This window comes from Agrobacterium sp. NPDC058088 (genome assembly GCF_042885035.1).
In the GTDB taxonomy this organism is placed as follows: domain Bacteria; phylum Pseudomonadota; class Alphaproteobacteria; order Rhizobiales; family Rhizobiaceae; genus Agrobacterium.
In genome coordinates, this window is record NZ_JBHVSU010000003.1 from 1 (window position 1) to 57400 (window position 57400).

49 protein-coding genes are annotated in these 57400 nt (G+C 59.8%); 28 read left to right on the plus strand and 21 right to left on the minus strand.

The window, feature by feature from the left end:
- The coding region (locus ACFVTJ_RS10180; RefSeq protein WP_386906960.1) for a hypothetical protein at positions 1-407 on the plus strand (407 nt) is incomplete at its 5' end.
- A gap of 157 nt (positions 408-564) precedes the next feature.
- On the opposite strand, the gene ACFVTJ_RS10185 is transcribed toward ACFVTJ_RS10180, so the two are convergent.
- Together ACFVTJ_RS10185 and ACFVTJ_RS10190 are read right to left on the minus strand one after the other, a co-directional pair.
- Positions 565-1485 carry an SMP-30/gluconolactonase/LRE family protein gene (locus tag ACFVTJ_RS10185; protein WP_386906962.1) on the minus strand — a complete coding sequence of 307 codons (921 nt, stop codon included), beginning with the start codon at positions 1483-1485 and terminating at the stop codon, positions 565-567.
- Positions 1486-1516: 31 nt separating this feature from the next.
- The gene (locus ACFVTJ_RS10190) at positions 1517-2230 is read right to left on the minus strand and encodes a GntR family transcriptional regulator (RefSeq protein WP_386906963.1); all 714 of its coding nucleotides are present in this window, start codon (positions 2228-2230) and stop codon (positions 1517-1519) included.
- Positions 2231-2333: 103 nt separating this feature from the next.
- Here ACFVTJ_RS10190 and ACFVTJ_RS10195 point away from each other — a divergent pair, with 103 nt between their 5' ends.
- Genes ACFVTJ_RS10195 through ACFVTJ_RS10240 form a run of 10 tightly spaced genes read left to right on the plus strand, consistent with a single transcriptional unit; the run spans position 2334 to position 13239 of the window.
- The gene (locus ACFVTJ_RS10195) at positions 2334-3386 is read left to right on the plus strand and encodes a Gfo/Idh/MocA family protein (RefSeq protein ID WP_386906965.1); all 1053 of its coding nucleotides are present in this window, start codon (positions 2334-2336) and stop codon (positions 3384-3386) included.
- The gene (locus ACFVTJ_RS10200; protein ID WP_386906967.1) at positions 3379-4395 is read left to right on the plus strand and encodes a Gfo/Idh/MocA family protein; all 1017 of its coding nucleotides are present in this window, start codon (positions 3379-3381) and stop codon (positions 4393-4395) included. Before ACFVTJ_RS10195 ends, ACFVTJ_RS10200 begins: the two co-directional genes overlap by 8 nt.
- Entirely contained in the window at positions 4392-5465 is a 1074-nt protein-coding gene (locus tag ACFVTJ_RS10205; protein ID WP_386906969.1) for a Gfo/Idh/MocA family protein, read from the plus strand. The genes ACFVTJ_RS10200 and ACFVTJ_RS10205 overlap by 4 nt, the downstream gene beginning before the upstream one ends.
- Positions 5466-5487: 22 nt before the next feature.
- The gene (locus tag ACFVTJ_RS10210; RefSeq protein ID WP_004438356.1) at positions 5488-6759 is read left to right on the plus strand and encodes an ABC transporter substrate-binding protein; all 1272 of its coding nucleotides are present in this window, start codon (positions 5488-5490) and stop codon (positions 6757-6759) included.
- 57 nt (positions 6760-6816) lie between these two features.
- Positions 6817-7785, plus strand: coding sequence for a carbohydrate ABC transporter permease (locus tag ACFVTJ_RS10215; RefSeq protein WP_004438359.1), 969 nt, complete (start codon positions 6817-6819; stop codon positions 7783-7785).
- A complete protein-coding gene (locus ACFVTJ_RS10220; RefSeq protein ID WP_386906972.1) occupies positions 7778-8821 on the plus strand; it encodes a carbohydrate ABC transporter permease in 1044 nt (347 codons plus the stop codon). Before ACFVTJ_RS10215 ends, ACFVTJ_RS10220 begins: the two co-directional genes overlap by 8 nt.
- 22 nt (positions 8822-8843) lie before the next feature.
- Positions 8844-9923, plus strand: coding sequence for an ABC transporter ATP-binding protein (locus ACFVTJ_RS10225; RefSeq protein ID WP_386906974.1), 1080 nt, complete (start codon positions 8844-8846; stop codon positions 9921-9923).
- Between the two features lie 37 nt (positions 9924-9960).
- Complete coding sequence (gene araD / locus ACFVTJ_RS10230) at positions 9961-11685, plus strand: L-arabinonate dehydratase (protein ID WP_386906976.1); 1725 nt, start codon at positions 9961-9963, stop codon at positions 11683-11685.
- A gap of 11 nt (positions 11686-11696) precedes the next feature.
- Entirely contained in the window at positions 11697-12494 is a 798-nt protein-coding gene (locus tag ACFVTJ_RS10235) for an NAD-dependent epimerase/dehydratase family protein (RefSeq protein WP_386906978.1), read from the plus strand.
- A 34-nt stretch (positions 12495-12528) separates the two neighbouring features.
- Positions 12529-13239: a ribonuclease activity regulator RraA gene (locus ACFVTJ_RS10240; protein ID WP_386906980.1), complete on the plus strand. Its 711-nt coding sequence runs from the start codon at positions 12529-12531 to the stop codon at positions 13237-13239.
- A gap of 108 nt (positions 13240-13347) precedes the next feature.
- Here the strand turns inward: ACFVTJ_RS10240 and ACFVTJ_RS10245 are convergent, their stop codons facing one another.
- The 5 genes from ACFVTJ_RS10245 to ACFVTJ_RS10265 form a co-directional block, all read right to left on the minus strand.
- Complete coding sequence (locus ACFVTJ_RS10245) at positions 13348-18537, minus strand: beta strand repeat-containing protein (RefSeq protein ID WP_386906982.1); 5190 nt, start codon at positions 18535-18537, stop codon at positions 13348-13350.
- A gap of 229 nt (positions 18538-18766) precedes the next feature.
- Complete coding sequence (gene glf / locus ACFVTJ_RS10250) at positions 18767-19924, minus strand: UDP-galactopyranose mutase (protein ID WP_386906984.1); 1158 nt, start codon at positions 19922-19924, stop codon at positions 18767-18769.
- 102 nt (positions 19925-20026) lie between these two features.
- A complete protein-coding gene (locus tag ACFVTJ_RS10255; protein WP_386906986.1) occupies positions 20027-22072 on the minus strand; it encodes a glycosyl transferase in 2046 nt (681 codons plus the stop codon).
- A gap of 392 nt (positions 22073-22464) precedes the next feature.
- A complete protein-coding gene (locus tag ACFVTJ_RS10260) occupies positions 22465-25434 on the minus strand; it encodes a beta strand repeat-containing protein (protein WP_386906988.1) in 2970 nt (989 codons plus the stop codon).
- A gap of 754 nt (positions 25435-26188) precedes the next feature.
- Positions 26189-27088, minus strand: coding sequence for a LysR family transcriptional regulator (locus tag ACFVTJ_RS10265; protein WP_386906989.1), 900 nt, complete (start codon positions 27086-27088; stop codon positions 26189-26191).
- Positions 27089-27207: 119 nt separating this feature from the next.
- Here ACFVTJ_RS10265 and ACFVTJ_RS10270 point away from each other — a divergent pair, with 119 nt between their 5' ends.
- From ACFVTJ_RS10270 to ACFVTJ_RS10295, 6 genes are all read left to right on the plus strand, one after another.
- The gene (locus ACFVTJ_RS10270) at positions 27208-28140 is read left to right on the plus strand and encodes a VOC family protein (RefSeq protein WP_386906991.1); all 933 of its coding nucleotides are present in this window, start codon (positions 27208-27210) and stop codon (positions 28138-28140) included.
- A gap of 138 nt (positions 28141-28278) precedes the next feature.
- On the plus strand, positions 28279-28968 hold the full coding sequence (locus ACFVTJ_RS10275) for a hydrolase (protein ID WP_386906993.1): 690 nt from the start codon (positions 28279-28281) through the stop codon (positions 28966-28968).
- Between the two features lie 73 nt (positions 28969-29041).
- Positions 29042-29332, plus strand: coding sequence for a XapX domain-containing protein (locus ACFVTJ_RS10280; RefSeq protein WP_386906994.1), 291 nt, complete (start codon positions 29042-29044; stop codon positions 29330-29332).
- Positions 29332-31314 carry an amidohydrolase family protein gene (locus ACFVTJ_RS10285; RefSeq protein ID WP_386906996.1) on the plus strand — a complete coding sequence of 661 codons (1983 nt, stop codon included), beginning with the start codon at positions 29332-29334 and terminating at the stop codon, positions 31312-31314. The genes ACFVTJ_RS10280 and ACFVTJ_RS10285 overlap by 1 nt, the downstream gene beginning before the upstream one ends.
- Before the next feature lie 190 nt (positions 31315-31504).
- A complete protein-coding gene (locus tag ACFVTJ_RS10290; RefSeq protein WP_386906998.1) occupies positions 31505-31945 on the plus strand; it encodes a DoxX family protein in 441 nt (146 codons plus the stop codon).
- A complete protein-coding gene (locus ACFVTJ_RS10295; RefSeq protein WP_386907000.1) occupies positions 31942-33540 on the plus strand; it encodes an MFS transporter in 1599 nt (532 codons plus the stop codon). Before ACFVTJ_RS10290 ends, ACFVTJ_RS10295 begins: the two co-directional genes overlap by 4 nt.
- A gap of 54 nt (positions 33541-33594) precedes the next feature.
- On the opposite strand, the gene ACFVTJ_RS10300 is transcribed toward ACFVTJ_RS10295, so the two are convergent.
- Both ACFVTJ_RS10300 and ACFVTJ_RS10305 read right to left on the minus strand, forming a co-directional pair.
- Positions 33595-34377 carry a pyrroline-5-carboxylate reductase gene (locus ACFVTJ_RS10300; RefSeq protein ID WP_386907001.1) on the minus strand — a complete coding sequence of 261 codons (783 nt, stop codon included), beginning with the start codon at positions 34375-34377 and terminating at the stop codon, positions 33595-33597.
- A 100-nt stretch (positions 34378-34477) separates the two neighbouring features.
- Positions 34478-35332: a LysR family transcriptional regulator gene (locus tag ACFVTJ_RS10305; RefSeq protein WP_386907003.1), complete on the minus strand. Its 855-nt coding sequence runs from the start codon at positions 35330-35332 to the stop codon at positions 34478-34480.
- A 132-nt stretch (positions 35333-35464) separates the two neighbouring features.
- Here ACFVTJ_RS10305 and ACFVTJ_RS10310 point away from each other — a divergent pair, with 132 nt between their 5' ends.
- On the plus strand, positions 35465-36985 hold the full coding sequence (locus ACFVTJ_RS10310) for an MFS transporter (protein ID WP_386907005.1): 1521 nt from the start codon (positions 35465-35467) through the stop codon (positions 36983-36985).
- A 40-nt stretch (positions 36986-37025) separates the two neighbouring features.
- Here ACFVTJ_RS10310 and ACFVTJ_RS10315 read toward each other — a convergent pair whose 3' ends face one another.
- The 9 genes from ACFVTJ_RS10315 to ACFVTJ_RS10355 all read right to left on the minus strand — a co-directional run bounded on the left by ACFVTJ_RS10315 (position 37026) and on the right by ACFVTJ_RS10355 (position 43967).
- Complete coding sequence (locus tag ACFVTJ_RS10315) at positions 37026-37310, minus strand: copper-binding protein (protein ID WP_386907007.1); 285 nt, start codon at positions 37308-37310, stop codon at positions 37026-37028.
- 24 nt (positions 37311-37334) lie between these two features.
- A complete protein-coding gene (locus ACFVTJ_RS10320) occupies positions 37335-37811 on the minus strand; it encodes a plastocyanin/azurin family copper-binding protein (RefSeq protein WP_386907009.1) in 477 nt (158 codons plus the stop codon).
- A gap of 43 nt (positions 37812-37854) precedes the next feature.
- Complete coding sequence (locus tag ACFVTJ_RS10325; protein ID WP_386907011.1) at positions 37855-39204, minus strand: multicopper oxidase family protein; 1350 nt, start codon at positions 39202-39204, stop codon at positions 37855-37857.
- 14 nt (positions 39205-39218) lie between these two features.
- A complete protein-coding gene (locus ACFVTJ_RS10330; RefSeq protein ID WP_386907012.1) occupies positions 39219-40697 on the minus strand; it encodes a TolC family protein in 1479 nt (492 codons plus the stop codon).
- On the minus strand, positions 40694-40924 hold the full coding sequence (locus tag ACFVTJ_RS10335) for a hypothetical protein (RefSeq protein ID WP_386907013.1): 231 nt from the start codon (positions 40922-40924) through the stop codon (positions 40694-40696). The genes ACFVTJ_RS10330 and ACFVTJ_RS10335 overlap by 4 nt, the downstream gene beginning before the upstream one ends.
- Before the next feature lie 87 nt (positions 40925-41011).
- Positions 41012-41422: a hypothetical protein gene (locus ACFVTJ_RS10340; RefSeq protein ID WP_386908013.1), complete on the minus strand. Its 411-nt coding sequence runs from the start codon at positions 41420-41422 to the stop codon at positions 41012-41014.
- 95 nt (positions 41423-41517) lie between these two features.
- Positions 41518-42438, minus strand: a complete 921-nt coding sequence (locus tag ACFVTJ_RS10345; RefSeq protein ID WP_386907015.1) for a hypothetical protein — start codon at positions 42436-42438, stop codon at positions 41518-41520.
- Positions 42439-42521: 83 nt separating this feature from the next.
- Entirely contained in the window at positions 42522-43421 is a 900-nt protein-coding gene (locus ACFVTJ_RS10350) for an AraC family transcriptional regulator (protein ID WP_386907017.1), read from the minus strand.
- A 99-nt stretch (positions 43422-43520) separates the two neighbouring features.
- Positions 43521-43967: an acetyltransferase gene (locus tag ACFVTJ_RS10355; protein WP_386907019.1), complete on the minus strand. Its 447-nt coding sequence runs from the start codon at positions 43965-43967 to the stop codon at positions 43521-43523.
- A gap of 235 nt (positions 43968-44202) precedes the next feature.
- On the opposite strand from ACFVTJ_RS10355, the gene bioB reads away from it, so the two are divergent.
- Genes bioB through ACFVTJ_RS10380 form a run of 5 tightly spaced genes read left to right on the plus strand, consistent with a single transcriptional unit; the run spans position 44203 to position 49313 of the window.
- Positions 44203-45222, plus strand: coding sequence for a biotin synthase BioB (gene bioB, locus ACFVTJ_RS10360; protein ID WP_386907021.1), 1020 nt, complete (start codon positions 44203-44205; stop codon positions 45220-45222).
- On the plus strand, positions 45219-46364 hold the full coding sequence (locus tag ACFVTJ_RS10365) for an 8-amino-7-oxononanoate synthase (RefSeq protein ID WP_386907023.1): 1146 nt from the start codon (positions 45219-45221) through the stop codon (positions 46362-46364). The genes bioB and ACFVTJ_RS10365 overlap by 4 nt, the downstream gene beginning before the upstream one ends.
- The gene (bioD, locus tag ACFVTJ_RS10370; RefSeq protein WP_386907025.1) at positions 46361-46999 is read left to right on the plus strand and encodes a dethiobiotin synthase; all 639 of its coding nucleotides are present in this window, start codon (positions 46361-46363) and stop codon (positions 46997-46999) included. Before ACFVTJ_RS10365 ends, bioD begins: the two co-directional genes overlap by 4 nt.
- Entirely contained in the window at positions 46996-48288 is a 1293-nt protein-coding gene (locus tag ACFVTJ_RS10375; protein WP_386907027.1) for an adenosylmethionine--8-amino-7-oxononanoate transaminase, read from the plus strand. Before bioD ends, ACFVTJ_RS10375 begins: the two co-directional genes overlap by 4 nt.
- Positions 48289-48326: 38 nt before the next feature.
- On the plus strand, positions 48327-49313 hold the full coding sequence (locus tag ACFVTJ_RS10380; protein ID WP_386907029.1) for a beta-ketoacyl-ACP synthase III: 987 nt from the start codon (positions 48327-48329) through the stop codon (positions 49311-49313).
- Positions 49314-49342: 29 nt separating this feature from the next.
- Here ACFVTJ_RS10380 and ACFVTJ_RS10385 read toward each other — a convergent pair whose 3' ends face one another.
- Together ACFVTJ_RS10385 and ACFVTJ_RS10390 are read right to left on the minus strand one after the other, a co-directional pair.
- A complete protein-coding gene (locus ACFVTJ_RS10385) occupies positions 49343-50236 on the minus strand; it encodes a DMT family transporter (RefSeq protein ID WP_386907031.1) in 894 nt (297 codons plus the stop codon).
- 40 nt (positions 50237-50276) lie between these two features.
- The gene (locus ACFVTJ_RS10390) at positions 50277-50678 is read right to left on the minus strand and encodes a 4-oxalocrotonate tautomerase family protein (protein WP_386907033.1); all 402 of its coding nucleotides are present in this window, start codon (positions 50676-50678) and stop codon (positions 50277-50279) included.
- A 91-nt stretch (positions 50679-50769) separates the two neighbouring features.
- On the opposite strand from ACFVTJ_RS10390, the gene ACFVTJ_RS10395 reads away from it, so the two are divergent.
- Complete coding sequence (locus ACFVTJ_RS10395) at positions 50770-51627, plus strand: LysR family transcriptional regulator (protein WP_386907035.1); 858 nt, start codon at positions 50770-50772, stop codon at positions 51625-51627.
- A gap of 327 nt (positions 51628-51954) precedes the next feature.
- On the opposite strand, the gene ACFVTJ_RS10400 is transcribed toward ACFVTJ_RS10395, so the two are convergent.
- On the minus strand, positions 51955-52965 hold the full coding sequence (locus ACFVTJ_RS10400; RefSeq protein WP_386907037.1) for a LacI family DNA-binding transcriptional regulator: 1011 nt from the start codon (positions 52963-52965) through the stop codon (positions 51955-51957).
- A 133-nt stretch (positions 52966-53098) separates the two neighbouring features.
- On the opposite strand from ACFVTJ_RS10400, the gene ACFVTJ_RS10405 reads away from it, so the two are divergent.
- The 4 genes from ACFVTJ_RS10405 (at position 53099) to ACFVTJ_RS10420 (ending at position 57331) form a co-directional block, all read left to right on the plus strand.
- Complete coding sequence (locus ACFVTJ_RS10405) at positions 53099-54022, plus strand: sugar phosphate isomerase/epimerase family protein (RefSeq protein ID WP_386907039.1); 924 nt, start codon at positions 53099-53101, stop codon at positions 54020-54022.
- Between the two features lie 19 nt (positions 54023-54041).
- The gene (locus tag ACFVTJ_RS10410; RefSeq protein ID WP_386907041.1) at positions 54042-55214 is read left to right on the plus strand and encodes a Gfo/Idh/MocA family protein; all 1173 of its coding nucleotides are present in this window, start codon (positions 54042-54044) and stop codon (positions 55212-55214) included.
- Between the two features lie 199 nt (positions 55215-55413).
- Complete coding sequence (locus tag ACFVTJ_RS10415; protein ID WP_386907043.1) at positions 55414-56334, plus strand: sugar ABC transporter substrate-binding protein; 921 nt, start codon at positions 55414-55416, stop codon at positions 56332-56334.
- 94 nt (positions 56335-56428) lie between these two features.
- Positions 56429-57331 (plus strand): sugar phosphate isomerase/epimerase family protein, encoded by a 903-nt coding sequence (locus tag ACFVTJ_RS10420; protein WP_386907045.1) that lies wholly within the window; start codon positions 56429-56431, stop codon positions 57329-57331.
- Positions 57332-57400 lie beyond the last annotated feature (69 nt).

The window sequence follows — 57400 nt, forward strand, 5'->3', positions numbered from 1 at the left end:
ATAACCTGAAGGCCGCAGGTTCAAATCCTGCCCCCGCAACCAAGTCAAACCTGAATGTTCGACCATTCATATCCCTTAACAGAAAGCTCCTCCGCGCAAGCGTCGAGGAGCTTTTTGCGTTTCTGATCCCTGTCCAACGCGCAAGCAAGACGCGCCTCAAGATAAGCGTGCTGCTTCTGTGCCTCAAACGGCTTCATCACCTGACGTTTGGCTTCGTCGTTTTTGCTGCGGCGCGCGTGCAGGAAGAAATGCCGCATTGGCAGTTCCGTCTGAGCGGGATTGTGACGCTGCTTTATTCTTCGATCTTCGTCCGCATGTCCGTCTCGGACGAGGTGATAGCGTCAATCTCCCTTGCAGGCGCTCTTAGGGGTGAGGAAGCTTGTCCGCTCATTTTTGCCGGATGCTAACTAGCAACTCGAGGCGGACTAGTTTCAGCATCCGTTCAGGTGTCATGGTACGAGGCGAACGCGCCGGAAGCCTCCACTCTCAAGGCAATCGTTGCCGCCGCTATCGCAAGAGCGGATGCACTGTCTTGCCAGCACCGGTACGATTAGAAAGCCAGCGTCACCCTCGGTTAAATCGGAAGGGTGCAAATCCTCTTGTCTGTGTCGGGATCATCCACACGCCGCCGGAGAAAGGAGCCTGTTCGAGCCGGTCGGCCGACATGTTGTGGCGGTGCGAGGTAACGAAAAGAGTGCTGAAATCGGGTCCGCCGAAGCAGGGCATGGTCGGGTGTGGCACAGGCATCTTTATCGACGCGGTTTGTTCGCCGCCATCTTCGGCGAAGACATTCAGCATGCCGGCGGAAACGCCTGCGCTATAATAGGTGCCGCTGCTGTCGAGGCAGCCGCCATCGGGCCTTCCCGTTTCTTCGGTCATCCGAGCCACGAGCACACCCTCGTCGAACAGGCCGTTTACCCTGTCGAAATTGCGTCTGCGTATCCATTTCTGTACGGAATCGCTCTGCCACATGATGGAACCATCAGGGGAGAAAGCCAGCCCGTTTGGACATGTCAGTCCCGTCAGCATGCGCTTGGCGCTCTTTGCGGTGATCCGCCAGAGTTCACCATGGGGCTCCATGTCAGAGAGTGGAACATTGTGCATGGTTCCCACCCAGAAAGCGCCATCGGGGCCAACACGGCCGTCATTCAGCCGACACGGAATGCCCTCTTTCGCCGGAATGGAGTGGAGAAGACTTGTCCTGCCGCTATCGGGATCGAGGATGACGATATCCATGCCGCAGGCGATGACGAGATCGCCGTTTTCACAAAGTCCGAGGCTCGATACCGTGTGAGGAAACGACCATTGCCGATATTGGCCGGGCTCGAGTGCTGCGGACCGTACCGTCTTACCGAGGATATCGCACCAGAAAAGGACCTGGCGCCGCTCGTCCCAAACGGGGGATTCCGCCAGCGTGCTCATCGTGTCGCACAAAAGTTTCGCCTGCGTCATAGCAAGCGCTTGTTCGGGATTTGCCGTATTCATGATGCTCGAACCGTTGAAATGATGCCGCAGCCTATTCGAAATAGTCCTGGTGGTTCTCAAAGACCTGCGAAAGAATGCCGAGGACGCGCCTCAGGTGCTTACGCAATTCTTCCGTCGCCAGCGTTTCGTCTCCGGCTTTGATAGCGTCATAGACCGCCTCATGCTCGGAAAGCAGCCGCGCCATATGCGCCTCGTCGGTGATGGCGAGGGCACGCAGACGGTCCAGTCCCGCCTTTTCGCGGATCAGCAGGGTCTCCAGTCTCTCCAGCCCCGTCGCGGCTGCAAGTGCGCTGTGGAACTGGTCGTCATGCACACGGAAGGCCTTTCGGTCGCTTCGGCGCATGGCCGCGCGCTGGCCGCTGAGGGCATGTTCGATCTCCTGTTCCGCTTCCGGCGCAATGCCGATCTGGCAGAGCCTGCAGACGGCGGCCACCTCCAGCGCCTCGCGAATGAACTGTGCGCTGCGGATGTGTTTTTCCGATAATTTGGAAACATAAGTGCCGCGGCTCGGCAGGGTGACGATCAGGCCGTCATCTCTCAGCCTGCTTAGCGCTTCCCGCACCGGCGTCCGGCTGGAACTGAAGGATTGCCCGATTTCGTTTTCCGAGACCGCCTGGCCGGGAAAAAGCTCGCGCGAAAGGATGGCGGATTTCAGCGCAGAATAGATCTGATCAACAACCGGACGGTTGAGGTCCAGTCGCTCCATTGTCGGCACGGTGCCGCCTGTTACGGGAATTTTCGGCATATACCCTCCAGCGTTCTCATAACCGGTATACCGGAACACAAGTCTGTTGACAACCGGCATACCGGTATGCAAATGATTGCGCATTGGGAAGGAGGCTCCCGAAATGCAAAATATCAAGACCTGCGTCATCGTTGGTGCCGGAATGGTAGCGAAGACGCATGTGCTTGCCTGCGCGGCAAGCCCTGAGAAAATTCGCCTGAAGGGCATCGTGGATGGTGGTTCCGGCCGCGCCAAGGCGCTGGCCGCTGAAGCATCGAAACATACCGGATATGAAGTTGCGGTTTATTCCTCAGTCGAGGAAGCGGCGGGGGATGCGGATGTGGATTTCGCAATCATCGCAACACCGCCAAATGCCCGCATCGATATCGTCGGGAAACTGGCGAAAGCGGGCAAGCATATCCTGATGGAGAAGCCCGTCGCTCGCAATACGCAGGAAGCAGTGGGTCTCGTCGCCCTGTGTCGCGAGGCAGGTGTTACTCTCGGTATCATCTTCCAGCACCGCATGCGGGCTGCATCGCAAAAAGCCCGTGAGCTCGTTGATGGCGGCACGCTCGGAGCGCTGGGCCTCTGCGAAATCTCCGTGCCGTGGTGGCGCGCGCAATCCTATTACGACGAACCGGGTCGCGGCACGCTGGCACGCGATGGCGGCGGTGTTCTGATCTCCCAGGCAATTCATACGATCGATCTGGCATTGAGCCTGACGGGGCCGGTCGCCCGTGTCCAGGCCATGGCTGCGACGACGCGTTTCCACCGTATGGAAACCGAAGATTATGTTTCTGCTGGGCTGCGCTTCAGAAATGGCGCAGTCGGCTCGCTCGTTGCGAGCACCGCAAGTTTCCCCGGCGCTGCGGAATCGATCCTGCTGCATTTCGACAAAGCCAGCCTGCGGCTCGCCTCTGGTCTGTTGCATCTCGACTGGCGCGATGGCCGACAGGAGACTTTTGGCGGCGCGGCCGCTGGCACGGGCGGCGGCGCCGACCCCATGGCTTTCACGCATGAATGGCATCAGGGCGTCTTCGATGATTTCGCAGACGCCATCTCTTCAGGACGCCTGCCGGTCGTCACCGGCGAAGCGGCTCTTTTGTCTCACAGATTGATCGACGCGATCATCAACTCGGCCGACACCGGCAAGGAAGTGGAACTGCAGGATGACTAAAGCAATCAAGTTCGTCGCTCTCGGTATTGAGCATCGGCATATTTTCGGCATGGCCCAGAACCTGCTGGATGCCGGCGCCGAATTTGCCGGCTGGTGGACGGAAGGCGAGCCCGATGTCGTGGAAGGCTTTGTCAAGCGCTTCCCGGATGTGCCGCGCGCAGCATCGAAAGAGGCGCTGCTGGCTGACGGCACCGTCGATCTCGTCATGATCGCCGATATTCCCTCCAAGCGCGCCGATCTCGCGATCGCAGCGATGCAAGCAGGCAAGGATGTCATGTCCGACAAGCCGGGCTGCACCACCTTCGAACAGCTTGATCGTCTCCGCCAGACAGTCGCAAAAACCAAGCGCATCTGGACCGTTGATTTCTCCGAGCGCTTCGAGGTGCCGAGCGTGACCAAGGCCGCTGAACTCGTTGCCCAGGGCGCTATCGGTCGCGTCATCCAGACTGTCGGCCTCGGCCCGCACCGCCTGAACCGCCAGATCCGCCCGAAGTGGTTCTTCGAGCGCGAAGCCTACGGTGGTATCATCACCGACATTGCCAGCCACCAGATCGACCAGTTCATGTTCTTCACGGGTTCGACCGAGGTTGAGATCGTGTCCGCCACCGTTGCCAATTACGCCAACCCAGGCGATCCGGGCCTGCAGGATTTCGGCGAAGTGGTGCTGCGCGGTGACAAGGGCCACGGTTATATTCGCGTCGACTGGTACACGCCGGATGCGCTCCCGACCTGGGGTGACGGTCGCCTGACCATCCTTGGCACCGAAGGTTATATCGAGCTGCGTAAATATGTTGACGTCGGCAACACCGAAGGCACGGACCGCCTCGTTCTCGTGAATGGTGACCGTTGCGAATATATCGATGCCTCCGGCGCTGGTCTGCCCTATTTCGCCCGTATCTGCGACGATATCCGCAACCGCACCGAAACGGCCATGACGCAGGAACACGTCTTCAAGGTCTGCGACCTGTCGCTGCAGGCACAGGCCAAGGCTGAGGGAGCCTCGAAATGATTGGTGTTGCCATTATTGGCGCCGGCATCGGCGCCCAGCATCTGAGCGGCTATCGGGCGTTGCCCAACCGCTTCGTCGTCAAGGCGATCTGCGATCTTGATCTCGAGCGCGCACGCTCCGTCGCCGGCGATGATACCTCCATTCATCTCACCACCGATCTCGATGAGGTTCTGGCCGATGAGAGCATCCAGCTGATCGACGTCTGCCTGCCGCCGCACCTGCATTTTCCGGTGACGCTGAAGGCGCACGCGGCGGGCAAGGATGTGGTCTGCGAAAAACCGTTGGTCCGCTCTCTGGAAGAAGCCAATGCGCTGATCGCCTCCGTCAAGAAGACCGGTCGCGGCGTGTTTCCCGTCTTCCAGTATCGTTTCGGACAGGCGATGCGGCAGATGCGCGCGCTCATCGATGCCGGTCTTGCCGGCAAGGCCTTTGTTGCGAGCTCGGAGGTCCATTGGAACCGTGGCGCCAGCTACTACGACATTCCCTGGCGCGGCACCTGGAAGGGTGAATGCGGCGGCGCGATCCTTGGCCATGCCATCCATGCCCATGATCTTCTTTGCCACGTTCTCGGACCGGTCGATGAGGTTTTCGCCATGGCCGATACACGCGTCAACAAGATCGAAACCGAAGATTGCGCAGCACTCAGCTTCCGCATGAAAAGCGGTGCACTGGCAACCAGCTCGGTGACGCTTGGTGCCGCCGAAGACACGTCGCGCCTGCGCTTCTGCTTCGAGGGCTTCACGGCGGAAAGCGGCACGCTGCCCTATCGTCCGGCGGAAGACACTTGGCGTTTCATCGCCCGCGCCCCGACGACGCAGGATCAGATCGACGCCGTTCTGGCAACGGTGGCTGATGGCGAAAACGGCTTTGCCGGTTTTGTCGAAGCCATTGCCGACGCGATGGAAGGACGCGGCGGTAAGGAAGTGACGGTCCACGACGGCTTGCAGTCGATCGAACTCGTGACCGCCATTTACCGCTCGGTCCGGGAAGGAAAGCCGGTTCGCCTGTCCGACGCCGCCGAAGGTGAATGGATCAAGGGCTGGGCGCCGAGCACATCCGCCAAAGCATAATCATCTAACGGGAGGAAACCAGATGACCAGAAAATACAGCATGGCACTGGCGCTCGCCATTGGCGCGGCGTCCTTTGCCGGTGCCGCGCAGGCGGCCCAGGAAGTGCGCTTCACCTGCGCTTATGACGGTAACGGCTGCGAAATCCTGAAGGATATTCTTGCACGTTACGAAAAGCAGCATCCCGATGTGAAGATCGTCACCGACGTTGTGCCCTACAAGGCGCTGCTGGAAGGCCTGCCCGTGCAGCTTGCCGGCGGCAGCGGTCCCGACTTCGCAACGGTGACCGATCTTGGCGGTCTCAACCGTTATTATCTTGATCTGACGCCCTATGTGGACGCGAAATATTGGGAAGATAACTTCTCCAACGTGCTGAAATGGTACCGCAGCGGCCCTGACGACAAGGGCATCTACGGCATGCACACGCAGCTCACCATCACCGGCGCCTTCATCAACCGCACGCTGTTCGACCAGGCAAACGTCGCCGTTCCCGGCAAGGATGCCACGCTTGACGACTGGGCGAAGGCCGCCAATGCTGTTGCCAAGGCAACCGGCACGCCTTACCCGATGGCCATCGACCGTTCCGGTCACCGCATCGCCGGCCCGGCCATTTCTTACGGCGCGAAGATTTTCGACGCTGACGGCAAGCCGATCCTCGTCGATGAAGGCTTCACGACGTTTGTGAAGAAGTTCGTGGAATGGAACAAGGACGGCACCATGGCGCGTGACGTCTGGGCTGGACAGGGCGGCAATACCTATCGCGATGCCGCACAGGAATTCATCAACGGCCAGTTGGTCTATTATTATTCCGGCAGCTGGCAGACCGCGCGTTTCGACAGCCAGGTGGGCGATGCCTTTGACTGGGAAGTCGTGCCGCAGCCCTGCGGTGGCGCAGCCTGCACCGGCATGCCTGGCGGCACCGGCATCGTCGGCTTCAAGCAGACCAAGAACCCGAAGATCGTTGCCGACATCCTGAACTTCCTTGCTCAGGACGAGAACTATCTCGACTTTACGGTGCGCACCCGCAACGTTCCGGCCAACAAGTCGGTGGCTGACAAGGGCGTGACCTATACCGGTGCGACACCTGCGACGCAGAAGGCCATGAATGCCTGGCTCGACCAGATTCCCGGTCTCAGCCCGATTGCTTACGCCTATCAGGGCTACAAGAACAACCGCGCCATGTTCAACATCTCAGTCCAGCGCATCACGCAGGCCATTGTCGGTGAAAGCACCGTTGATGAGGCCATGGCCCGTGCGAAGACGGACCTTGAGGAAGCGTTGAAACAGGCGAAGTGATCCATCGCCTTCCGGCGCGGCGCATGCCGCGCCGCGCCGGATCGAAGGAGGACCCTCATGTATAAATTTCTTGCGCCCGTTATGGGCATCGTCGAACTGCCTTTTTCCTTCCTGCAGAAGGTTCTTGGCCACCGGCGGATTGCGTGGGTGTTTCTGACACCCAACCTGATCCTGTTTGCGGTCTTCGCCTTTCTGCCGATCCTGCTGAACATGGCTTACTCTGTGACCGGCAGTGAACACATACTGCTTTCCGAGCGCCCTTCGGTGGGCGGCGAAAACTTTTCGGTCCTTCTTTCCTGTCAGAACTATCTTGATCCCAATTCCTGTGCGCGCGACCTGTTCTGGCGCTCCGTCTGGAACACGCTGTTCTTCGTCGTGCTGCAGGTGGGTTTCATGGTCGGCTTTTCGCTGATCACGGCCATCGTGCTCAACCGCGATATAAGGGCGCGCGGCTTTTTCCGTGCGGTATTCTTCTTTCCGGTTCTCTTGTCGCCCGTCGTTGTGGCCTTGATCTGGAAGTGGATTCTCCAGCGTTTCGGCGTTCTTAATGCGGCGATGGAAGGCCTCGGCCTCGGTTCGGTGGACTGGCTGCTCGAAGCCAATCTTGCCTTCGGCTGGTCCGTTTTCCTTTCGGTCTGGGCGCATATGGGCTTCTATACGCTCATTCTCCTTGCCGGCCTTCAGGCGATCCCGCGCGATGTCTACGAGGCGGCCCAGCTGGACAAGGCAAGCCCATGGCGCATCTTCCGGCGCATTACCCTGCCGCTGCTTGCACCCACCATGCTTGTCGTTCTTGTCCTGTCGGTCATCAAGGGTGTGCAGACTTTCGATGAAGTCTTTGCCTTTACCGGCGGTGGCCCTGGTTCGGCGACGACCTTCATCATTCAATTCATCTATCAGACCGGCTTTGCCGGAACGCCCCGGAATTTCGGACTTGCGGCCGCCGCTTCGCTGCTGCTCGCCGTCGTCCTCGTGGTGCTGACCGCGCTGCAATTCCGGGCAAACAGGAGCAAGGTCGATGGCTAGGATTGGCGCATTTCTGACCCGTACCCGCGGCCGTAACGGCAAGCTGCACTGGACGGACTGGCTGTCCTACGCCTATCTCGGCGTCGCCGTGTTGATGATGTTCGGTCCCGTCGTCTGGCTGGTGCTCTCCTCGTTCAAGACGGAAGCCGATCTCCAGCGGTTCCCGCCTCGGCTGCTACCCTATAGCCAGGAAACCGTAGTGGTTGACGGGCAGGCAAATCCGCTGCCGGCCTATGTGGATAAAGACGGCCGCAAGTTCGGCATGGTCCGCCGCATCGGTCTCGTTGCGCAGGTGGTTGATCCGGCCAAACCGAGCGAAGTCTTGAAGATGCAGTTCAACGAGCTGAAGCCGGCTGAAAAGGTGGCGCTGGCGACGGAAAACTACACCGAGCTTTTCCAGCGCTTCAATTTCCCGCTCTACTTCTGGAACTCGACCTTCATCACGGTCACTTCGACCATCATCATGCTGATCGTCAATTCCATGGCGGCCTTCGCGCTCTCGAAATATCAGTTCAAGGGCAGGGGCGTCGTGCTGGCTCTGGTGGTCGGTACGCTGATGATCCCGCAGACCGTCGTGCTTGTGCCGCTGTTCCTCATCACCAGCCAGCTCGGTTTGATCAACAGTCTCTGGGGCGTCATCATTCCCGGCGCGGCAACACCGACAGGCGTCTTCCTGTTGCGGCAATACATGCTGACGATACCGGACGAGATCCTCGATGCGGCGCGCATGGACAAGGCCAGCGAGTGGAAAATCTACTGGCGCATCATCCTGCCGCTTTCAGCACCGGCGCTCGCGGTTCTCGCGATCCTTGCGATCATGTGGCGCTGGAACGATTTCCTCTGGCCGCTCATCGTGCTGACCCGCAACGACAACTTCACCCTGCAGCTGGCGCTCAACTCCTTCCAGGGCGAGATGACGACGGAATGGAGCAACCTTCTGGCCATGACCGTGCTGACGCTTGCGCCCATCGCGCTGGTCTTCATGTTCCTGCAAAAATATATCGCCACCGGCATTGCGTCCACGGGCGGCAAATAATCCTCAGGGAGGAAATACGACAATGGCAAGTATTCAGCTTCGTCAGGTCAAAAAGACATATGGCGCCCTCGATGTGATCAAAGGCGTCGATCTCGATATCAAGCACGGCGAATTCTGCGTTTTCGTCGGCCCATCCGGCTGCGGCAAGTCCACCCTGCTGCGCATGATCTCGGGCCTCGAAGAGTTGAGCGGTGGTGACATCGTCATCGGCGGCGATGTGGTCAACACGGTGCCGGCTGCGGACCGCGGCCTTGCCATGGTATTCCAGTCCTACGCCCTCTACCCGCATATGACGGTCCGCGAAAACCTATCTTTCGGTCTTGAGAATATCGGCACGCCGAAGAAAGAGATCGCCGAAAAGATCGCCCAAGTCGCCAAGATGCTGCAGATCGATCAGCTTCTCGAGCGTCGCCCCAAGGATCTGTCGGGCGGTCAGCGCCAGCGCGTCGCCATCGGCCGCGCCGTCGTGCGAGAACCTCGCGTGTTCCTCTTCGACGAGCCCCTTTCCAACCTTGATGCGGAACTGCGCGTCGATATGCGCGGCGAAATTTCCAGCCTGCACCGTCGTCTCGGCAATACCATGATCTATGTGACGCATGATCAGGTGGAGGCCATGACCATGGCTGACAAGATTGCCGTTCTACGCGCTGGCAAGCTTGAACAATTTGGCGTGCCACTCGATCTCTACAACCGCCCGGCCAATCTCTTCGTGGCGGGCTTTATCGGCTCGCCAAAGATGAATTTCTTTGCTGGCGAAGTAACGTCGAACGCAACGCCTGCTCTCAAAATCGCGACGGGCGAGACTATCCCGCTGCCGCAGACCGGCTTTGCCTATAAGCCCGGCCAGAAGGTGACGCTCGGCATACGCCCGAACCATGTGGAGCCGGGTGAAGGCGGCGCTTTGACGATGTCCGTACGCACCGCAGAACAGCTGGGCGGGGAGTCCTATCTCTACGGCAATCTCGGTGATGGCACCCCGGTGACACTGCATCTTTCTGGCCAGACCTCGACATCGGCGGGCGAAGTCATCCGCCTGTCGGCGCCACTTCAACACGTCCACCTTTTCGACACGACGAGCGGGCTGACGCTCCGGCAGGACTGACAGCCTTAGGCACCACCCGCAACGTAGGACCAATGACATGACCGATAAAAAACTCCGTTCCGACCGCTGGTTCGCACCTGATGACCTGCGCAGCTTCGGCCACCGCTCGCGCATGATGCAGCTGGGTTATGCGGAGGAGGATTTTATCGGCAGACCCGTCATCGGCATCCTCAACACCTGGTCGGAGCTCAACACCTGTCACTCGCACTTTCCGGAGCGCGTGCAGGATGTGAAACGCGGCGTGTTGCAGGCCGGTGGTTTCCCCGTCGAAATGCCGTCGCTTTCCGTGGATGAGAGCTTCACCAAGCCGACATCGATGCTTTATCGCAACATGCTGGCCATGGAGACGGAAGAAATGATCCGCTCGCATCCGCTCGATGGCGTGGTGCTGATGGGTGGTTGTGACAAGACGACGCCGGGCCTCGTCATGGGTGCGATCTCGGCCGGTGTGCCGATGATCTACCTGCCCGCCGGCCCGATGTTGAGCGGAAATTATGCTGGCAAGGTGCTAGGCTCGGGTTCGGACGCGTGGAAATATTGGGATGAGCGCCGCGCAGGCAATGTCACGGACGAGGAATGGCGTGGCGTGCAGGGCGGCATCGCCCGTTCTGCCGGTGTGTGCATGACGATGGGCACGGCCTCAACCATGACGGCCATTGCCGATGCGCTCGGCATCACCCTGCCGGGCGCCTCCTCCATTCCGGCGGTCGATTCCGAGCATCAGCGCATGTCCGCCGCCTGCGGCCGCCGCATTGTCGAGATGGTGTCGGAAGACCTGACACCAAACCAGATACTAACAGCGGCAGCGTTCCGCAACGCCGCCATCGTCGCCATGGCGACGGGTTGTTCCACCAATGCCGTTGTGCACCTCATCGCCATGGCGCGCCGCGCCGGTGTGCCGATGACGCTGGACGAGCTGGACGAGCTTGGCCGCGTTACACCGCTGATCGCCAATGTCCGCCCTTCCGGCAAAGACTATCTGATGCAGGACTTCTTTTACGCCGGTGGCCTGAGGGCACTGATGAAGCAGCTGGAAAGTCGTCTCGACTGTTCCGTGCTGACCGTGACCGGCCGCAGCATGGGCGAAAACCTCAAGGGTGCAAAAGTCTATAATGACGACGTCATCCGCTCGCTTGACAATCCCGTTTATGCGGAAGGCTCACTTGCCGTGCTGCGCGGCAATCTCTGCCCTGACGGTGCCGTCATAAAGCCTGCTGCCTGCGATCCCAAACTCCATGTCCATCAGGGTCCCGCGCTGGTGTTTGACAGCTATCCGGAAATGAAAGCCGCCATCGACGATGAAAATCTCGATGTGACGCCCGACCACGTGCTGGTGCTGCGCAATGCCGGTCCGCTCGGCGGTCCCGGCTTCCCGGAATGGGGCATGTTGCCCATTCCGAAGGCGCTCATCAAAAAGGGCCATCGCGACATGCTGCGCATTTCCGATGCGCGCATGTCCGGCACCTCCTATGGCGCCTGCGTGCTGCATGTCGCGCCGGAGAGTTTCGTCGGCGGCCCGCTGGCCCTGCTGAAAACCGGCGATATCGTCCGCCTCGACCTGCCGCAGCGTCGCCTCGATATGCTGGTCAGCGAAGAGGAAATCGCAGAGCGCCGGCGGGCATGGCAGGCGCCTGCGCCGCGTTATGAACGCGGCTATGGCTATCTCTTTTCGAAACACGTCACGCAGGCCGATCAGGGTTGCGACTTCGACTTTCTGCAGACGGATTTTGGCCGTTCCGCCGGCGAGCCGGATATTTTCTAAGAGACGCCATCATGTTGAAGCGATTGCTCATCACCGGTGCTGGCGGCAAGCTGGGCAGCATGCTGCGCGGAAGGCTTGGCCATGTTGCCGAAACCATTCGCCTGTCCGATGTCGTCGATTTGGGTAGCCCAGCGCCGCACGAAGAACTCGTCCACTGCGCGCTGGAGGACGAGCAGGCAGTTTACGATCTGGTCAAGGGTTGTGACGGCATCGTTCATCTCGGCGGCATCTCCGTGGAGAGGGCTTTTGACCCGATCGAGGCCGCCAATCTGCGTGGTGTTTACAATCTTTACGAGGCGGCCAGAGCACACGGCAATCCCCGCATCCTTTTCGCGTCCAGCAACCACACGATCGGTTATTATCCGCAGGGCCAGAAGCTCGGTCCGGAGACGCCCTTTCAGCCGGATGGCCTTTACGGCGTCTCGAAGATCTTTGGCGAGGCCATGGCAAGCCTCTACCATTCTAAATTCGGACAGGAGACGGCCATCGTGCGCATCGGCTCCTGTGACGAGAAACCCACGAACTGGCGCATGTTGTCGACCTGGCTCAGCTACGGTGACTTCGTCTCTTTGATAGAGGCGACCTTCCGCGTGCCAAAACTCGGCTGCCCGGTCATCTGGGGCGTTTCGGCCAATGACGACAGCTGGTGGGATAATTCCCATGTCGATTTTCTAGGCTGGCAGCGGCGCGACAATGCCGCGCGCTACCGGGCCGATATCGAGCGCGACGTTCCGCGCCCCGATTCCGAGGCTGCGATCGCAAAATATCAGGGCGGCATTTTTATCGATGAGCCCATTCACAGGACTTGAAACACATCCATCCGCCCATTGCGAGGAGACTGACATGAATAATGAAACACGCGAAAAACTGCTGACGATTTCCGTGGCCACGCTGGCGACAGCGCTTTACAAGCGCGGCCTGCGCAACCAGGTCATTCAGGGCGTGCGCCCGCTGGGTTACAAGGGCAAGAACATGGTGGGCCCGGCCTTCACCCTGCGCTACATGCCGGCCCGAGAGGATCGCAACCAGCTCGTGGAATTCCGCAATCCCGCCCATCCGCAGCGCGTTGCCATCGAAACCTGCCCTCCCGGCCATGTGCTTGTCATGGACAGCCGCAAGGATGCCTCTGCCGCCTCGGCCGGCGATATTCTGGTCACGCGTCTGATGGTTCGGGGCGGTGCGGGCATTGTTTCCGATGGCGGTTTCCGGGATGCGGCCACCATTGCCGAGCTGGATATTCCGGCCTATCACACCCGGCCTTCCAGCCCGACCAATCTCACCAAGCACGAGGCGATCGAGATCAACGGTCCGATCGGTTGCGGTGACGCGCCGGTTTTCCCGGGTGACATCATCGTTGGCGATGCGGATTGCGTCATCGTCATCCCCGCCGGCATTGCCGATGAAGTGGCAACGGAAGCGGTGGAAATGACGGCCTACGAAGATTTCGTGGTGGAGCAGGTCAAGGCGGGCCAGACGATCATCGGGCTTTACCCCTGCACCAAGGAAGAACACCAGGTCGCCTTTGCTGAATGGCGCAAGCAGCAGGGACGCTGATTGTCCTCAAGGTAGTTGCCATGACGGGCGTCCCTTGCGGTGACGCCCGTTTCTTTTTCCGGTCTCATCAGCCTCTTCGATATTCGCGGCGTCAGAGGACAGGACCGCTCAGACGTCCAGATAAGAGAGGATGGCTGAGGCGACGCTGGACGAATCCTGCGCCGTCGTCGATGGGTCGACTGATCCACCTGTCTTGCCCGTATTGCCTTGCGAAGACGTCGCCTCGGTGGTCGAGAGGAAGGAAGCAATCTCCTGCACGGAGCTGTTTGCGGGCTTGCTGCTATTCAACGCCGTAACCTGCGACGATGTCATGGCGGCAATCTGGCCCGGCGTGAAAGCCGCGGCCTGGGAGGCCGTCAGACCGGCGAGGGTGCTGGTGCTCAGTCCCGGGATCGCGCTTGAACTCAAGCTGATGATCTGTTCGGCGGAAAATCTCGTGAGGTCGTCTGCGCCAAGCGCGGCTGCCTGCCTTGCACTGAGGGCGTTGACCTGGGATGTCGACAATGCGCCGATTTGTGCGGCGTTCATTGCCTCCACCTGGCCGTAGCTCAGCGAAGCCACCTGGCCCGTCGTCAGCGCGGTTAGCGACTCTGGAGACAGGGATGCGACGACGGTAGTGGACAAACCCCTGATGGCCGTTGAACTGATTGCGGCAAGTTCCCCGGTGGAGAAGGTTGCCATATCCTCCACCGTCAGCCCGGCCAGCCCGGATGAGCTCAATGCGGCGATCTGGCTGCTGGAAAGGGCGTTGATCCTGTCCTTGCCAAGGGCATCGACCTGCTCGCTGGTCAATCCGGAGATGCCTGCCGTACTGAGGGCGGCAACCTCTGCCGTGGAAAGTGTGGCGACAAAGTTCGTAGACAGTCCCTTTATCGCGCTCGCACCAATGGCTGCGAGTTCCTCTGGCGAGAAGGTTTCCAGCATGTCCGTAGACAGCCCCTGCAGGGCATCCGAATTCAACGCCGCTATCTGACGGGTCGATAGTGCTTGAACCTGTTCGATGCTCAAGGCGCCAGCCTGCGCGCTGCCGAGGCCCGCGACGGCCTTGGCGTCCACAGCGGCGATTTGGCTTGTCGTCAGCGCAGCGATGCCCGCCGCGCTGAGTGCCGCCACCTGCCTGGAGGTGAGGGCACCGACCTGCGCATTGGTGAGGCCGTTCAACTGTCCGGTGCCGAGGGCGGCGATCTGGTCGGTGGTGAGGCCCGATACCGCCGCCGTGCCGAGGGCCGCGATCTGCGCCGTTGTCAGGGACGCGATGGTCGATGCCGACAGGCCCGAGATCGCACTCGACCCGATTGCGGCCATTTCGGCGGTGGTGAAGATATCGAGATCATCGGCGCTGAGGGCCGCGATCTGTTTCGAACTCAGGGCGGCGATCTGGACACTGGTCAGGGCTTCGACCTGACTGGTGCTCAAGGCCGCAATCTGATCCGTGGTGAGGCCCGCCACGCCCACTGTGCTGAGAGCGGCTATCTGGGCCGACGACAGCGAGGCGATGCCGGAAACGCTGAGTGCCGTAACCTGTTTGGAGGTGAGGGCGCCGATCTGCGCATTGGTGAGGGCATCCACCTGACCGGTGCCGAGGGCGGCGATCTGGTCGGTGGTGAGGCCCGATGCCGCCGCCGTGCCGAGGGCCGCGATCTGCGCCGTCGTCAGGGAAGCGATGGTCGATGCCGACAGGCCGGAGATCGCAGCGGAGCCGATTGCGGCCATTTCGGCGGTGGTGAAGATCGCGAGATCATCGGCGCTGAGAGCCGCAATCTGCTTTGCGCCGAGAGCCGCGATCTGGGCACTGGTCAGTGCCTCGACCTGACGGGTGCTCAGGGCTGCGATCTGATCCGTGGTGAGGCCTGCCACGCCTGCGACGCCAATCGAGGCAATCTGAGCCCCTGAAAGCGCGGCGATGTCCGCCACATCAAGTGCCGCCACCTGCCTGGAGGTTAGGGCGCTGATCTGGGCATTGGTGAGAACGCTGATCTGATCGCTTGTGAGTGCAGCGATCTGCCCGGTGCCCAGCCCGCTGATACCGGCCGAACTCAGCGCCGCGATCTGGGCTGTCGTCAGCGATGCCACGGTGTCCCTTGAGAGGCCCGCAACCGCGTTCGAACTGAGTGCGGCAATATCCCCTGTCGAGAAAGTCGCAATGTCGTCGGTGCCCAGAGCGGCGATCTGTTTTGCGCTGAGAGCCGCGACCTGGCCGCTGGTCATCGCTGCGACCTGATCGGTACTGAGGGCGGCGATCTGATCGGTGGTGAGACCGGCCGCGCCCGCCGCGCTGAGGGCGGCGATCTGGCCTGTCGAAAGCGCGGCAATATCCGCCACATCAAGTGCCGCCACCTGCCTGGAGGTGAGGGCAGCGATCTGGGTATTGGTGAGGACGTTGAGTTGATCGCCCGTCAAGGCCGCGATCTGCCCCGTGGTCAGCCCACTGATACCGGCCATGCTCAGCGCGGTGATCTGGGCTGTCGTCAGCGACGTTATGGTGTCCTTCGATAGGCCCGCGATTGCACTCGGACCGAGTGCGGCCATGTCTCTCGTCGAAAAGGTTGCGATATCGTCCGTGCTCAGGACGGCGACCTGCGTCGAGCTGAGAGCGCCGACCTGGGTGGTGGTCAATGCCTCGACCTGAGCCGTTGTCAGGGCCACGATCTGCACGGTGCTGAGCGCAGCGATGCTTTTCACATTCAGTGCGGCGATCTGAGCTGTCGCCAGCGACGCGATGGTATCCGCGGACAGGCCCGCAATCGCATCCGAACTGATTGCGGCAATATCCTTGGTCGAGAACGTTGCGATGTCGTCCGTGCTCAAGGCCGCGATCTGTTTTGAGGTGAGCGCGCTGATCTGGGTGGAGGTCAATGCCTCGACCTGAGCGGTGGTCAAGGCCGCAATCTGCGCGGTGCTCAGCGCATTGATGCTTTGCGCGTTCAGAGCCGCAATCTGGGCCGTCGTCAGGGAGGCCAGGGCCTCCGCCGACAATCCTGCGATCGCGCTCGAACTGATCGCGGCAATATCCTTGGTGGTGAATTTCGCGAGATCTTCCGTTCCCAGTTCGGCAATATGCATGGAACTGAAATTGAGGATCTGCGCACTCGTCAGGGCTTCAACCTGGGCGGTGCTGAACGTCGCCAGTTGCTGTCTGCTCAGCCCTGAAATACCCGAGGCGCTCAGGCTGGAAATCTGTGCGATTGAAAGAGCGGCCACGGCGTCGGTGGTGAGCGCCCCAATTTGTGCCGAGCTCAACATTGCCATCTGCCTGCTCGACAGCCTGGAAATCTGCTCGGTGGTGAGCGCTGCGATCTGGCTGGTTGAAAGTCCTGCCATGCTTGACGTGTTTATTGCCGCAATCTGGGCCACGGAAAGTAATGCGATGTTGCTGGCGCCCATCGCCGCAATCTGTCCCGAGCTGAGGGCCGCGATCTGGGCTGTGGTCAAGGCGGAAAACTGATCGGCGCGCAGGATTGCGATCTGGTCCGAGGTCAGGCCCTTGATGCCTACTGCACTCAAGACGGCGGTCTGGCTGGTGGACAAGGCAGCGACATCGTTCCCCAGGGCCGCGACCTGCGTCGAACTCAACGCCTTGATCTGCGCGGTGGACAAAAGGCTGACCTGGGCGCTGCTCAAGGCTTCGACCTGGTCGGCCGTCAGGCCGGCAATCGCGCTGGCGCCGAAGGCGGCGATTTGAGCGGCGGTCAGCGCTGCGATGACATCCGTACTCAGGCCCGACATGGCCTTGCCGGTAATCGTGGCGAGATCGGAGCTTGAGAATGTCGCGATATCCTCCACGCTCAGGGCAGCGAGTTGCGTTGAACTCAGTGATTTCACCTGCGTCGGGGAGAGGGCCGCGACCTGATTGGTGCTCAGGGCATCTATCTGATCGTCTGTCAGGCCGGCGATCGCGCCGGTTGCCAGGGCGGCGATCTGAGCGGTGGTCAGCGCGGCGATTGCGCCCGTGCTCAGGCCCGATATTGCCTTGCCGGCAATAGCCGCGATATCAGCGGTTGAGAATGTCGCTATGTCGTCCGGGCTAAGGGCAGCAATTTGAGCCGAGTTCAGCAGCTTCACCTGTGCGGCGGAGAAGGCCTCGATCTGTTGTGTGCTAAAAGCCTCTATCTGATCGGCCGTCAGACTTGCGATCACGGCGGTGCTCAAGGCTGCAATGTGAGCGGCCGACAGGGCCTCGACCTGACCTGCGTTCAAGGCCTGGAACTGTGTTGCACTGAGGGCGCTCAGCTGGGCCGTCGTCAGGGCTGCGATCTGATCGAGGGTCAGTGTGCTGATCGCTTCCGTGTTCAGGCGAGGCATGGCCAGGCGCGTGATTGCGGCGATATCGGCGGTGGAGAATGTTGCGATATCCTCCGCGCTCAGGACTGCGAGTTGCGACGCGTTCAGCGACCGTACCTGTTCCGGGGTCAGGGCTTCGACCTGGCTGGTGCTCAAGGCCGCGATGTGGGTCGTTTTGAGTGCAGCAATCTGCGCCGTCGTCAAGGCGGCGATCTGGGCAGTACTCAAAGCCTCGATCTGCTCGGTCGTCAGGCCTGCGATCGCGCTTGCATTCAGGGCGGCGACGCGATCCGCAGTCAGTTCTGCGATTGCCTCGATGCTGAGGCCCGTTATGGCCTTGCCGGTAATAGCGGCTATGTCGGCCGTGGAGAAGGTGGCGATATCGTCTGTGCCGAAGGCGGCGAGCTGAAGCGCGCTCAACACCTTCACCTGAACCGGGGTCAGGGCTTCGGCCTGCTGCGGGCTCAGGATCGCGATCTGTTCTGTCGTGAGGCTTGCGATCGCGCTGATGTTCAGCGCCGCGATCTGATCCGGGGTAAGTCCTGCGATCACTTCAGTGCTCAGGCCCGGTATGGCTTTCGCCGTAATCGCCGCCATGTCCGCGGTCGAGAATGTTGCGATATCCTCCGCGCTGAGCGCAGCAAGTTGCGCTGAGCTCAGAACACGTACCTGGGAGGAGGTCAAAGCCTCCGCCTGATCCGTCGTCAGGGCATGAAACTGGGTGGCCGTCAGCGCGGAAACCTGGCTCGCACTCAGGCTTTTGATGGCGTATTGATCGAGAATGCTGAGTTGGTCGAGTGTCAAGCCGACGATGGCGCCCTGGGAAATGGCGCTCAGCTGCTGGGAGTTGAGGACTTTGACATCCTCCACATCCAGTGCCGCGATCTGATCAGAGGAGAGCGCCTTGATCTGCGTTGTGGAGAGCGACGCGACGTCCTCGGTTGTCCAGGCAGCGACCGCCTCTGTCGAAAGATATCTGATCTGATTGACATTCAGGGAAGAAATGATCGACGTCATGTCCGGAAAATCCTAAAGCCCAAGCCTCGACAGATGGATTGCCCGCCCAAGCCCCCGCAAGGGCATCGGTTACACAGGTCCACCATTTTTCAGATGTTGAGTACGCAAGCGGGCTTGCCTGAACCTTAAGTTGCGCTTCGGCCGGTCGCCTTTGCGATATTGCTCTTCAGAGCAGCAAAGGCTTGGATACCGGCCGATAAACCCGTCAAAAGGAAATGCGTAATCCGTCTCAGACCGGTGAGTGCAGAAACGCCGGCATGGAGCCGCCCTCTGATTGCCTGGCGAGATAGAGGCGGGCGGTGTCGAGCGCTTCGCGGATGGTCGCATCCATGTCGAGATAACGGTAGGTCCCGAGCCGTCCAACGAACGTGACCGACGCTTCCCGTTCGGCCCGCGCCACATAATCGGCAAGCTGTTCTTTGTCCTCGACCAGCCGGATGGGATAATAGGGAATGTCTTGCGGGCCGCATTCGCGGGAGAACTCCCGGTAGCAGACGGAACCGGCAGGGTCTTCCCATGGAGAAAAATGCTTGTGTTCGGTGATGCGGGTAAAGGGCACCGACACGTCGCCGTAATTCATCACCGCGCAGCCTTGATAATCGCCGTCATAGGTGAACCGTTCGAAATCGAGGGTCCGGTATGCCAGACGACCAAATTCGAAATCGAAATAGCCGTCAAGTGGACCGGAGTAGAAGACATGGGCGGAGGCTGGCGCTTCGGCGCGATCAAAACGCGTGCCGAGCTTTACCGTGATGTTGGGGTGATCGAGGATGCGCTCGATCATCTCCGCATAACCGTTTTCAGGCATGCCCTGATATTTATGGAAGAAGTAATTGTCGTCGTAATTGAAGCGCACTGGCAGGCGCTTCAGGATAGAGGCGGGCAGTTCCGTCGGCGAGCAGCCCCATTGTTTCTCGGTATATCCCTTGAAGAAGGCTTCATAGAGATCGCGGCCGACGAAGCGCAGCGCCTGCTCCTCAAAGGTCTGTGGATCGGTGATCGACTTGTCGGCCTTTTCCTCGATGAAGCGTCGCGCTTCATCGGGCCGGAAATTCTTGCCGAAGAACTGGTTGATCGTGTGCAGGTTGACGGGAAGGGAGTATACCTGCTCACCACTCGTCGTTTTCACGCGGTTCTTATAGGGCATGAAGGTCTGGAAGCTGTTGACGTATTCCCAGACTTCCCTGTCGTCGGTATGGAAAATATGCGGGCCGTAAACATGCACCATGACGCCGGTTTCGTCGTCGCGTTCGGTGTAGCAATTGCCGGCAATGTGATCGCGGGCATCGACGATGTCGACCCTATGGCCCGCCAGTGCAAGCTCACGGCCAATGACCGCGCCGGAAAGCCCGGCACCCACAATGACAATTCTTTCGTCCGCGATCATTGCTTAAGTCAGTCCTGTTCATCCATCGCCTTGCGGGCGGTCAAGATTTGCCGGGAGGCGCCGCACGGCGCTTGTCCTCGCCGGTGTCGTTCGATGCGCCGCTCAATTGTCCGGTTTCTGCCAGAGGCGGCGGTCATAGGGGATTGGCGCATAGTCGTGCCATTGTCTCAGCTTTTTCAGGTAGCGCTCGCGGTAACTCTGTTCGTCCTCGAACTCGATGTTTTCCTGCAGCGCCTCTGCCCCTGCTTCGTAATAAATATCGAGATTGCTGAGGTCGGGCACAGGGGTCTCGCCACGCTCGCATTCACCCTGCATTTGCCAGAAGAGTTCTTCGAGACGCCGCGCCAGACCGGGAATATCCCGCAGGACGCTGGTGTCGCGCTGCCGGGCGATCGATTCCCTGACCTCCAGAAGGCTTTTGCGGTCGCGTTCGAAACCGATGGCGCGGGCGACATAATCTTCCGGTGAGGAGCAGATCATCTCCGGCACACCTGCTGCGGTGACGATGCTGCCGCAGAAGCGTGCGGCAAAGGTCTTGCCCGACATAGTGAGAACCGGCAGGCCTGAGGTTATCGCATCCGATGCCGTGGAATGCGCGCCATAGGGGAACGTGTCGAGAAACAGATCGGCAAGGCCGATGCGCGCAATATGCTGCGGGTTCTGGGCCTTCGGCGCGAAGATGAGCCTGTCGGACGCGACGCCGCTCTTTTCCGCAAGGTCTCGCAGGCGTTGATTGACGTCGTCATCACCCGCCAGCAGCCACAACAGGCTGCCGGGCGTCTCAGACAGGATCGTCATCCAGCGGGCGAAGCAGTTTTCCGTGATCTTCTGCATGCCGTTGAAGCTGGCATAAACGAAGGCATCCTCCGGCAATCCGACCTCTGCCCGGGTGGGCCGGGGGGCGATGGACCGCTTCCGGTCGAGGGGCTGGTCGCAGGCGATGCGGAGCACCTTCTCGGAATAATAGATCTCGTTCTCCGGCGGGATCATGTAACCGTCGGAGATCAGATATTGATGGAACGGGCTTCCCATCGATCCGGGATAACCGCAGAAGCTGACGATGACAGGCGCGGGACGATAGGCGAAGATTTTCGTGCGGGCATCCTTGGTGTAACCATTCACGTCGATCAATATATCGATCTCGTCGGCAATGATCTGAGATGCCGCGGTGGCGTCATCCATGCCATGAATATCACGCCAGCAATGGACCGCGGCTTTGATGCGCCCCTGCGTGCTGTCAGTGCCGCGGACATTGCCGCAATAATAGGCGAAGACCTCGATGCTATCCTTGTCATGAAGTTCCAGAACTTCGCAGAGGGCGAAGCCGACGGCATGATCGCGAAGATCCGACGAAAGATAGCCGACGCGCAGACGCTGGCCGGTGCCGGATTTCTGCTTCGGTGACCGGCGCGGGAACCGGCTGAGGTCCGGACGCGCACCGACCAGCATCTTGCTGAGGCGATATGCCTTGGCGAGCTGGAACATCGGATCGTCGGCGTAACAGCTCAACGTCAGCGACGACATCGCATCGAGCATCTTGCGCACGGGAATATGGCTCGAAGGGGCAAGTATGGGCCATTTGCACTGGCGCTGCCGCAACGACGCCCAGTGCTGGCCGGCCTCCGGCAGTTCCGGCCGCAGTTCGAACGCCTGCAGCAATGCGGTCTCGGCCTCTACGAGCTTTCCGGCGCCTTCGAGAACCCGGCCCATATTCTGCAGGGTCATATGCCGATGGCCGATTGTCTCGGCGTCGACGCTTTTCGTCGCTTCGGCATAATGCGACCATTGCTCGACGGCATGGCCGATCAACCCGGCATCTTCAAGCGCGCGGCCGAGATTGATGTGGCCGGGCGCGAATTCCGGGTTGGCCTTCAGGCAGGCGCGGAACGCCTGTACAGCGCCGGCCCGATCGCCCAGCTGGTTGAGCATGACGGCATAGTTGAAATAGGCGAGATGGATCGTCGGGTTGTTGTCGTTGAATGCGACCCAGGTCTTGTAAAGCTCCGCCGCCGCCGCCTGTTGCCCGGCGGCATTGAGCGCCTCTGATATGCTCAGCAGATCCATGAGGCTCAGCCGCTGGTTCCGCGCAAGATCGAGTGCGCTCGGAGCGGTGTCGTCATTTGATGGGGAGACTTGGTTGGCGGTCATGACATCCTGCGGCAAGGCGACAAAGGGTCTAAGATAAAGCAGCCTGTTGATGGGCCGTCTTTAGCTATCGCAGGTAACTTGCCTGTGGCTGGATGTATTGAGTTCCGGGTTGCTTGCGCTGATCAGCCGCGGGCTTTGAGGAGCGAAATGTCCTTCCAGTCAAACGGTCGCCTGGGAGGCAACGGATCAGTCAGGCCAAGGGACCAATTGCTGAAATTGTCTCCGGGCGAGAATGCCTCAGCCGATTGTTCTATCGCGCGACGAAAGCATTGTTTCGATAAACGATGCAGACGAATTTTTCAGAAATCTTTCGAAGCATTCTGCGACGAAAAGCCCAAATGTGCCACGACGCGGCTTCGGGCCGCGTCGTGGATCGTCTGGTTTCTTAAGTTTTATACACCCTTGTAAGCCTTGATGACCGCTTCAACCTGTGCGTCGTTCATGACTTTCAGCTGCTGGGCCGAAAGAGCTCCAGCCTGGGCGGTGCTGAGGCCGCCGATAGCCGCGGTGGAAAGACCGGCGACGGCGTTGGCGCTGATAGCCTTGATCTCGTCTGTCGAGAACAGCGCCAGCTCGGTGCTGTTGAGCGTAGCGACCTGAGCAGAATTCAGACCAGACACCTGTTCGGAGGTCAGTGCCGCGATCTGATCGGTCGAGAGGGCTGCGAACTGCGTCGACGACAGTGCTGCGGCCTGAGCCTTGCTGAGTGCGGCAATATTGCCGGTGCTGAGCTTGGTGGCGTCGAGACCGCCGAGAGCCTTGGCGGTGATCGCCTTGACTTCGTCCGCCGTGAAGGTCGCAAGGTTCGCGGAGTTGAAGGCGTTGAGTTGCGTCGAAGACAGGCCCGCAATCTGGGTCTTGGTCAGTGCTGCGGCGTTGTCGGTGCTAAGCGACGTAATAGCCGCAGTCGTCAGACCGGAGACGGCATTGGCGCCGATGGCCTTGATCTCATCGGTGGAGAAGAGGGCCAGTTCGTCGCTGCTCAGCGTACCGATCTGGGCCGAGCTCAGGCCGGCAATCTGATCGGAGTTGAGAGCCTTGATCTGGGCAGTCGACATGGCTGCGAACTGTGCAGTCGAGAGCGATGCCGCCTGGGCTCTGCTGAGAGCAGCGATGTTGTCGCTGCTAAGCTTGGTCACATCGAGACCGGAGAGCGCCTTGGTGCTGATCGCCTTGATCTCGTCTGCCGAGAAGTTGCCCAGGCTTGCAGAGGTCAGCGCGTTGAGCTGCGTGGACGAGAGGCCAGCAATCTGGGTCTTCGTCAGTGCGGCTGCGTTATCGGTGCTGAGGGCGGCCAGGGCCGCGGTAGAAAGACCGGCAACGGCGTTGGCGCCGATGGCCTTGATCTCATCCGTGGAGAAGAGGGCCAGTTCGTCGCTGCTCAGTGTCCCGACCTGAGCGGAGCTGAGGCCAGAGACCTGCTCGGAGGTGAGGGCCTTGATCTGGTCGGTCGAGAGCGCCGCGAACTGCGTCGAGGAAAGCGACGTTACTTGAGCCTTGGTCAGTGCGGCGATGTTGCCGGTGCTGAGCTTGGTCACATCGAGACCGGAGAGCGCCTTGGTGGTGATCGCCTTGATCTCGTCTGCAGTAAAGGTGGCGAGGTTTGCGGAGGTCAGAGCATTAAGCTGGGTGGACGAAAGGCCGGCAATCTGGGTCTTCGTCAGAGCCGATGCATTGTCGGTCGTAAGGGCAGCCAGGGCTGCGGTAGAAAGGCCGGCAACGGCGTTGGCGCCGATGGCCTTGATCTCATCGGTGGAGAAGAGAGCCAGTTCGTCGCTGCTGAGCGTCGCGACCTGAGCGGAGCTGAGACCGGACACCTGATCGGAGGTCAGGGCCTTGATCTGGTCGGTCGACATGGCGGTAAACTGCGCCGTGGAGAGCGCCGAAACCTGTGCCTTGCTGAGTGCGGCGATATTGCCGGTGCTGAGCTTGGAGACATCAAGGCCAGCGAGCGCCTTTGTAGTGATTGCCTTGACTTCGTCTGCCGTGAAGGTGGCGAGGCTACCCGATGTCAGGGCGTTGAGTTGCGTGGACGAGAGGCCGGCAATCTGGGTCTTTGTCAGAGCAGATGCATTGTCGGTCGTCAGGGCAGCCAGAGCCGCCGTGGAAAGGCCAGCGACGGCATTGGCGCTGAAGGCGCCGATCTCAGCCGTGGAGAAGAGGGCCAGTTCGTCGCTGCTAAGCGTTGCAACCTGGGCAGAGCTCAGACCAGAGACCTGCTCGGATGTCAGCGCCTTGATCTGATCAGTCGACATGGCGGCGAACTGCGTCGAGGAAAGCGACGTCACCTGAGCCTTGGTCAGCGCGGCGATGTTGTCGGTGCTGAGCTTGGTCACATCGAGACCTGCCAGCGCCTTGGTGGTGATCGCCTTGATCTCGTCTGCCGTAAAGGTGGCAAGGTTTGCGGAGGTCAATGCGTTGAGCTGCGTGGACGAAAGGCCGGCAATCTGGGTCTTCGTCAGGGCAGATGCATTGTCGGTCGTAAGCGCAGCGAGGGCTGCGGACGAGAGGCCGGCAACGGCGTTGGCGGCGATCGCTTTGATCTCGTCTGTCGAGAAGAGAGCCAGTTCGTCGCTGCTGAGCGTCGCGACCTGAGCGGAGCTGAGGCCAGAGACCTGCTCGGATGTCAGCGCCTTGATCTGATCAGTCGACATGGCCGCAAACTGCGCCGTGGAGAGCGCCGAAACCTGCGCCTTGCTGAGTGCGGCGATATTGCCGGTGCTGAGCTTGCTCACATCAAGACCAGCAAGGATTTTGGTGCTGATCGCCTTGACTTCGTCTGCCGAGAAGGTTGCAAGGCTGCCGGAGCTGAGTGCGTTGAACTGCGTGGAAGACAAGGCGGCGATCTGCGTCTTTGTCAGCGCGGCTGCATTGTCGGTGCTGAGAGCGGCGATGGCTGCTGTGGAAAGACCTGCGATGGCATTGGCGCTGATCGCCTTGATCTCGTCGGTGGAGAAGAGGGCCAGTTCGTCGCTGCTCAGTGTTGCAACCTGAGCGGAGCTGAGGCCTGCTACCTGAGACGAGTTGAGTGCCTTGATCTGGTCGGTCGAAAGGGCGTCAATCTGGCTGGCATAAAGGGCGGTAACCTGAGAAGACGACAGGCTGCTGACCTGAGCGGAGCTCAGTTTCGCCATCTGGGTGAGGGTCAGACCCTTGACTGCGGTCACCGAAATGGCGCGCAGGTCCTCAGAGCTGAAAAGAGCAAGGTTATCCGTGCTCAAAGACGCGATCTGAGATGACGAAAGAGCCTTGATTTTGGTGCTATCAAGAGCATTCACGTCTTCCGACGTCAGGCTGGCAATGGTGGACGTCGAAAGCTTGGAAATCTGCACAGCAGACAATGAGGATAGGATCGAAGTCATGAACGTGTCCTTTACCGAATGGCGGATGGTCACGCCTATCTGCTGCCAGACACTGCCTATGATGACAGCGATCAGACATCCGCAAATAAAGCGAAATTGTGGAGAACATGGCTCATGTGAACCTGCGCTGGAAACGCTTCATGCAATTCGAGCCGGAGATAGGGGCTCGGATTTTCCACGCTAGCTTGTGCGAATGCCGCTAATAATTTTTTGCCGCTTAAGAGATCGCGACGTGCGTGTCATATCAGTCTAACATTTAAAGACGAGTTAATGTTTGCTCTGACCCAATTTATTCTTGGTGGATGCGTATTTTAGATTCCATTCAAGTATAAAGCAAAACGAATAGGTGCCGGATTTTCCATCCTTCACTCTGGACGTCAAATAATTTCGCTACCGTATAAGTAGCATAACTTGAAGGAGGCGTGGCGATCAGGTTCCGATCGCGAGGGTCGTTTCAAGATAAATAGCAATGCTTGATAATGGCTGATCGACTTATGTAATGCATGCCATCACGGGTTGAGGTTTTTGCTTTTCCTTCTTTATTCGTACTATTTTTTTCATTTTTTAAAATCGGAAGCTGTCTTTAGGTCATGGCAATGCTTTAACCCGGCGGATGTCGCCAATAGGCTGTTTGCGTCAAGCGCTGACAAGTTCATTCTGCAGAATGGATGTCGAAAGCGCCTTCCCGGAATTTCGGCCAGAGCGCTTTCACAACCGAGGCATTTGAGCGGTTCGTCGGAGGAATATGCCGGCCTTAGTCCAGCGTCACCATGTGGGCCGACAGCTGTTCTTCGAAGAATTTCGAGAAGGTCGCTATGCGGGGCGGCAGGGTCTGATAGGGCGGATAATAGAGCGTCAGCCAGAGTTCGGGTGGAACCCAGCCCGGCAGAACATGCACGAGCCGGCCGCTGCGGATATGTTCGGCGATATTGAAGCCCGGCAGCATGGCCACGCCTGCGCCATCGGCTGCCATATCGGCCAGCACTTCGCCACTATTGGCGCTGAAGGCGCGACCGGCGGTGATAGTGATGCTCGATCCGCCATCCGAGAGCATCCAGTTTTCGCGCCGGCTTTCACCACTATAGGCGAGGCAATCGTCGGGGGTAAGCTCGCCTGGGTGTTTCATCTGCGTGAACCGACTGCCGGGCGCTGCCACCAGGATTCTCGGGACAGCCCTTATCTTGCGCCAGATGGTGAATTTGTCTGATGGGGCCGACGAAATACGGATTGCCAGATCGTAGTCGTCATCGACAATATTGACCAGGCCGTCCGACAGGGAAACCTCGAAACACATTTTTGGATATAATTCCCGGAAGCCCGACAGGATCTGTGGCAGCACCGTCTTGCCGAGCCAGGTCGGCGCGCTGATCCTCAGCCGCCCCTCATCGGCCTTGTGGGCGTTGCGCACATCGCGTCGGGCATTCTCCAGCGCCTCGACCGCGGGCTGGATCTGTGCCGCGAAGATTGCGCCATCCGTGGTCAGCGATACCTGCCGGGTGGTGCGGACAAACAATTGCACGCCGAGATCACATTCAAGCGCAGCAATGGCACGGGTGACGCCCGCGGCCGTCATGCTGAGTTCACGGGCGACCTGGGCGAAATTGCGCTTCTCGGCCGCCATCAGGAAGATTTTGAGGGCTTTGTGATCGTTCATCTTGATTATTTCATAAATCGCAATTCATTCGAGAGAAATATTGCAATTCCGCGACATGATCAAGCCGGTTACATCTTTGTCCATCGAAACAAACACAGCCAGAACGAAAGGCGCCGACGATGATCAAGGATATCAAGGGCCTGCACCACGTTACCTCGATGGCGTCGGATGCGCGGCAGAACAACAGCTTTTTCACCGATACGCTCGGCTTGCGCCGGGTGAAGAAGACGGTCAACTTCGACGAACCCGGCGTTTATCACCTTTATTACGGTGACGAAACGGGAACGCCCGGCACGGTCATGACCTATTTTCCCTTCGAACACATGATGGCGGGTCGTCCGGGCGTCGGCGAGGTGGGCGAGACCCAGTTCTCCATCCCGAAGGGTGCCATGGGTTTCTGGAAAGACCGGCTGATCGCAAAGGGTGCCGCTGGTATTCAGGCCGACACGGTCTTCGGCGCCAATCGCCTGCGCTTCACTGGACCCGATGGCGATGGCCTTGCGCTGATCGAAACGGAAAATGATACACGCGCCGCCTGGCAGGCTGAGGGCATTTCCGAAGAAAACGCCATACGCGGTTTCTCCGGTGCGCGCTTTAATCTCAATGATACGACTGCCACCGAAGAACTTCTTCGCTTCATGGGATATGAGCGGGCCGATGCCGAGGGCAATGTGACGCGTTATGTCATTCCCGGCGGCAACGGGGCCGATACGATTGATCTTGCCACCCTGCCGAATACGCCCTTCGCCCGTCAGGGAGCAGGTTCGGTCCACCACATCGCCTTTGCGGTCGAAAACCGTGAAAAGCAGCTGGAAGTGCGCAAGGCCCTGATGGATACCGGCTATCAGGTTACCCCCGTCATCGACCGCGATTACTTCTGGGCGATCTATTTCCGGACCCCGGGTGGGATCCTGTTCGAGATCGCAACCAACGAACCCGGTTTCGACCGTGACGAGGATACGGCTCATCTGGGCGAAGCGCTGAAGTTGCCCAGCCGCTACGAGCCTTTCCGCAATCAGATCGAAGCGAACCTGGTGCCGCTCACCGCATAGGCGGATCGCTGAGCCGTATCGACCCACTACCCCATTCCGCCTTTTCAAGACGGCTGCCCCTGACGGGCAGCTGACCGGCCAAGCCTTGTCAATTTCACCGCCGTAGACCGGCAATCACCACAGTAATGGAGAACCACAATGTCGAAGCTTGAAGTCCTTACTCCCGCCAACAGCCAGCTCATCTTTATCGACCAGCAGCCGCAGATGGCTTTCGGTGTGCAGTCGATCGACCGCCAGACCCTGAAGAACAATGTCGTCGGCCTCGCCAAGGCGGCAAAGATCTTCAACATCCCGACGACCATCACCACGGTCGAAACGGAAAGCTTCTCGGGCAACACCTTCCCGGAACTGCTCGCGGTTTTCCCGGAAAACGACATTCTTGAGCGCACCTCGATGAATTCCTGGGATGACCAGAATGTCCGCGATGCCCTGGCGAAAAATGCCGCCGGTGGCCGCAAGAAGATCGTCGTTTCCGGTCTCTGGACCGAGGTCTGCAACACCACCTTCGCGCTCTCGGCACTGCATGATGTCGCGGATTACGAGATCTACATGGTGGCGGATGCGTCTGGCGGCACCTCTGTCGATGCGCATAAATATGCAATGGACCGCATGGTGCAGGCGGGCATCATTCCCGTCACCTGGCAGCAGGTGCTGCTGGAATGGCAGCGCGACTGGGCCCGCAAGGAAACCTATGACGCCGTTACCTCGCTGGTGAAGGAACATTCCGGCGCCTACGGCATGGGCATCGATTATGCCGTCACCCATGTCCATGGCGGTGCAGAGCGCGTCAAGCACGGCAAGCGCATCGGCCCGAACCCCGCGAAATAAGCTTTCAACCATGACGCGCCGGCAGGATTGATATCCGGGCCGGCGCGGCTTTATCCACCCAAAGGAGGTTTCCATGAAAGTCTATCTTTTGTCGCTTGGCGCCGGCCTGCTGGTCGGTATCGTCTACAGCCTGCTCAACGTGCGCTCCCCCGCGCCGCCCGTCATCGCGCTTGTCGGCCTGCTGGGCATTTTGGTCGGAGAACAGATCATCCCTTTCGCGAGGACGATCATCGACAGGGAGCCCGCCGCCGTTTCGTGGTTCAACCAGATCAAGCCGCACATGTTCGGTCATATGCCCAAGGGTGGTGTTGAAACGACTGATCTTGCGCAGACACAGCAGCCAACCAGTCGGGAGAAAAGCTGATGCCGACACGTCGCACTTTCCTCGGCGCGGCATCCAGTCTCGCCTTTCCGAATCTGTTTTCACCGGCTAAGGCCGCTGATCCCATCAAGACCGGAGCTTCGTCCATGCACCCAGATACCATCCTTCACAATGGCCGCGTCACGACACTTGATCGTGGCAATCCGAATGCAACGGCAGTCGCCATCAAGGATGGTCTGTTTGTTGAGGTGGGAAGCGATACCAAGGTCATGGCCCTTGCCGGGCCGGAAACGAAGATCATCGACCTCAAGGGCAAGCGAGTTCTGCCCGGCCTGATAGACAACCACACCCACGTCATTCGCGGTGGCCTGAACTTCAACATGGAACTGCGCTGGGATGGCGTTCGCTCGCTTGCCGATGCCATGGACATGCTGAAGCGCCAGGTCGCGATAACGCCCGCCCCCCAATGGGTGCGCGTCGTCGGTGGTTTCACGGAGCATCAATTCGTCGAAAAGCGCCTGCCGACCATCGAAGAGATCAATGCGGTGGCGCCGGATACGCCCGTCTTCCTTCTGCATCTCTATGACAGGGCGCTGCTGAACGGTGCCGCACTTCGCGCCGTTGGCTATACCAGGGATACGCCGAACCCGCCCGGCGGCGAGATCACCCGCGACGCCAACGGCAATCCCACGGGCCTGCTGCTCGCCAAGCCGAATGCCGGCATTCTCTATTCGACGCTCGCCAAGGGTCCGAAACTGCCTCTCGATTATCAGGTCAATTCCACCCGCCACTTCATGCGCGAGCTGAACCGGCTGGGTGTGACGGGCGTGATCGATGCCGGCGGCGGTTTCCAGAATTATCCCGATGATTACGAGGTGATCCAGAAGCTGTCGGATGAGAACCAGATGACGGTTCGGCTGGCCTACAACCTCTTCACGCAGAAGCCGAAACAGGAGAAGGAAGACTTCCTCAACTGGACGCAATCGGTCAAATACAAGCAGGGCAACGATTATTTCCGGCACAATGGTGCGGGCGAAATGCTGGTCTTTTCCGCTGCCGATTTCGAGGATTTCCGTCAGCCGCGGCCCGATATGCCACCGGAAATGGAAGGCGAGCTTGAAGACGTTGTCCGTATTCTGGCGGAAAACCGCTGGCCCTGGCGTCTGCATGCCACCTATGACGAGACTATTTCGCGGGCGCTGGATGTCTTCGAAAAGGTCAATCGTGACATCCCGCTCGAAGGGCTTAACTGGTTCTTTGACCACGCCGAAACCATCTCTGACCGCTCTATCGACCGAATCGCCGCGCTTGGCGGCGGCATCGCCACGCAGCACCGCATGGCCTATCAGGGCGAATATTTCGTCGAGCGTTATGGTCAGGGCGTGGCCGAAGCCACACCACCGATCCGGCGCATGCTCGATAAGGGTGTGAACGTTTCGGCCGGCACGGATGCAACGCGCGTCGCCTCCTATAATCCGTGGGTGTCGCTGTTCTGGATGGTGACCGGCAAGACAGTCGGCGGCATGCAGCTTTATCCCCGCGCCAACTGCCTCGACCGCGAAACAGCGCTGCGCATGTGGACGGAAAAAGTCACCTGGTTCTCGAATGAAGAAGGCACGAAGGGCCGCATCGAGAAAGGCCAGTTCGCCGACCTCGTCGTGCCGGACAAGGACTTCTTCTCCTGCGCGGAGGATGAAATCTCCTTCCTCACCTCGGAATTGACCATGGTCGGCGGTAAGATCGTCTATGGTGCTGGCGACTTCAAGGCACTGGACGAGAGCAATATTCCCCCGGCCATGCCTGACTGGTCGCCAGTGCGCAAGTTCGGCGGCTACGCCGCTTGGGGTGAACCCGAGGGCGCTGGTGCCCGCTCGCTGCGCCGCACGGCCATCTCCACCTGCGGCTGTGCCAGCGATTGCGGTGTCCATGGCCACGACCATGCCGGCGCCTGGACATCGAAACTGCCGATTGCTGATCTGAAGGGCTTTTTCGGTGCCTTGGGCTGCTCCTGCTGGGCGGTCTGAGCCTGATCGACAAGAGAAATCCAACGGGCGGCGCACGCCGTCGCCCGTTGTTCGCAAAAGAATATTGCAGATTGTGCAATTATATCGAAACTATTGATGCAATTGTTGGCGACAATCCGTTGCGCCAATATCGCTCCATCAGATGAACGCAGCGCCGCACACATCGACGGCCAGATCGCAGGAGCATTCAATGACTGACCCATCTTCGACCCTTCGCCTTCGCGGTTTTCTTGCGGATATCGTCGCCGCGCCCGTCACACGAATCGTGGCACTTCTGGCGCTTTGCTCGGCCTATATTCAGGGGCCGCTTACCAAGATCTTCGATTTCCCCGGCGCGATTGCGGAAATGAACCATTTTGGCCTGCAGCCAGCGGCGGCATTTGCCGTCTTTGTCATCGTTTTTGAACTCACCGCGTCCGCCATGGTGGTATCGGGCTTCCTGCGCTGGGCGGGTGCTCTGGCGCTCTCGGGCTTTACGCTTCTTGCCACTTTCATCGCTCTTCGGTTCTGGGAAATGGCGCCCGGCATGGACCGCATGATGGCCACCAATGCCTTCTTCGAACATCTCGGTCTGGCCGGTGCCTTCATCATCGTCGGTGCAATCGATCTCACGAAAGGAACAGGCAAATGAGTGCCGCAAAATCTTCCGCGAGCAGCTTTGCTCCTCTTGCGCAACCGGTTTTCGCCGTCCTCTGGGCTGCGACAGTGCTCGGCAATACCGGCAGCTTCATGCGTGATGTCGCCAGCTCATGGTTGATGACCGATCTTTCGGCCTCGCCGGCGGCGGTCGCCTTGGTTCAAGCGGCCGGAACCCTGCCGATCTTTCTTCTGGCGATCCCGGCCGGCGTACTGACGGATATTCTCGACCGACGCAAATTCCTGATCGCCGTCCAACTGCTGCTGGCCTCTGTCAGCGTCACCCTCATGGTTCTCGCGCATACCGGCCTGTTGTCCGTCAGCGCCCTGATCGGCCTCACCTTCCTCGGTGGCATCGGTGCCGCGCTGATGGGGCCGACCTGGCAGGCGATCGTGCCGGAACTGGTGAAGCGCGAGGACATCAAGAGCGCCGTGGCGTTGAACTCGCTTGGCATCAACATCGCCCGTTCCATCGGCCCCGCTGTTGGCGGCATTCTGCTTGCGGCCTTTGGCGCAGCCTTCACCTACGGTGCCGATGTCGCCAGTTACTTCGTCGTCATCGCCGCCCTTTTGTGGTGGCCTCGGGTGAAGAACGCCGATGACGCGCTGGCGGAAGGTTTCCTCGGCGCATTCCGGGCAGGCCTTCGTTATACCCGTGCCAGCAAGCCGCTGCATGTCGTTCTGCTGCGGGCAGCGATTTTCTTCGCTTTCGCCAGTGCCGTCTGGGCGCTGCTGCCGCTGGTCGCCCGGCAATTGCTGGGTGGAGATGCGAGTTTCTACGGTATCCTGCTCGGCGCCGTCGGGGCCGGTGCAATCGGCGGGGCGCTGGTCATGCCGAAGCTGCGCTCACGTTTCGATGCGGATGCCCTGCTTCTCGGCGCCGCCATCATCACCGCGCTCGTCATGGCCGGGTTGTCATTCGCTCCGCCGAAATGGCTTGCCATCATCATTCTGCTGTTCCTCGGCGGTGCCTGGATCACGGCACTGACGACGCTCAATGGCGCAGCTCAGGCGATCCTGCCAAACTGGGTGCGGGGTCGTGGTCTCGCCGTCTATCTCACTGTCTTCAATGGTGCGATGACAGCCGGCAGCATCGGCTGGGGCACTGTGGGTGAGGCGGCCGGTGTCCCGGGCACCCTGCTGATCGGTGCCGCTGGTCTTCTCATCGCAGGCCTCGTCATGCACCGCCTGAAACTGCCTGCGGGTGACGCGGATATGGTGCCATCCAACCATTGGCCCGAACCGCTGGTTGCCGAGCCTGTGGCCCATGATCGCGGTCCGGTTCTTATCCTGATCGAGTATAATGTCGAGAAGCATCACCGTTCGGCTTTCCTGCATGCCCTGGACGAACTCTCCCAGGAGCGCCGCCGCGATGGAGCCTATGGCTGGGGTGTCACCGAAGATTCCGGCGATCCGCAGAAAATCGTGGAATGGTTCATGGTGGAATCCTGGGCCGAGCATCTGCGCCAGCACAAGCGGGTTTCCAATGCCGACGCGGATTTGCAGGGCAAGGTGCTTGCTTACCATTCGGGGCTGGAAAGGCCTGTCGTACGCCACTTCCTCACGATCAATCGTCCCGGAAAAGCATAAACAGAAAGGGGCCGAAGGGCCCCTTTTTCGTTCTCGTCTTGAAAGGCCGGCCGGTTATTGTGTGATCCGCTCCATCACCCGGCTCAATGCCTCTTTCAGCGCATGGGAACCGCCGTTTTTGTCGAAATCCTGCATCACCTGCTCGTTGAGGCCGCCTTTGGTGGCAAATTCGCGGCTCATCTCGTTGAAGCCTGTCTTTTCGCCTGACAGCAAGGCTACCTCGGAGAGACCGGCAAAGAGGGGCGTGATATAGGCTCGCGCCTTGTCTTCCGGCAGGCCGTTCTCCGCCAGCCACTCCGTCGTCGCTTGCATGATGCCGAAATAGGTGGCCATCAGCGCGCTGGCGGCGGCCAGAAGGTCGTATTCCGCCTTTGTCGCGCATTCCACGGCATTGCCGAGCACGTTGAATATCGCGGCGGTGTCCGTATCGGCGGGATAAATGGCGGTGACGCCCTTGCGCCGGGCAACGAAGGGCAGGGGGATCGCCTGGGCGAGACGCACATCCGCTCCGATCCAGTCCAGAAGCGCTTGCCGGCTGGTTGCCGCCACGACACTGATGACCTTCTGCCCGTCCCGGAACCGCAAAGGTCGGATGACCTCTTCGGCGATCTGCGGACGGATTGCCAGCATGACGGTATCGCAGCCATCAACAATCATCTGATTGTCGCCGGAGACGATCACCTGCGGAAAATCGGTGGCAAGTCTGGCCGAAATATCCGCGCTGCGCTGAGATACCATGACATGTGGTACGGCGGCGGGCTTGGCAAGCAGGCCGCGCACCATCGCATCGGTGATGGCACCCGTTCCGATAAAGCCGATTTTCTGGGGAAGGGACATGAATACTCCACTGCGGCGACTGGACCGAGAGGGGCATCGGCCGTGTCATTGTCGTCCGATGCTAAATTTTCCGCCGGCAATTGTCGACAAGCAGAGGGCGTTAATTTGCCGGCCGGTGCTCGCGAAAAGCAGCGGCAAGTGTGCGCAACGCTTCGCGGGACCTGCTGTCGGTCAGGGTCGAGAACATGATGATTTCGCTGGAGGGCAGAGACGGCAGGCCAAAACGCTGGCTGACCTCGACTGTCCCGGGCGGTGCAAGACGGCAGGAAAAGACGGAAATCGCAAGCCCGGCTGAGACGGCCGCGGTCACCATTGACGATGTGCCGCCGAGAAACACCTCTGTCCAGGCAATCGCCGCTGCGTCCAGCGCATGGGTGGCGATGTTGCGCACACCACAGGTAGGTGAAAGTGCCGCCAGTCTGAGCGGTTCGCCCTGACGGTGTTCGAATTGCGGGGTTGCGTACCAGCCGAAATGCTCCGGCCCAAGCACCTCGCCGTCGCGCCGGTCGTCTTCGCGTCTGATGATGGCCGCATCGATTTCACCACGGTCAAAGGCGTCGAGCAGGGAGCGGGAATGATCCATCCGCACTTCAATCGTCAGGCCGGGATCATGGTCGTTAAGCCGTGCCAGAAGGGTCGGCACCTCTGGCCCGGCCACATGCGCGGCAATGCCGAGGCCGAAACGGCGGCGCGGCGAGGAAAGGCCCGCCAGTGCCCGATCATGCGCCGCGAGAAATTCGCGGGCGGGTGCGATAAACACCGCCCCCTGGGCAGACAGGCGCACCGCGCGCGGTGTTCGTTCGAGCAACCGCTGGCCAAGCCTGTCTTCCAGCCGTTTGAGCTTGACGCTGATGGCGCCCTGGGTGGTGCCCAGCGTTTCGGCGGCCCGGGTGAAGCTCTGGAGATCAGCGATAGTGACAAAGGCCTCGACGGCCTCCACATCGAGCGTGCGCATCTCTGTCATTCCAATTTGTTGTCTCTGAAATAACCAATCATCCAATTCCGTTATGGTCAAGCCTTGACTAGTTTGCCCTCGGTTTATTGAGCGGATGTCGCCTTGCGCGCACCACCCACGAAAGGCTGAAGAATGACCCTTGCTGTTACCGAACAAGCGGGCAGCAGAAGCGCTATGGCGCTCGCTGCCGTTTGTCTCTCCGCCCTGATGTTCGGACTGGAAATTTCCAGTGTTCCGGCAATCCTGCCCACGCTCGAAAAGGTGCTGCAGGCGGATTTCCGCCAGCTACAGTGGATCATGAACGCCTATACGATCGGCGTGACCATGGTGCTGATGGCAACCGGCGCGCTGGCCGACCGCTTCGGCCGCAAACGCGTCTTTATTGCCAGTATTGCCGCCTTTGCACTTTCCTCCCTTGCCTGCGGAATGACGCAGAATGTCTCCGTGCTGATCGGCGCCCGCTTCTTTCAGGGCTTGAGCGGCGGGGCGATGCTGGTGTGCCAGATCGCCATCCTGTCGCATCAGTTCCGCACGGCCCGGGAGCGTGGCATGGCGTTCGGCTGGTGGGGCATCGTCTCCGGCGTGGGGCTGGGTTTCGGCCCGATCATCGGCGGCGCCATCGTGGCGCTTTGGAGCTGGGAATGGGTGTTCCTCGTTCATGTGGTGCTTGGCATCGTCACATGGCTGCTTGCGGCGGGCGGCGTGGGAGAATCGCGCGATCCGGAGGCGGCGCGGCTTGATCTTGCCGGCATGGTCACGCTTTCGCTCGCCGTTTTTTGCCTTGCCTTTTTCATCACGCAGGGGCCTGAGCTCGGTTTCGCAAGCCCCATGGCGCTTCTTATCCTTGGGGTCTCGGTTGTGAGCTTCATGGCCTTCGTGGTTGCTGAAAAGCGCACGCAGAGGCCGATGTTCGATTTCTCCGTATTCCGCATGCGGCCTTTTTCCGGGGCGATCGTTGGTTCGGCGGCGATGAATATCAGTTTCTGGCCGTTCATGATCTATCTGCCGATCTGGTTTCAGGCCGGTCTCGGTTATGACAGCGTCACCGCCGGCCTCGGTCTGCTTGCCTATACGCTGCCGGCGTTGGTCGTGCCGCCGCTCGCGGAGCGCCTGTCGTTGCGTTATCAGCCGCGCCTCGTCATTCCGGCCGGGTTATTCACCATCGGCCTGGGTTTCATGCTGATGAAATTCGGGAGCAGTATCGAAAATGCGAGCTGGCTTACCATGGTGCCCGGCTGCATCGTTGCCGGCATCGGGCTCGGCCTGACCAATACGCCGGTCACCAACACCACCACGGGCGCGGTTTCTCCCGCCCGCTCCGGCATGGCATCCGGCATCGACATGAGCGCGCGCATGATCTCGCTTGCCATCAACATCCCCATCATGGGCTTCATTCTGGTGGAGGGGGTTCGGGCTTCGCTGCGGGCACACCTGCCTGCCGAGACGGATGTGAATGTCTTGCAATCGCTTGCGGAAAAGATTGCGGCCGGAACCGCCGGCACATCGGCGCAGCGTGTTTCGGAAACGCTCGTCCATCAGGCGCTTGCAGATGGCTTTGGGCTGGTCATGCTTTATGCGGGCATCGGTGTCTGGCTGCTGGCCGGGCTGAGCTTCTCGGTTTTTGGCCGCCAAGGACGAGAGGGCAACGGATAGTCGTTGCCGTCTCGTTTCTTTCGGATTGGCGTCAGCAGTCTTACTTTACCTGCGCAACCACCAGCTTGCCGTCTTCGCGTTCGGCGACGAACTCGATGTTGGCGCCTTCCTTGAGCTTAGCCAGCAAAGCTTCATCCTTGACGCGGAACACCATCGTCATCGCCGGCATGTCGAGGTTTTTCAGTTCCTCATGGATGATGGTGACTTTCTTTCCGCCAGCATCCACCTTCTTCACCGTGCCCTTGGTGAATTCCTGCGCGAAAGCGGTGAAGGGAATGGTCAGTGAAAGCATTGCTGCGATGGTGATTTTGACGATCGTCTTCATGGTCAGATTCCTTTGTTGAATGGGTTACTTTGCCGAAACTTTGAGATCGCCGCGCATGCCGGCTTCGTAATGCCCGGGTTTCAGGCAGGCGAATTCGAACATGCCGTCATTGGTGAATTTCCAGATGATTTCGCCGCTTTCGCCCGGCGCAAGGCTGATGGCGTTCGGATTGTCGTGTTCCATTTCCGGAGCCTTTTCCATGGCGGCCTTGTGCTTCAGATTGGCCTCATGTTCATCGAGGATGAATTCATGGTCGAGCTCGCCGACATTCTTCACGGCAAAACGTACGGTCTTGCCCTTCTTGAATTCGAATTTGCCGGGGGTGAAAACCATCTTGCCATCGGGCGTTTCCTTCATCGTCACCTGAATGGTCTGTGTCACCTTGGCCTTGTCGCCCGGTTCTCCGATCGCCATCGCTTCATGGCCACCGCCGTGGGTGCCCGAGGCCAGGGCCGGTGTGGCAATAGCGGTAAGAAGCAGTGCAAGTTTCAATTTGGTCATTCTGTATGTTCCTTGATTTTGATGAGGTCGTTGGTTTGTGCGATCAGCCGTGTTTCATTGGTTGCGGCGTGATTTGCGTTTTGGGGTCGGTGTTTTTTTGGCTGTCCGGCAATGCGCCGGTCCATTCCCAGGCCTGGGTGCCGGGTGGATTTTCGTACCAGCCGGGATCGGCGTAATCGCCCGCGGAGATGCCTTCGCGAACCTTCACCACGGAGAACATACCGCCCATTTCGATCGGGCCGTGCGGGCCCCATCCCGTCATCATCGGCACGGTATTCTCAGGGATTTCCATTTCCATCGCGCCCATGTCGGCCATGCCTGCGGTACCCATCGGCATATATTCCGGCCGGATCTTGCGGATCTTTTCGGTGACGCTTTTTTTGTCGACACCGATGAAGGTGGGGACGTCATGTCCCATGGCATTCATCGTGTGGTGCGACTTGTGGCAATGGACCGCCCAGTCGCCGACATATTTGGCGTCGAATTCATAGGCCCGCATGGCGCCGACGGGGATATCGATGCTGACCTCTGGCCAGCGCGCCTCCGGCCGCACCCAGCCGCCATCCGTGCAGGTCACCTCGAAATCGTAACCGTGCATATGGATCGGATGGTTGGTCATGGTCAGGTTGCCGACGCGCACGCGCACCCTGTCGTCCTTGGAAACCACCAGCGGATCGATGCCCGGAAATACCCGGCTGTTCCATGCCCACAGATTGAAATCCGTCATCGTCATGATTTTGGGGACGGACGCGCCGGGATTGATATCGAAGGCGTTGAGCAGAAACACAAAATCGCGATCAACAGGCATGAAGGTGGGGTCCTTCGGATGGACAACGAAGAAACCCATCATGCCCATCGCCATTTGCACCATCTCGTCCGAATGCGGGTGGTACATGAAGGTGCCCGACTTCACGAGGTCGAACTCGTAGACGAAGGTCTTGCCGACAGGGATATGTGGCTGCGACAGGCCGCCCACCCCATCCATGCCAGATGGCAGGATCATGCCGTGCCAGTGGATCGTTGTATGTTCCGGCAGCTTGTTGGTGACGAAAATACGCACCCGGTCGCCTTCAACGGCCTCGATGGTCGGGCCGGGGGACTGGCCGTTGTAACCCCACAGGCGGGCGGTCATGCCCTCGGCCATTTCGCGTTCCACCGGCTCGGCGACAAGGTGGAATTCCTTGACGCCATTGTTCATGCGGAAGGGCAGGGTCCAGCCGTTGAGGGTTACGACGGGGTTGTAATCGGGGCCAGTGGTGGGCTTCACCGGCGCCTGCGTTGCCGCCGTTTCCATCACTGCCGCTTCCGGCAGACTGCTGTTGGAGGTTTTCGCCCAGGCCGCCGTGGAGACCATCGCCGCGCTGACGCCCAGAAGTTGTCTTCTATTGAACATGGTCTTTTCCTTTCTCAATGTCCGCCACCGCCGCCGCCGGAAGCGGCTGCAACCTCGGTCTCTGCGCCAGCCGCACCGGCGCCGCCGCCATAAATGGCGGGGGCGAGACCGGCTTCGGCGAGCCAGAAGTCGCGTTTGGCTTCGATGGCCAGCAGGTTCGAATTGACCTTTTCGCGGCTGTCGGCCAGCAGCTCGAACGTGTTGGTGAGCATGCCGTTATAGGTCAGCAGCGACTCCTCTTCGATTTTGGTGCGCAGCGGCACCACGCTGTTGCGGTAATGCCGGGCGATATCGTAATTTGAGCGATAGGCCTGATAGGCGGAGCGGGCTTCCGAGCGGATATTGACCGCCTTTTCCGCCAGCAGATTGGCTGCACGCATGTAAGCGAGTTCGGATTCCCGCATGCGCGCCTGACCGGAATCGAAGATCGGAATGACGAATTCCAGCTCGGCTCGGCCGGTCGTCTGTTTCTCGATCCCGTCATCATCCCGTTCGCGCTCGGTCTCGAAACCGGAGCGCAGTTCGAGATCGGTGACATAGCGGGTGGCTTCGGTGAGCTTGAAGGAACGTGCGGTCGCCTCCAGATCGAGTTTTGCCATCTGCAGATCGACGCGGCGCTGCAGCGCCTCGGCCTCGATCATGTCACGCTTGGCCAGCGCTTTCGGAAGCTGTGGCAGGCGGTTGGGTATGGCGTAGTCGATATCGGTTCCCCACAGTCCCATCAGCCGCGTCAGTTCCTCCCTGGCAAGGCGGGATGCAAGCCGTGCCTTGGCGATCTGGCCCGTCAGTTCGGCATAAAACACCTGTTCGCGGGCCTGGCCTTCCTTGTTGAGCGAACCGGCCTCGCCAAGTTTTCTGGCAAGTTCCGAGGCGGCATCCGCCGCGGTTTGCGCCTGCGCCAGCTGGCCGACATTTTCGAGGGCGGCAACGGCGTTGATCCATGCGCGGCGGGTATCTGCCGCCAGTTGCAACGTTTTCAGCGCCGCGCCGAGCTGCGCCTTGCGGAAGCCGGTATCGGCAATTTCAACGTTCTGCTTGAGGGTGGCGAGCGCCAGGATATTGGTGACCACAGCACCCTCGATCGCCTTATAGGCTCTGAGGCCGGGGGTGCCGATCCCCGTCAAACCTATGCCGACCCGCGGATTGACCAGCATGGTCGATTGCCAAGCGGTTGCTGCGGATTCGCCGAGATCGGCATAGGCCGCCTGCAGGCCCTTGTTGTTCAGCAGCGCGACCTGCACCGCCGTTTCGACATCAAGGGTCTTGCTGGCCGTCATCAGTGATTTGACACGGGCCTGCGTTGCCTGTGCTTGCGTCCGGTTCTGCACCCAGACCGTCTGTTTTCCGGTCGCCTCCGATGTCTTTGCCGAGACATTGGTGAAGCCTGCGTCCCGCGCCGCATATTGGGCGGCCGAGACGCAACCGCCAAGGAAAAGCGGCACGGATAGAACGGCCGCAAGTTTTGCTCCGCGTTTCAATGCCTGTGGCGTCATGATGCGTCTCCTTTCGGAGCCTGCGCATCGTTCTGGTTACGCCAGGGCTTCGGATCGACCGGCATGCGGGCGGTGTAGCCCGAGACCGGGGTCTGGTAGCGGGGAGGGGCGACGCCAAGCGTCGGGTTTACCGCGTCGTCATAGGAGGCGGCGTCATTCATCATGGATGTGGCTGTGCAGCCGCCCAAAAGCAGGGGCGCCGCGACCACAATATGGATCGGGTTCATGGATATTTTCCGAACAGGAGATGCAACGGCGCGACGGCGTTAAGGCCGCTCACGCACGGTCATTGCCCAAAGGCGGGCTTTGCCTGTTCAGATATTAGGCGGACGGTGAAGCAGCGGGATCTGGCCCAGCGCCTTGCTGTCGTCGAGGAATGAACGAATGCTGCTGACGACGGGCGCGCCAACGGTGTCGTGGCCTATCAGAACCGCCATGCCGAGACAGAAATCGCCGCAGCATTGCGGCTTTGTAGGTTTTTTGACGCCGCTGTCATTGTCGGCCATGTCGTGGTTATCATGGTTGTCTGCCGTGATGGCAGAACCGCCGTGATTCATCATCTTGCCGTGATCCATCATGGCGGATCGATCGTGCTGCATTCCCCCGGTGTCGGGACCATGCATCGCGGCATTGACGGTGGAAACGCTGTAGCTTGCCAGTGATAGGATCATCACCAGTCTAAACACAAGGGCCAGCAATTTCGATGCTCGCAACGTTTCACGCATGTGCTTTAGAAAAGCCGCTGTCTCGTGATTTGTCAATGGATATACTTCATAACCATCGATGAAACCTTGTTTTGAGGCTGATCGCCTGTCCAGCTTCATACAAAACCTATGAGGATTTCATCGAGAATAAGCAGCTTGCGTGCCTGCGTGCGGGCATATTCCTCGTAAAAACCCTGCGAAATCCACAGCGCGGAACGGCCGCGCCGGCCGCTCCAGCCGATACCGCCGATCAGTTCGGCTGCCGCCAGCTTGCGTCCCACATGGATACGCGACAGGGAGAGCGAAGTCGCCAGTTGCGTCACGGTTTGTATATCGGTGAAACGCCTGCCCTGTTCGGTTGGGTTCTCCCCATCAATGCCGGCAATCAGGCGGTCCATCAGCAATCCGCCCGCATCGAACCAGTTGAAGATGATGGACAGCGGACCGGGACAACGCACCTCCGGGTGCGAGAGAAACGCGCTCGACACCAAGGGATGGATATGTGGAACCACGACGTCTGCGCGCTCGATGAAACGTGACGCCCGGAAGCCCTCGTCGAGCAGGTCAAGTGCCTGAAAATGCACGTCGTACCATTGCGCCAGCATGGCGAGAGCCGGTGGTGAAGGAACGACCCCCGCTGCCTGCCCCTGCGCGGGGCTTGCCGGCCGTATCAGCCCACGTTTCAGGGCTTCCTTGAAGAAGGCGTAAGCGACACTGTGGCTCGCAAGGCCGTGCCGGAGCGCCTGATGGCCGAAATCTTCGCGTGTCAGGGCGATTTCACCCTCACCAGCGGCTGATTTCTGAAAATAGAGCGCCAGAAGCGCATGGCAGAGGAGCCGGCTCCGGCGCGTCGCGAAAAGCGCGGTCATCTCGGGCGAGCCTTCGTAAAGCGAGATGAAACTTCCCGCCAGCAGGCGCAACACTGCCGCGAAAGAATCTTTGCAGATCATGGCGTCGATTTCGTCCGGTGCCGGCACGCGGCGATCGGCGGTGGCGGCCGGCAATTGGGAAATCGCAAAGTCGAAAAAATTGGTCATGGGCCGCGCTCCGGAATGGGATGGTCTACGGCCTTACAGGAGCTGAAATGGTGCGTCTTCTCATTGCGCGCAGAGCCGAAATTTTAAGCCGGCGGCATATCCGTGATGCGCGCTTCGCCGGGTGTCATGCCATAGGTACTGGCGAACACCCGGTAGAAGGTGGCGAGGCTGTCGAAGCCGCAGCCATAGGCGATCTGCGTGACCGGCAAGGCGGGAAATGCCAGCAGCAATCGTTTTGCTTCCTCTATCCGCATGGTGGAAAGCGTGCGGGAGAACGACAGTTCCGCACCTTCGAAGATGACGTGCAATTGCCGAAGTGAAATGCCGAGTTCCCTTGCCACCACAGCAGGCGCAAGATCCTGCCGGGCTTTTTTCCGCATCATGATCTCCTGGGCTGCATAACAGAGCCCGGTCCTGAGTGCTGCACGCACCTCCGGCATGGCAGGAGAAAGCCGGCCCCTAACCGCCATGGCCAGCCGGGCGATATGGGCCACGTCGCGGGCGGGATCGCTGAGCCTGCCATGATCGGCATTGAGCGCATCGAAAAGTGCCCGGAATGGCCGGGAAATAGCGGTATTTTCCGCATAACGCGTCGCAAACAGGTCGTCGGCCGGTCGGCCCAGCATGACTTCGTCGTTCACCGGGATTTTCAGCATCTTGTAGTGAAAATCCGCCTCGCCGCCCGGTATGGCGTCATACGGCAGGTCGGAATAGTTGATGGTGATGTCGCCGCCGCCGACATTGTGAACCCGGTCCCGGCCGGCAAGCAGAAAACCCGAGCCCCTTACCTGCAGGCCGATGCAGAGGCTGTCGCCGGCAATGCGGGCGATATCGGCCTCGGTGCGGTTGACCCGGTAAGAGGAAGCGCGCATCTCGGTGACGACGGCACCGGCCAGCGCACGCGCCTGAAACGAACCTTTAAAGCTGTGGCGCCGGTCCCGCGCCAGTTCGATGGTCACGCCGAACAGGCTTTTGCCGCGCACCTCCCGCCATTGGTCGAAGCGGTGCTCGGGCAGAAAATCATCGGTTGCGAAACGGATGATGGTGTTCGTGGCCTTGTCCTCCCCGACTGCGCCGGTGGTCTATTTTTCCGTTACGCGAAATCGAAGATGGACGAGCGGATAGGGCCGACCCTGTCCATCGAGGTCGGAGCGTCCCGTCGGCTCGAAACCCAGCCGGCGATAAAAGCCCAAAGCTTCGCCATTCTGTTCGTTGACATCGGTGGTCAGCGCAGGGTGGAGCGCAAGCGCGCTTTCCACCAGCATCCTGCCAATCCCTTTGCCGTGATGGTCCGGATCGATGAAAAGCGCCTCCATCTGCCCTTCATGCACAAACATGAAACCGAGGGGATGGTCCGCCGCATCGACGGCGAGCGTCAGGGGCGCCTGCGGCAGGAAAGCTTTGACTTCCTCGCCGATCGCGTCGCGATCCGCCGGAAGGAGGAAGCCATGGGTGGCGTCGACAGCCCTGCTCCAGATGTCAAGGATGCGGGCCGCGTCGCGGCTGGTGGAAGCACGAAGTGTAAACATGCTCCACCCTTAGCAATTGCGACCTTTTCGCGCCATGGGCCGGCCCGATCTTTTCGTGAGCATGTGCGTAGTCAATGAATTTCTACGTTAACAAACGGGATGTTCGACCGCGTTTGAGTCCGCCTGTTTTCGGTGCCGGAAAAGCTCTCTTGAAAAAAAGTGCTTGCAAAATGCCGTTTAAAAAAAATAGATAAAAATAACTTCTATCTATTTATTTTGGGAAAGACGTCGAAATATGGACCAGCTGACAACGCAGAATGACGAAAAAACCACCTTTGTGGGTATGGCCGAAACAAATTCCTCCTTTGAGCAAGCAAGAATTATCTATAATTTACCGTTTAACGATCTGCTTTTTCGCGCGCAGCAGGTTCACCGCTGTCATTTTGATGCGAATGCGATCCAGATGAGTCGGCTCTTGTCGATCAAGACGGGCGGCTGCCCTGAAGATTGCAGCTATTGCAGCCAGTCCGCCCGCAATCCGACCGGGCTTAAGGCCTCCAAGCTTATGGAAGTGGAGCGGGTGCTGGCTGAGGCGCGCAAGGCGAAGGAGGGCGGGGCGACGCGTTATTGCATGGGCGCGGCCTGGCGTAATCCCAAGGAGCGCGACATGGAGGCTGTGGTCGCCATGGTCGAAGGCGTGAAGGCACTTGGCATGGAAACCTGCATGACGCTTGGCATGCTGACGCCGGAACAATCCCAGCGGCTGGCCGATGCCGGGCTGGATTATTACAATCACAATGTTGATACGTCAGAGCGGTTTTATTCCGAGATCATCACCACCCGCACCTTCGAGGACCGGCTGGACACGCTCGCCAATGTCCGCGATGCCGGCATCAAGGTCTGCGCGGGCGGCATTCTCGGCATGGGGGAAACGGTCGAGGACCGGATTTCGATGCTGGTGACGCTCGCTAACCTGCCGGTTCCGCCGGAAAGCGTGCCGATCAACATGTTGATCCCGATCCCGGGCTCGAAACTGGCCAATGCCGATCCTGTCGACCCGATCGATTTCGTCCGCACCATTGCACTCGCACGCATCCTGATGCCGCGTTCGCATGTGCGGCTTTCGGCCGGGCGCACGGAGATGAGCGATGAGACGCAGGCGCTGTGTTTCCTGGCCGGCGCTAATTCCATCTTCATCGGCGAGACGCTACTGACGGCGGATAATCCGGGGGAAGACCACGATATGGCGCTCTTCCGGCGGCTTGGCCTGAAGCCGATGGAGCTGCAATCTTCCGAGGCGGGAGGTTGCCGGTGACCCTTGCAGCGCTCTCTTCCTATGAGGCCAAGCTTGCCGGCCTTAGCCGCAAATCGCGCCTGCGTGCGCTTGCCCCCCGGGAGGGGATCGACTTCACCTCCAATGATTATCTCGGGCTTGCCGAAGCGCCGCGCCTGAAAGCGGCAATCGCTGAGGCCATTGGCAACGGCGTGCCGGTGGGCGCCGGCGGCTCGCGGCTGCTGCGCGGTAACCATCCCGAACACGAGGCGGTGGAAGCGGAAGCGGCGGCGTTCTTCGGGGCTGAAAAAGCCATCTATTTCGGCAGCGGTTTTGCCGCCAATGTCGCGCTTTTTTCCACCCTGCCGCTGCGGGACGATCTTGTCCTCCATGATGCCCTGATCCATGCCAGCGTGCATGATGGCATTGCGGCGGGCAAGGCCAAGGCGGTGGTCGTTCCGCATAATGCGGTTGAGGCATTCGAGCGGGAAATAATCCGCTGGCGGCGGGCGGGCGGTCGCGGTCGCCCATGGATTGCAGTCGAAAGCCTTTATTCCATGGATGGCGATTGCGCGCCGCTAGCGGCGCTTGCCGATCTTGCAGAACGGCATGGCGGTTTTCTGGTCGTCGATGAAGCCCATGCTACCGGCGTCTTCGGCCCCGGTGGGCGCGGACTTGCTGCGGCACTGGAAGGTCGGGGTAATGTGGTGGCGCTTCACACCTGCGGCAAGGCGCTCGGGGCCTCCGGCGCGCTTTTGAGCCTGCCTGCGGTTCTTGCCGACTATCTCGTTAACCGCGCCCGCGGTTTCATCTATTCAACCGCGCCTTCACCGCTGATGGCGGCGGCGGTTCGGGAAGCCCTGCGCATTGTCGCGGACGAACCGTGGCGGCGATCGCGACTGGCTGAGCTGGTAAGTTTCGCCGGCGAAGAGTTGCATCGCCAACTCGGCGTGGCGGCAAGCGGTTCACAGATACTGCCGGTGATGATCGGTGACAATGCCCGCTCGCTGAAAATTGCCGCACGTCTGCGACAAGGCGGTTTCGATGTGCGGGCGATCCGCCCGCCGACGGTGCCGGAAGGCACCGCGCGGCTGCGCATCGCCATCACGCTCAATGTAGAAGATGGCCAGATTGCCGACATGATCGGGCTGCTTGCCCTTTCGCTGCGGGAGGAAGCGGCATGAGCCCGCGTTTTGTCATCTCCGGCACGGATACCGGCATCGGCAAGACGGTTTTTGCCGCAGCGCTCACCCATGCCCTTCAGGCCCATTACTGGAAGCCCGTTCAGTCAGGGCTTGAGGACGAAACCGACAGCGAGACGGTGGCAAGGCTTGCCGGCGTGCCGCACACGCGCATCCTGCCGGAAGCCTATCGGTTGAAGACGCCGGCCTCGCCGCATCTTTCGGCGCGTCTCGACAATGTCACAATCGATCCCGCACTTTTACAGCCGCCGCGACTGGATGGACCGCTTGTCATCGAAGGGGCAGGCGGGCTTCTGGTGCCGCTGACGGAGAGGGTACTCTTCGCCGATGTCTTTGCCCGCTGGCAAATTCCGCTCATCCTGTGCGCCAGAACCGCGCTCGGTACCATCAACCACACGCTGCTTTCGCTCGAAGCACTGCGGCAACGCGCCATTCCCGTGCAGGGTGTGGTTTTCATCGGTGATGAAGACAGGGAAAACCAGCGCATCATAACCAACATCGGCGCGGTGCGCCCGCTCGGGCGGTTACCGCGCCTGGTGGATCTGACCAGCGACGTGCTGCATCAGGCCTTCGCCCAACACTTCAATCTCGCTGGTTTTGTGGAGGTGCCGGCATGAGCCGTTCCCCGATCTGGCATCCCTTCACCCAGCATGGGCTGGAACCCCCGATGAAACGTGTAGTCTCTGCGCAAGGGGCGTTTTTGGTGGATGAGGATGGCAATCGCCTGTTCGACGCCATTTCATCCTGGTGGGTCATCACCCACGGGCACCGGCATCCGGCGATTATGGCGGCCATCCGCACCGCGACCGAAACCCTGGACCAGGTCATCTTCGCCGAATTTTCCCATGAGTCCGCTGAGACGCTCGCCTGCGGGCTGATCGAGCTTGCCCCTAGTGGGCTAAGCCATGTGTTTTATTCCGACAGCGGTTCGACGGCGGTGGAGGTGGCGCTGAAAATGGCGCTCGGTTATTTCCACAATCGCGGTGAAAAGCGCGACCGTATCGTGGTGTTGGAGCATGGCTATCATGGCGATACGATCGGCACCATGTCGACAGGCGAGCGCGGCGTGTTCAATGCCGCCTACGAGCCGCTGCTTTTCGGTGTCGACCGTCTGGCCTTTCCGCAGGCGGGCAGCGAGCAGCGTACATTGGATATGTTCGAGGTTTATTGCCGCTCGGGCCGCATCGCCGCCCTGCTGATCGAGCCACTGGTGCTCGGAGCCGGCGGCATGAAGATCTATGGCGCAGATGTTCTGGCCTGGCTGAAACAGATAGCCGAACGCTACGGCTGCCTCGTCATTACCGATGAGGTGATGACCGGCTGGGGCAGGACCGGAACCGTGTTTGCCTGCGAGCAGGCGGGAATTTCGCCGGATATTCTCTGCACCTCCAAGGGGCTGACTGGCGGTTCCCTGCCGCTGGCGGCGACGCTGTGCAGCGAAGAGATTTTCGATGCGCATTTTTCGACCGACCGTCGCAAAACCTTTTTCCATTCGAGTTCCTATACGGCCAATCCGATCGCCTGTGCCGCTGCCGTTGCCAATCTCCAGGTCTGGCGGGATGAACCGGTTCTCCAGCACATCGGGCAGGTACAACAGGCGCTGGGCGATAATATCGGGCGATTCGCAAATGATGGCCGTTTCGCCAATCTCCGGCAGGCAGGCACCATCGCCGCGCTCGATCTCGTGGTGCCGGCTGGCGGCTATCTTTCCGAGGCCGGTCCGCGCATGCGCCAGCTGTTCCGCGAGCGCGGTTTCCTCATCCGTCCGCTCGGTAACGTGCTTTACCTGATGCCGCCCTATTGTTCGACGGCTGACGACCTGACACGTGCCTTTGACGTCATCGATGAGGTTGCCGGGATCGTTACCCGTGGTGCACCGACAATTTCGCGCGCCGCCGGGACATAGAAAATGGCGATGTTCCGACCATGAGGAAAGCCCTGACAATGCGGACACGCTCTTCCCGCATGGCCGGTTTTGGCCATGCCGTTCCGGCCCGTTGCGTCGACAATGCCGAGATCGAGGCCAATCTGGGGCTGGAGTTCGGCTGGATCGAACGGCGAACCGGCATTCGCTCCCGTTATTGGGCAGAGGCGGACGACACGTTAAGCGGCCTTGCCGAAAGAGCCGGCCGGATGGCGCTGGCCGACGCGAAAATCAATGCTGACGACATCGCGTTGACGCTGCTTGCCACCTCTACGCCGGACCATCTTCTGCCGCCTTCCGCGCCGCTGCTCGCGCACAAGCTAGGCTTGACGCGATCCGGCGCGATCGATCTTGCCGGGGCCTGTTCCGGTTTTCTTTATGCGCTTACCCTCGCAGATGGTTTTGTCCGCACCCATGGTCGCGCCGTCCTTGTCGTCGCGGCCAATATTCTCAGCCGCCGCATCAATCCGGCGGAAAGGGCGAGCGCTGTCCTTTTTGCCGATGCTGCCGGCGCCGTGGTGCTCACCCCGAGCCCCGAGACGAAACGGGGGCTGTTGTCGGCCGATCTCATTGCCGAAGGCAGCGGTTACGATCTCATCCAGATTGCGTCAGGCGGCAGCAGCCAGCCCTTTTGCGCTGATATGCCCGCCGAAGATGCCCTGATGACGATGCGTGATGGCCGGGAGGTTTTCTCCCGTGCGGTGGCGCTGATGACCGAGAGCTCTCAGCGCGTGCTGCACGAGGCGGAACTGGGCGCTGCCGATGTCTGCCGTTTCGTGCCGCATCAGGCCAATGCCCGCATGTTCGATGCCGTTTGCGGCAATCTCGGTATTGTGCGGGAGAAGACGGTCCGCACCATAGAAAGCTTTGGCAATTCGTCCGCCGCAACTATCCCGCTGTCGCTGTCCATCACCAATACCGAACGACCCCTTGCGGACGGCGATACCCTGCTTTTGACCGCGGCTGGTGCGGGCATGACGGGCGGAGCCGTGGTTTATCGCGTCTAGCTTTGCGGTTATCCGAGAGAGGGGACGCGTCAGCGCCAGAACACGAGCGCCATGCCAATAACGACAAGGGCGGCTCCCACCCATGCACCGGATGCCGGCCGCTCTCCGGTTCTGAGCCAGAGCAGCGGCAGGATAATGACGGGCGTTGTGGCCGAAAGCGTGGAGACAATGCCGACCTTGCCGCCGGAAAGCGCGAAAAGCAGCAGTGTCATGCCGAAACCGAGCGCGATGATGCCGGTCAGCGCCGTCTGGAAGAATATGCTGCCCGTCAATGGCCCTTTGGGTTTGACGGCCTTGATGGGGAGCATCGTCAACATCGTAAGGCAGATCGCCGCGACGCCGACGCGCAACATGGATGCGGCAATGGGATCGACACCCGCTGCCATGACAGGCCTTGCGATCAGGGAGCCAACGGCCTGGCTGAGAGCTGCGAGAAGGCCGACGAGCACGCCGAGCCAGAGCGGCCCCTTCACGCTTTCCCATGCATGCAGCTGGGACTTGCGCTTGCCGAAAAGGATGGCGAGCAGAACGCCCGCAAGGGTGAGGCCTATGCCGGCTATGGCTGTCACGGAAAGCTGTTCCCCGAGAACCGCCCAGCCAAGCACGGCGGCAATGGGAGCGTTGAGCGCGAACAGGATTCCCGAGCGGCGCGGCCCCAGCCGATTAAGGCAGGTGAAAAGCAGCGTATCGCCAACGAAGATACCGATGAAGCCGGAAAGCAGCAGCGACCACAGCGCATCCGGCTGCAAGTCCCGCCACGTTCCCGATCCAAGCACGTAAAGACCGAGCACCGAGGCGACAAAAAGCTGCCTTGTCCTGTTGAAGGCAAGCGCACCAAGATGCCCCGCCGGGCGGGCGGCAAGCAGCCCCGTCATCGCCCAGCAGGTTGCAGCGCCCACGGCGGCCAGTTCATAGATTACCATCTCGTTCCACCGCTCCGCTGTTGCCTCATCCCCACGCCGGTCATGCGTGCTTGCGCGCCCATCGCAAATTCTGCGTTTCCCCGCCATACCCATAGGCGTCGCCATCCACGGCGTGAACCAGCACATAGCTTGCTTCGTGTACGGGGCCAAGCAGCCTGCGCATCTCTTCATAAACACGGCGCACCCATTCGGTCGTCTCGTCTTTTATGTTGGTGTGGTCGGTAATCGAGACCTCGACGTAAAATGTCCCGGCCTTCTGTTCCGCGACGCTTGACCCGGCAATGATCCAGTCGGCGGGATCGGCACTTTCGATGAGAACGGCGGTCACTGCCGGGTCTTTGTGCAGGATTTCTGCAGTCAGCCGGGACAGGAGGGCAGCGACTTCCAGTTTCGGGTCGGCGGCATTTTGGGGTCTGGTGTAGCGGGCTTTGATCATCGGCATGGTGGTATCTCCTTGTTGCCGGAGACCACCTTGCGCAAATTTCACCATAATGAGAAGATAATGATTATTATTCCATTCATAGCGATTTTATATGATTGACCTTGAAAGCGTCCGCCTCTTCATTCTTTCCATCGAACTGGGCAGCCTGACCAGGGCAGCCGAGGCTGCGGGAACCGTGCAGCCGGTCGTCAGCCAGAAGCTGAAGATGCTGGAGCAGCGTCTCGGCAGACGGTTGATCGACCGTTCGCCACGCCACCTTCGGCTGACGGAGGACGGGCAGGTGTTCCTGCCCAAGGCGCGCGAGTTGTTGGCCAAACATGAGGATGCGCTGAACTTCAGTGACGAGCCGCCGCTGCATTTTGCGCTGGCGGCCAGCGATCACGCGATCGGGACGCGCCTCTCGGCAGCGATTAGAGCGATGCGCGCATCGCTGCCGGCCAATGCCGTCATCGATGTAAGCATGGGTTTTTCCCGCCACGTGAAGGAAAGCTTCGCATCCGGACTGGCCGATGCCGCTATCATCCGGCGCAATGGCGGCGGGTCCGATGGCGAAGTGCTGCGCACCGACAGGCTGGGATGGCGTGTGGCCCCGGACTGGCGGCCACGCGCCAACGGTGCCGTTCCGCTCGTGTCTCTTGGGGCCGGATGTGGTGTCCGGGATATCGCAATATCCGAGCTTGGAAAGGCTGGCGTGGCCTGGCGCGACGCCTTCACGGCCGGAAGCTGCTCAGCGCTCCTTGAAGGGGTGTTTGCCGGTGCGGGTATCGCCGCCCTCGGCGACATCAGCGCCCGAGGACTGCCTGATCGCGGCGCCGAACTCGGCCTGCCACCGTTGCCTTCCTCGGACATCGTTCTTCTGTCCCGCGCGCGAACCCCGGCCCATGCCTCGGCCATCAGGGCTCTGGTCGCTGCGGTATCGGGCGCGGCTTCTTCGCGCGATCTCGACTGAGCCCGGCCTCATCGCCGTTACCGAGGCCTACGTCCTGATCGAAGGCTGCTATCTCGTCCGCGGAAGGGCATGCATCAGCACCACTGGTTGGGGACTTGACGGAGACGCGGCCGCCATCGACGGCCTCGGGATGATTCCTGGCAGGTTCGCCTTCGCGCCAGTGAAGAATGCCGAGCAGATCCGGCAGCCACTGGTTTGGGTTCGTATCAGTTCAAGGCGAGTGAATTTGGACTTGGTTTGGTTGTCGTTCCAAATCGATCGAAAGGACTATCCGTGCGGCGCTTAAGATATAGATCGATGCAGGTCTTTTGCGGTTCTGATCCTTCGCTACGCATTTTCAGAAAGAAAGATCTGAATCTCTGTGGCGATGGAAACTCCATCGCCCGGTAATCGACCCAATAATTTGGAGATCGTCTCGACGGCAAGCCGCGCCTCCAAGAGTGGCCTTTGGTCAATGACCGCGTTGATCTTCCTGGATTTTAGGAGCATTCGTCGGTCAGGAGTAAGTTCGTGGGTGATGACAACCGTATCATCGACCCGCCCCAGCCGTTGAAGCATGCTTACGATCGGCATCGCACCGGCGGATAGATGATATATGCCGCGCAAGCCAGGATCGTCCCGAAAGGCAATCTCCACCACACGCCCTGCCTCTTCTTGATTTTCTCCTGTTTCAAGAACCGCGGTGAGGCTACAGTCCGGATAGCGTTCGCTCAGTACTGCGCGAAAGCCTTCCTCTCTTTCCCGATGGCCGATGATGTCGCGCGAACCGGCGATTATGATCACCCGCCCACCTGTCCGCAGAAAAAGCCCCATTAGTTCACCAGCGACGCGCCCAGCTTGCCGATCGTCCGGTCCGATATAGGCCGCACGCCCGCAATCTGTGAGGTCAGTTGCCAAGGTTACCACCGGTATCTTTCGAGACAGGACCGCTACGGCCTCCCTCACACGAATGTCATCAGGGCTCGTGATGACGAGACCATCGTATGAGCGACAATCGCGAACGGCTGCGGCGATGGCCGCAGGCTTCCGGGGATCGATGTGGTGGACGAAGAACTGTACGTTCAACGCTGTGTACATCCTCGCAGCGAGATCGATGCCTTCTCTCAACGCCGCATGAAATGGATTAACCGGAGGCTGTATAAGAACTGCTACGCGGAGTGCACGAGAGGGTGTGCGGTCTAGCGCCCGATCAATACCGAGCGCGCGCGCCGTGGCCAGGACGAGGCCTTCTTTATCAGCGCGCACCCCACCGCGATTGTTCAAAACCCTATCGACTGTTGCAGTCGATACGCCTGCTGCCTTCGCAACATCCGTAATGCTCACCTTTCGTGCTGCCATCGGCCTCTCCATTGCGCATTCTGATGGAATCCCATCAAAATCTCACTTTGTAAACCGCATATCTCAAGCTACATCTCAGCGCCAAGGAGGGTCGCCCACAAGGTGAGCGGCGCTAGGGAAGGACCAGAACACCATGAGTATTACAGTCACCACAGCACCTTGCTGCTGGGGCGTCGATGACGTGCGCAATCCGAATTTGCCTCCATGGAAGCTTGTGTTCGATGAGGTCAAGGCGGCCGGATACGGCGGAATGGAGCTCGGCCCCTACGGCTACGTCCCACTAGACATCGACCTGGTTTCTTCGGCTTTAACGAGCCGTGGCCTCTACATCGTGGCCGGAACGATCTTCAACGATCTTGTCGCCCCGGGAAACCGCGAGAACCTCTTGCGGGAAACCGACGAGATTTGCTCGTTGATCACTCGCTTGCCCAAGCCACCGAAATCAGCACATCAGCGCTTTTCGGCTCCCTATCTGACGGTGATGGACTGGGGGCACGACGAGCGCGATTACGCGGCGGGTCATTCCGACAGGGCGCCGCGGCTTGATGACGCCGCCTGGGCGGGAATGATGGACAATATCCGGGCCATATCCGAGCTTGCCCGCGACAAATATGGCATTCGCGCCACCATTCACCCTCATGCTGGCGGCTATATCGAATTCGAGGATGAGATCGCTCGTCTTGCCGCCGACATCCCGCAGGACGTCGCAGGCTTTTGCCTCGACACCGGTCATACTTGGTATGCCGGAATGGACCCCGTCGAAACTCTGCGCAAGTACGCCGACCGCCTCGATTACATCCATTTCAAGGACATCGACAAGGTAGTCTTCGACCGTGTCATGGGCGAACACATTCGTTTCTTTGAAGCTTGCGGGCAAGGCGTCATGTGCCCGATCGGAAATGGTTGTATCGACTATCCGGCAATCCGGACGCTTCTCGATGAGCTTGGTTATGAAGGCTTCATCACGGTGGAGCAAGAGCGTGATCCTCGCAACGCCGGCGGTAGCCTCGCAGATGTGAAACTCAGCCGCGACTACCTCAAGTCGGCTGGATTCTAATGATCCGGGACAGAAACTTATGATTTACGGAACTCGTCAAACGAAACGACCTCTTCGCTGGGCCATGGTGGGCGGCGGCCGGGGAAGCCAAATTGGTTACATTCACCGCAGTGCCGCACTTCGTGATCGATACTTCGATCTTGTCGCGGGTGCCTTCGACATTGATGCAGAACGTGGCCGGGCCTTCGGGGTGGAGTTGGGATTGGACCCTGCTCGATGCTACTCGGATTGGCGAGCGCTTTTCGCGGAGGAGGCAAAGCGTTCAGATGGGATCGAGGCGGTATCGATCGCGACGCCCAACAACACCCACTACGAAATCACAAAAGCTGCACTCGAAAGTGGATTGCATGTTGTGTGCGAAAAACCGCTTTGCTTCACAGTCGCCGAGGCCGAGGATCTCAAACGTATTGCTGACGAACGCGGTCGTATTGTCGGCGTGACCTATGGTTATAGCGGGCATCAAGTGATTGAGCATGCTCGGGAACTTGTCGCTGCAGGCGAACTGGGAGAAATCCGGCTCGTCAATCTTCAATTCGCCCATGGCTTCCACAACGAGGCTGTCGAGCTTCAGAACCCAGCCACGCGGTGGCGCGTAGATCCACGGTTCGCGGGACCAAGCTACGTGCTTGGCGATATCGGAACACATCCGCTCTACATTTCCGAGGTCATTCTACCTGATCTCCATATCAAGCGACTTCTCTGCGCCCGGCAGAGCTTCATCAAGACGCGCGCACCCCTTGAAGACAATGCCGTGACGTTGATGGAGTACGACAACGGCGCGTTCGGCACGGTCTGGTCGAGCGCTATCAATGCAGGCTCCATGCACGGACAGAAAGTTCGCATCGTCGGCTCAAAGGCTTCGATCGAATGGTGGGACGAGCAGCCGAACCAGCTTCGATTCGAGGTTCAAGGCGACCCGGTCCGCATCCTGGAGCGTGGCATGGGCTATTTACACGCGAAGGCGCTTGCCGACGATCGCATTGGTGCAGGCCACCCGGAAGGTCTCTTCGAGGCGTGGGCGAACCTCTACGACCGCTTCGCCATTGCGATGGAAGCGCGAAACGAGGACGATAATGAACGGCTTTCCAGCCTTCGGTATCCGGGGGTCGAGGCGGGAGTGGAAGGCGTTCGCTGGGTTGAGAATTGCGTGCGCTCCGCCGACCTCGGCGGAGTTTGGGTCGATTACCGGTAATGGGGGAGAGGGTGCGGTAGTCCGTACCCTCCCTGAAGCAAAGCTCTTAATTTGGGAGGAGAGCAGCATGAAGACCAAATTGCTTACGGCAGCCTTGTTGGCGGACCTTACGGCTGGAACAGCTCACGTCGAGAATATCGGCGTATCGATCGCCTAATCGCGAGAAAAAGCGCGTCAAGAAAGCTTGAGGAGGAACCCCATGAAAAAACTATTGCTTGCTACAGTCTTCAGTTTGCTCGCCGTCCCCGCATTTGCCGAAACACGCATTGCTGTGACCATGACATCTTTCGATAATCCCTTTCTCACCATCTTGCTGCATGGGATGAGAGAGGATGCCAAAAAGAAAGGCGTTGACCTGATCGCCGAGGATGCGCAGCTCGACCCCGCAAAGCAGCTTAATCAGGTGCAAAATTTCGTAGCAAACGGCGTGGAAGCCATCATCGTCAATCCCGTCGATGGGGACTCGACGGCGGCGATCACAAAGACCGCGGCAGATGCAAACATCCCTTTGATTTATGTGAACCATCCCCCTGCCGAACTCGACACCGGAATGCCCGAAAAGACCGCCTTCGTCGGTTCCAACGAGCTTGATTCCGGCACGATGGAAGCCGAAGCGGTTTGCAAGCTGCTTGGTGGAAAAGGCAAGGCTGTCGTGCTGATGGGGCCGCTGGAAAACCATGCCGCTCTGGTGCGCACGAAGGACGTGGAAACCGTTTTCTCGCGTCCTGACTGCAAGATCGAAATCCTGGAAAAGCAGACGGCCAACTGGAATAGAACCCAGGCACAGGACTTGGTGTCTTCCTGGATGACCGCTGGCATCACCTTTGATGCGGTGGTTGCCAATAATGACGAGATGGCCATTGGCGCGATCCAGGCTCTCAAGGCATCCGGTGCTAACATGAAGGACGTGGTGATAGCCGGCATCGACGCCACCCCCGACGGCCTTGCTGCCATGAAGGCCGGTGAGCTCGACGTCACGGTTTTCCAGAATGCAACGAAACAGGGTGAGGTTGCGGTGCAGGCCGCAATCGATCTTTCCAACGGTAAAACCGTCGCAAAGACACTCTGGGTTCCCTTCGAACTCGTCACCCCTGACAACATGGCCGCTTACGCGAAGTAGCCAGCCTCTGGTTGCGGGCCGCCCTCTGTGGCCCGCAACCGCCAAGAGCGCGTCAGCCCGCGCAACATCAACACATATTAGTCCGGAGGCAGAAATGCGTATCGCAATAGACCCGTTCATGCATCGTCACCTGAGCCTTGAGGAATTACCGCGCAAGGTGCGCGAGCTTGGCTACGACTGGATCGAGATGAGCCCGCGTGCCGATTTCCTCGAGTGGTTCAAGGCGCCGCGCGTGTTTCCACAGCGCATGAAGGAGTTCAAAAAGGCGCTGGCGGCCGAGAACGTCAAAATCGCGTCGCTTCTCCCAATGTATCGTTGGGCCTCAAATGATGAGACGGAGCGCCAGGCCGCGGTGAAGCACTGGAAGCGTGCCATCGAAATTGCCGTCGAAATGGAAATCGACACGATGAACTCCGAGTTCGGTCGTGGACCGCATCCCGACAAGGGAAGCTGCTATTGCTGCCACACCGGATCGATGATCGAAGCCTGCGAGGATGCCTGGTGGCGGTCGATGGAAGAGCTGGTTCCAGTCTTCGAACGTGAAAACATCCAGCTTAACATCGAGCCTCATCCTGAAGACTGGTGCGAGACGCTGCAGCCAGCCCTGGATATCATCAGAACTGTGAACTCGAAGAATGTGAAGTTCCTCTACTGCGCCCCGCACACATTCTACTTCGGCGATGATACCAAGGCGATGCTGCGAGAGGCAAAGGACGTTCTCGCTCATGTGCATGTCGGCGACACCTTCAATCACAAGGCAAGCTCCGGCCTGCGCTATATCCTGAACCCGCCCGGCACCCAGGCTCGTGTGCATCAGCATCTCAATATCGGTCAGGGCGAGGTGCCTTGGGACGACTTCTTTGGCACGCTGGCCGAGATCGGTTTCGACGGGATCATGACGGCCTGCGTCTTCGCCTGGGAGGATAAAGCTGATCACTCCGGCAAATTCATGCTGTCGGAGATGAACCGCTACATCGAAAAATACTGGCCAAAATGATTTTGGATATGGTTCAGGCGCATCCCTAACCAAAGCCAAAGCAAAATAGGTCAACGGAGCGACCCTGCA

Bases quoted from the DNA above. Each gene is read 5' to 3' on its own strand.
- ACFVTJ_RS10185 (WP_386906962.1), bottom strand. From the start codon at position 1,485: ATGAATACGGCAAATCCCGAACAAGCGCTTGCTATGACGCAGGCGAAA.
- ACFVTJ_RS10190 (WP_386906963.1), bottom strand. From the start codon at position 2,230: ATGCCGAAAATTCCCGTAACAGGCGGCACCGTGCCGACAATGGAGCGA.
- ACFVTJ_RS10195 (WP_386906965.1), top strand. From the start codon at position 2,334: ATGCAAAATATCAAGACCTGCGTCATCGTTGGTGCCGGAATGGTAGCG.
- ACFVTJ_RS10200 (WP_386906967.1), top strand. From the start codon at position 3,379: ATGACTAAAGCAATCAAGTTCGTCGCTCTCGGTATTGAGCATCGGCAT.
- ACFVTJ_RS10205 (WP_386906969.1), top strand. From the start codon at position 4,392: ATGATTGGTGTTGCCATTATTGGCGCCGGCATCGGCGCCCAGCATCTG.
- ACFVTJ_RS10210 (WP_004438356.1), top strand. From the start codon at position 5,488: ATGACCAGAAAATACAGCATGGCACTGGCGCTCGCCATTGGCGCGGCG.
- ACFVTJ_RS10215 (WP_004438359.1), top strand. From the start codon at position 6,817: ATGTATAAATTTCTTGCGCCCGTTATGGGCATCGTCGAACTGCCTTTT.
- ACFVTJ_RS10220 (WP_386906972.1), top strand. From the start codon at position 7,778: ATGGCTAGGATTGGCGCATTTCTGACCCGTACCCGCGGCCGTAACGGC.
- ACFVTJ_RS10225 (WP_386906974.1), top strand. From the start codon at position 8,844: ATGGCAAGTATTCAGCTTCGTCAGGTCAAAAAGACATATGGCGCCCTC.
- araD (WP_386906976.1), top strand. From the start codon at position 9,961: ATGACCGATAAAAAACTCCGTTCCGACCGCTGGTTCGCACCTGATGAC.
- ACFVTJ_RS10235 (WP_386906978.1), top strand. From the start codon at position 11,697: ATGTTGAAGCGATTGCTCATCACCGGTGCTGGCGGCAAGCTGGGCAGC.
- ACFVTJ_RS10240 (WP_386906980.1), top strand. From the start codon at position 12,529: ATGAATAATGAAACACGCGAAAAACTGCTGACGATTTCCGTGGCCACG.
- ACFVTJ_RS10245 (WP_386906982.1), bottom strand. From the start codon at position 18,537: ATGACGTCGATCATTTCTTCCCTGAATGTCAATCAGATCAGATATCTT.
- glf (WP_386906984.1), bottom strand. From the start codon at position 19,924: ATGATCGCGGACGAAAGAATTGTCATTGTGGGTGCCGGGCTTTCCGGC.
- ACFVTJ_RS10255 (WP_386906986.1), bottom strand. From the start codon at position 22,072: ATGACCGCCAACCAAGTCTCCCCATCAAATGACGACACCGCTCCGAGC.
- ACFVTJ_RS10260 (WP_386906988.1), bottom strand. From the start codon at position 25,434: ATGACTTCGATCCTATCCTCATTGTCTGCTGTGCAGATTTCCAAGCTT.
- ACFVTJ_RS10265 (WP_386906989.1), bottom strand. From the start codon at position 27,088: ATGAACGATCACAAAGCCCTCAAAATCTTCCTGATGGCGGCCGAGAAG.
- ACFVTJ_RS10270 (WP_386906991.1), top strand. From the start codon at position 27,208: ATGATCAAGGATATCAAGGGCCTGCACCACGTTACCTCGATGGCGTCG.
- ACFVTJ_RS10275 (WP_386906993.1), top strand. From the start codon at position 28,279: ATGTCGAAGCTTGAAGTCCTTACTCCCGCCAACAGCCAGCTCATCTTT.
- ACFVTJ_RS10280 (WP_386906994.1), top strand. From the start codon at position 29,042: ATGAAAGTCTATCTTTTGTCGCTTGGCGCCGGCCTGCTGGTCGGTATC.
- ACFVTJ_RS10285 (WP_386906996.1), top strand. From the start codon at position 29,332: ATGCCGACACGTCGCACTTTCCTCGGCGCGGCATCCAGTCTCGCCTTT.
- ACFVTJ_RS10290 (WP_386906998.1), top strand. From the start codon at position 31,505: ATGACTGACCCATCTTCGACCCTTCGCCTTCGCGGTTTTCTTGCGGAT.
- ACFVTJ_RS10295 (WP_386907000.1), top strand. From the start codon at position 31,942: ATGAGTGCCGCAAAATCTTCCGCGAGCAGCTTTGCTCCTCTTGCGCAA.
- ACFVTJ_RS10300 (WP_386907001.1), bottom strand. From the start codon at position 34,377: ATGTCCCTTCCCCAGAAAATCGGCTTTATCGGAACGGGTGCCATCACC.
- ACFVTJ_RS10305 (WP_386907003.1), bottom strand. From the start codon at position 35,332: ATGCGCACGCTCGATGTGGAGGCCGTCGAGGCCTTTGTCACTATCGCT.
- ACFVTJ_RS10310 (WP_386907005.1), top strand. From the start codon at position 35,465: ATGACCCTTGCTGTTACCGAACAAGCGGGCAGCAGAAGCGCTATGGCG.
- ACFVTJ_RS10315 (WP_386907007.1), bottom strand. From the start codon at position 37,310: ATGAAGACGATCGTCAAAATCACCATCGCAGCAATGCTTTCACTGACC.
- ACFVTJ_RS10320 (WP_386907009.1), bottom strand. From the start codon at position 37,811: ATGACCAAATTGAAACTTGCACTGCTTCTTACCGCTATTGCCACACCG.
- ACFVTJ_RS10325 (WP_386907011.1), bottom strand. From the start codon at position 39,204: ATGTTCAATAGAAGACAACTTCTGGGCGTCAGCGCGGCGATGGTCTCC.
- ACFVTJ_RS10330 (WP_386907012.1), bottom strand. From the start codon at position 40,697: ATGACGCCACAGGCATTGAAACGCGGAGCAAAACTTGCGGCCGTTCTA.
- ACFVTJ_RS10335 (WP_386907013.1), bottom strand. From the start codon at position 40,924: ATGAACCCGATCCATATTGTGGTCGCGGCGCCCCTGCTTTTGGGCGGC.
- ACFVTJ_RS10340 (WP_386908013.1), bottom strand. From the start codon at position 41,422: ATGCGTGAAACGTTGCGAGCATCGAAATTGCTGGCCCTTGTGTTTAGA.
- ACFVTJ_RS10345 (WP_386907015.1), bottom strand. From the start codon at position 42,438: ATGACCAATTTTTTCGACTTTGCGATTTCCCAATTGCCGGCCGCCACC.
- ACFVTJ_RS10355 (WP_386907019.1), bottom strand. From the start codon at position 43,967: ATGTTTACACTTCGTGCTTCCACCAGCCGCGACGCGGCCCGCATCCTT.
- bioB (WP_386907021.1), top strand. From the start codon at position 44,203: ATGGACCAGCTGACAACGCAGAATGACGAAAAAACCACCTTTGTGGGT.
- bioD (WP_386907025.1), top strand. From the start codon at position 46,361: ATGAGCCCGCGTTTTGTCATCTCCGGCACGGATACCGGCATCGGCAAG.
- ACFVTJ_RS10375 (WP_386907027.1), top strand. From the start codon at position 46,996: ATGAGCCGTTCCCCGATCTGGCATCCCTTCACCCAGCATGGGCTGGAA.
- ACFVTJ_RS10380 (WP_386907029.1), top strand. From the start codon at position 48,327: ATGCGGACACGCTCTTCCCGCATGGCCGGTTTTGGCCATGCCGTTCCG.
- ACFVTJ_RS10385 (WP_386907031.1), bottom strand. From the start codon at position 50,236: ATGGTAATCTATGAACTGGCCGCCGTGGGCGCTGCAACCTGCTGGGCG.
- ACFVTJ_RS10390 (WP_386907033.1), bottom strand. From the start codon at position 50,678: ATGCCGATGATCAAAGCCCGCTACACCAGACCCCAAAATGCCGCCGAC.
- ACFVTJ_RS10395 (WP_386907035.1), top strand. From the start codon at position 50,770: ATGATTGACCTTGAAAGCGTCCGCCTCTTCATTCTTTCCATCGAACTG.
- ACFVTJ_RS10400 (WP_386907037.1), bottom strand. From the start codon at position 52,965: ATGGCAGCACGAAAGGTGAGCATTACGGATGTTGCGAAGGCAGCAGGC.
- ACFVTJ_RS10405 (WP_386907039.1), top strand. From the start codon at position 53,099: ATGAGTATTACAGTCACCACAGCACCTTGCTGCTGGGGCGTCGATGAC.
- ACFVTJ_RS10410 (WP_386907041.1), top strand. From the start codon at position 54,042: ATGATTTACGGAACTCGTCAAACGAAACGACCTCTTCGCTGGGCCATG.
- ACFVTJ_RS10415 (WP_386907043.1), top strand. From the start codon at position 55,414: ATGAAAAAACTATTGCTTGCTACAGTCTTCAGTTTGCTCGCCGTCCCC.
- ACFVTJ_RS10420 (WP_386907045.1), top strand. From the start codon at position 56,429: ATGCGTATCGCAATAGACCCGTTCATGCATCGTCACCTGAGCCTTGAG.